This is a genomic window from Sphingomonas sp. ID1715 (assembly GCF_013044515.1).
Lineage (GTDB): Bacteria > Pseudomonadota > Alphaproteobacteria > Sphingomonadales > Sphingomonadaceae > Sphingomonas_B.
In genome coordinates this window covers 1-54,967 of sequence record NZ_JABEPR010000007.1, presented here as the reverse complement: position 1 = coordinate 54,967, position 54,967 = coordinate 1, and the positions used below count along the sequence as shown (strand labels likewise).

At 67.1% G+C, this 54,967-nt stretch carries 55 protein-coding genes, 2 tRNA genes, 1 rRNA gene and 1 pseudogene (1 of these 59 cut by a window edge); 23 read left to right on the top strand and 36 right to left on the bottom strand.

Features of this window, described 5'->3' with window-relative positions; genetic code table 11:
- The 3 genes from HJG53_RS15090 to HJG53_RS15080 form a co-directional block, all read right to left on the bottom strand.
- On the bottom strand, nt 1-273 hold the 5' portion of the coding sequence (locus HJG53_RS15090; RefSeq protein ID WP_171132022.1) for a hypothetical protein. The gene continues 1,200 nt to the left of window position 1, outside the view; the window shows 273 of its 1,473 coding nt (coding positions 1-273); it begins with the start codon at nt 271-273; its stop codon lies off the left edge, out of view.
- Between the two features lie 8 nt (nt 274-281).
- On the bottom strand, nt 282-1,967 hold the full coding sequence (locus tag HJG53_RS15085; protein ID WP_171132020.1) for a hypothetical protein: 1,686 nt from the start codon (nt 1,965-1,967) through the stop codon (nt 282-284).
- A gap of 122 nt (nt 1,968-2,089) precedes the next feature.
- Nucleotides 2,090-3,313 carry an argininosuccinate synthase gene (locus HJG53_RS15080; protein ID WP_171132018.1) on the bottom strand — a complete coding sequence of 408 codons (1,224 nt, stop codon included), beginning with the start codon at nt 3,311-3,313 and terminating at the stop codon, nt 2,090-2,092.
- Nucleotides 3,314-3,366: 53 nt separating this feature from the next.
- On the opposite strand from HJG53_RS15080, the gene HJG53_RS15075 reads away from it, so the two are divergent.
- Entirely contained in the window at nt 3,367-3,786 is a 420-nt protein-coding gene (locus tag HJG53_RS15075; RefSeq protein ID WP_171132016.1) for a DUF1801 domain-containing protein, read from the top strand.
- On the opposite strand, the gene HJG53_RS15070 is transcribed toward HJG53_RS15075, so the two are convergent.
- The 12 genes and pseudogenes from HJG53_RS15070 to HJG53_RS19200 form a co-directional block, all read right to left on the bottom strand.
- Nucleotides 3,774-5,000, bottom strand: a complete 1,227-nt coding sequence (locus tag HJG53_RS15070; protein WP_171132014.1) for a cyclopropane-fatty-acyl-phospholipid synthase family protein — start codon at nt 4,998-5,000, stop codon at nt 3,774-3,776. The genes HJG53_RS15075 and HJG53_RS15070 overlap by 13 nt on opposite strands.
- Before the next feature lie 44 nt (nt 5,001-5,044).
- The gene (locus tag HJG53_RS15065; protein WP_171132012.1) at nt 5,045-5,794 is read right to left on the bottom strand and encodes a molybdopterin-dependent oxidoreductase; all 750 of its coding nucleotides are present in this window, start codon (nt 5,792-5,794) and stop codon (nt 5,045-5,047) included.
- A gap of 140 nt (nt 5,795-5,934) precedes the next feature.
- Nucleotides 5,935-6,756, bottom strand: coding sequence for a cytochrome b/b6 domain-containing protein (locus HJG53_RS15060; RefSeq protein WP_171132010.1), 822 nt, complete (start codon nt 6,754-6,756; stop codon nt 5,935-5,937).
- Between the two features lie 58 nt (nt 6,757-6,814).
- A complete protein-coding gene (locus HJG53_RS15055) occupies nt 6,815-8,848 on the bottom strand; it encodes a 3-hydroxyacyl-CoA dehydrogenase NAD-binding domain-containing protein (protein ID WP_171132008.1) in 2,034 nt (677 codons plus the stop codon).
- Between the two features lie 9 nt (nt 8,849-8,857).
- The gene (locus HJG53_RS15050; protein ID WP_171132006.1) at nt 8,858-9,649 is read right to left on the bottom strand and encodes an SDR family NAD(P)-dependent oxidoreductase; all 792 of its coding nucleotides are present in this window, start codon (nt 9,647-9,649) and stop codon (nt 8,858-8,860) included.
- 142 nt (nt 9,650-9,791) lie between these two features.
- A complete protein-coding gene (locus tag HJG53_RS15045; protein WP_171132004.1) occupies nt 9,792-10,553 on the bottom strand; it encodes an SDR family oxidoreductase in 762 nt (253 codons plus the stop codon).
- Nucleotides 10,550-11,617 (bottom strand): phosphotransferase family protein, encoded by a 1,068-nt coding sequence (locus HJG53_RS15040; RefSeq protein WP_171132002.1) that lies wholly within the window; start codon nt 11,615-11,617, stop codon nt 10,550-10,552. The genes HJG53_RS15045 and HJG53_RS15040 overlap by 4 nt, the downstream gene beginning before the upstream one ends.
- Nucleotides 11,618-11,702: 85 nt before the next feature.
- Nucleotides 11,703-12,791, bottom strand: a complete 1,089-nt coding sequence (locus HJG53_RS15035; RefSeq protein WP_171132000.1) for a Zn-dependent alcohol dehydrogenase — start codon at nt 12,789-12,791, stop codon at nt 11,703-11,705.
- A gap of 100 nt (nt 12,792-12,891) precedes the next feature.
- Entirely contained in the window at nt 12,892-14,190 is a 1,299-nt protein-coding gene (locus tag HJG53_RS15030; protein WP_171131998.1) for an acyl-CoA dehydrogenase family protein, read from the bottom strand.
- 68 nt (nt 14,191-14,258) lie between these two features.
- Complete coding sequence (locus HJG53_RS15025) at nt 14,259-15,692, bottom strand: MFS transporter (protein ID WP_171131996.1); 1,434 nt, start codon at nt 15,690-15,692, stop codon at nt 14,259-14,261.
- A 100-nt stretch (nt 15,693-15,792) separates the two neighbouring features.
- Nucleotides 15,793-16,629 carry an SDR family NAD(P)-dependent oxidoreductase gene (locus HJG53_RS15020; RefSeq protein WP_171131994.1) on the bottom strand — a complete coding sequence of 279 codons (837 nt, stop codon included), beginning with the start codon at nt 16,627-16,629 and terminating at the stop codon, nt 15,793-15,795.
- An 11-nt stretch (nt 16,630-16,640) separates the two neighbouring features.
- A pseudogene (locus HJG53_RS19200) lies at nt 16,641-17,872 on the bottom strand (spinster family MFS transporter).
- A gap of 176 nt (nt 17,873-18,048) precedes the next feature.
- Here HJG53_RS19200 and HJG53_RS15010 point away from each other — a divergent pair.
- The gene (locus tag HJG53_RS15010) at nt 18,049-18,837 is read left to right on the top strand and encodes an SDR family oxidoreductase (protein ID WP_171131992.1); all 789 of its coding nucleotides are present in this window, start codon (nt 18,049-18,051) and stop codon (nt 18,835-18,837) included.
- A 66-nt stretch (nt 18,838-18,903) separates the two neighbouring features.
- Here the strand turns inward: HJG53_RS15010 and HJG53_RS15005 are convergent, their stop codons facing one another.
- Together HJG53_RS15005 and HJG53_RS15000 are read right to left on the bottom strand one after the other, a co-directional pair.
- Nucleotides 18,904-19,287, bottom strand: coding sequence for a PaaI family thioesterase (locus HJG53_RS15005; protein WP_171131990.1), 384 nt, complete (start codon nt 19,285-19,287; stop codon nt 18,904-18,906).
- Nucleotides 19,284-19,715, bottom strand: a complete 432-nt coding sequence (locus tag HJG53_RS15000; protein WP_171131988.1) for a PaaI family thioesterase — start codon at nt 19,713-19,715, stop codon at nt 19,284-19,286. Before HJG53_RS15000 ends, HJG53_RS15005 begins: the two co-directional genes overlap by 4 nt.
- A gap of 51 nt (nt 19,716-19,766) precedes the next feature.
- Between HJG53_RS15000 and HJG53_RS14995 the strand changes: the two genes are divergently transcribed.
- The 3 genes from HJG53_RS14995 (at nt 19,767) to HJG53_RS18405 (ending at nt 22,898) form a co-directional block, all read left to right on the top strand.
- Complete coding sequence (locus HJG53_RS14995; RefSeq protein ID WP_171131986.1) at nt 19,767-21,296, top strand: acyl-CoA synthetase; 1,530 nt, start codon at nt 19,767-19,769, stop codon at nt 21,294-21,296.
- 104 nt (nt 21,297-21,400) lie between these two features.
- Entirely contained in the window at nt 21,401-22,186 is a 786-nt protein-coding gene (locus HJG53_RS14990) for a crotonase/enoyl-CoA hydratase family protein (RefSeq protein WP_171131984.1), read from the top strand.
- Between the two features lie 505 nt (nt 22,187-22,691).
- Entirely contained in the window at nt 22,692-22,898 is a 207-nt protein-coding gene (locus HJG53_RS18405; protein ID WP_217352880.1) for a hypothetical protein, read from the top strand.
- A gap of 29 nt (nt 22,899-22,927) precedes the next feature.
- On the opposite strand, the gene HJG53_RS14985 is transcribed toward HJG53_RS18405, so the two are convergent.
- From HJG53_RS14985 to hemC, 5 genes are all read right to left on the bottom strand, one after another.
- A complete protein-coding gene (locus tag HJG53_RS14985; protein ID WP_217352879.1) occupies nt 22,928-23,212 on the bottom strand; it encodes a hypothetical protein in 285 nt (94 codons plus the stop codon).
- Nucleotides 23,213-23,485: 273 nt separating this feature from the next.
- Nucleotides 23,486-24,118, bottom strand: coding sequence for a 7-carboxy-7-deazaguanine synthase (gene queE, locus HJG53_RS14980; protein ID WP_171131980.1), 633 nt, complete (start codon nt 24,116-24,118; stop codon nt 23,486-23,488).
- A 9-nt stretch (nt 24,119-24,127) separates the two neighbouring features.
- Nucleotides 24,128-25,006, bottom strand: coding sequence for a hypothetical protein (locus tag HJG53_RS14975; RefSeq protein WP_171131978.1), 879 nt, complete (start codon nt 25,004-25,006; stop codon nt 24,128-24,130).
- Between the two features lie 10 nt (nt 25,007-25,016).
- On the bottom strand, nt 25,017-25,670 hold the full coding sequence (locus HJG53_RS14970; protein ID WP_171131976.1) for a uroporphyrinogen-III synthase: 654 nt from the start codon (nt 25,668-25,670) through the stop codon (nt 25,017-25,019).
- A complete protein-coding gene (hemC, locus tag HJG53_RS14965) occupies nt 25,667-26,575 on the bottom strand; it encodes a hydroxymethylbilane synthase (RefSeq protein ID WP_171131974.1) in 909 nt (302 codons plus the stop codon). Before hemC ends, HJG53_RS14970 begins: the two co-directional genes overlap by 4 nt.
- Nucleotides 26,576-26,620: 45 nt before the next feature.
- Between hemC and tsaD the strand changes: the two genes are divergently transcribed.
- From tsaD to HJG53_RS14945, 4 genes are read left to right on the top strand one after another with little or no spacing between them, the layout of a single operon-like run.
- Nucleotides 26,621-27,655 (top strand): tRNA (adenosine(37)-N6)-threonylcarbamoyltransferase complex transferase subunit TsaD, encoded by a 1,035-nt coding sequence (gene tsaD, locus HJG53_RS14960; protein WP_171131972.1) that lies wholly within the window; start codon nt 26,621-26,623, stop codon nt 27,653-27,655.
- The gene (locus tag HJG53_RS14955) at nt 27,652-28,626 is read left to right on the top strand and encodes an NAD(P)H-dependent glycerol-3-phosphate dehydrogenase (RefSeq protein ID WP_171131970.1); all 975 of its coding nucleotides are present in this window, start codon (nt 27,652-27,654) and stop codon (nt 28,624-28,626) included. Before tsaD ends, HJG53_RS14955 begins: the two co-directional genes overlap by 4 nt.
- 54 nt (nt 28,627-28,680) lie before the next feature.
- A complete protein-coding gene (locus HJG53_RS14950) occupies nt 28,681-29,160 on the top strand; it encodes a glycine zipper 2TM domain-containing protein (RefSeq protein ID WP_254447818.1) in 480 nt (159 codons plus the stop codon).
- A 48-nt stretch (nt 29,161-29,208) separates the two neighbouring features.
- Complete coding sequence (locus HJG53_RS14945) at nt 29,209-29,676, top strand: TIGR02281 family clan AA aspartic protease (protein WP_171131968.1); 468 nt, start codon at nt 29,209-29,211, stop codon at nt 29,674-29,676.
- On the opposite strand, the gene HJG53_RS14940 is transcribed toward HJG53_RS14945, so the two are convergent.
- Nucleotides 29,673-29,831, bottom strand: coding sequence for a DUF1674 domain-containing protein (locus HJG53_RS14940; protein WP_171131966.1), 159 nt, complete (start codon nt 29,829-29,831; stop codon nt 29,673-29,675). The two genes, HJG53_RS14945 and HJG53_RS14940, sit on opposite strands and share 4 nt — an antisense overlap.
- A 56-nt stretch (nt 29,832-29,887) precedes the next feature.
- On the opposite strand from HJG53_RS14940, the gene HJG53_RS14935 reads away from it, so the two are divergent.
- The 3 genes from HJG53_RS14935 to HJG53_RS14925 all read left to right on the top strand — a co-directional run bounded on the left by HJG53_RS14935 (nt 29,888) and on the right by HJG53_RS14925 (nt 33,592).
- Complete coding sequence (locus HJG53_RS14935) at nt 29,888-31,141, top strand: RsmB/NOP family class I SAM-dependent RNA methyltransferase (protein WP_171131964.1); 1,254 nt, start codon at nt 29,888-29,890, stop codon at nt 31,139-31,141.
- A gap of 64 nt (nt 31,142-31,205) precedes the next feature.
- The gene (gene rpe, locus HJG53_RS14930; RefSeq protein ID WP_171131962.1) at nt 31,206-31,865 is read left to right on the top strand and encodes a ribulose-phosphate 3-epimerase; all 660 of its coding nucleotides are present in this window, start codon (nt 31,206-31,208) and stop codon (nt 31,863-31,865) included.
- Nucleotides 31,865-33,592, top strand: a complete 1,728-nt coding sequence (locus tag HJG53_RS14925) for a heparinase II/III family protein (RefSeq protein WP_171131960.1) — start codon at nt 31,865-31,867, stop codon at nt 33,590-33,592. Before rpe ends, HJG53_RS14925 begins: the two co-directional genes overlap by 1 nt.
- Here the strand turns inward: HJG53_RS14925 and HJG53_RS14920 are convergent.
- Entirely contained in the window at nt 33,589-34,140 is a 552-nt protein-coding gene (locus HJG53_RS14920) for a manganese efflux pump MntP family protein (RefSeq protein WP_171131958.1), read from the bottom strand. The two genes, HJG53_RS14925 and HJG53_RS14920, sit on opposite strands and share 4 nt — an antisense overlap.
- A 96-nt stretch (nt 34,141-34,236) precedes the next feature.
- On the opposite strand from HJG53_RS14920, the gene purH reads away from it, so the two are divergent.
- Nucleotides 34,237-35,808: a bifunctional phosphoribosylaminoimidazolecarboxamide formyltransferase/IMP cyclohydrolase gene (gene purH, locus HJG53_RS14915; protein WP_171131956.1), complete on the top strand. Its 1,572-nt coding sequence runs from the start codon at nt 34,237-34,239 to the stop codon at nt 35,806-35,808.
- A 75-nt stretch (nt 35,809-35,883) separates the two neighbouring features.
- Here the strand turns inward: purH and HJG53_RS14910 are convergent, their stop codons facing one another.
- From HJG53_RS14910 to polA, 3 genes are all read right to left on the bottom strand, one after another.
- Nucleotides 35,884-37,410, bottom strand: coding sequence for a lipopolysaccharide biosynthesis protein (locus HJG53_RS14910; RefSeq protein WP_171131954.1), 1,527 nt, complete (start codon nt 37,408-37,410; stop codon nt 35,884-35,886).
- Between the two features lie 9 nt (nt 37,411-37,419).
- Nucleotides 37,420-38,703, bottom strand: a complete 1,284-nt coding sequence (locus tag HJG53_RS14905; protein WP_171131952.1) for a sodium:proton antiporter — start codon at nt 38,701-38,703, stop codon at nt 37,420-37,422.
- A gap of 159 nt (nt 38,704-38,862) precedes the next feature.
- Nucleotides 38,863-41,607, bottom strand: coding sequence for a DNA polymerase I (gene polA / locus HJG53_RS14900; protein ID WP_171132283.1), 2,745 nt, complete (start codon nt 41,605-41,607; stop codon nt 38,863-38,865).
- A 77-nt stretch (nt 41,608-41,684) separates the two neighbouring features.
- Between polA and HJG53_RS14895 the strand changes: the two genes are divergently transcribed.
- The 3 genes from HJG53_RS14895 to HJG53_RS14885 all read left to right on the top strand — a co-directional run bounded on the left by HJG53_RS14895 (nt 41,685) and on the right by HJG53_RS14885 (nt 46,677).
- On the top strand, nt 41,685-44,669 hold the full coding sequence (locus HJG53_RS14895; RefSeq protein WP_171131950.1) for a PAS domain-containing protein: 2,985 nt from the start codon (nt 41,685-41,687) through the stop codon (nt 44,667-44,669).
- Nucleotides 44,670-44,737: 68 nt separating this feature from the next.
- The gene (locus tag HJG53_RS14890) at nt 44,738-45,706 is read left to right on the top strand and encodes a zinc-binding dehydrogenase (protein ID WP_254447817.1); all 969 of its coding nucleotides are present in this window, start codon (nt 44,738-44,740) and stop codon (nt 45,704-45,706) included.
- Nucleotides 45,706-46,677, top strand: a complete 972-nt coding sequence (locus HJG53_RS14885) for a Gfo/Idh/MocA family protein (RefSeq protein WP_171131948.1) — start codon at nt 45,706-45,708, stop codon at nt 46,675-46,677. Before HJG53_RS14890 ends, HJG53_RS14885 begins: the two co-directional genes overlap by 1 nt.
- Here HJG53_RS14885 and HJG53_RS14880 read toward each other — a convergent pair.
- The gene (locus HJG53_RS14880; RefSeq protein ID WP_171131946.1) at nt 46,674-47,462 is read right to left on the bottom strand and encodes an agmatinase family protein; all 789 of its coding nucleotides are present in this window, start codon (nt 47,460-47,462) and stop codon (nt 46,674-46,676) included. The two genes, HJG53_RS14885 and HJG53_RS14880, sit on opposite strands and share 4 nt — an antisense overlap.
- A gap of 9 nt (nt 47,463-47,471) precedes the next feature.
- Nucleotides 47,472-48,332 (bottom strand): EamA family transporter, encoded by an 861-nt coding sequence (locus tag HJG53_RS14875; protein ID WP_171131944.1) that lies wholly within the window; start codon nt 48,330-48,332, stop codon nt 47,472-47,474.
- 189 nt (nt 48,333-48,521) lie between these two features.
- On the opposite strand from HJG53_RS14875, the gene HJG53_RS14870 reads away from it, so the two are divergent.
- Nucleotides 48,522-48,725 carry a hypothetical protein gene (locus HJG53_RS14870; protein ID WP_171131942.1) on the top strand — a complete coding sequence of 68 codons (204 nt, stop codon included), beginning with the start codon at nt 48,522-48,524 and terminating at the stop codon, nt 48,723-48,725.
- Between the two features lie 34 nt (nt 48,726-48,759).
- Nucleotides 48,760-49,113: a hypothetical protein gene (locus HJG53_RS14865; protein WP_171131940.1), complete on the top strand. Its 354-nt coding sequence runs from the start codon at nt 48,760-48,762 to the stop codon at nt 49,111-49,113.
- Between the two features lie 3 nt (nt 49,114-49,116).
- Here the strand turns inward: HJG53_RS14865 and HJG53_RS14860 are convergent, their stop codons facing one another.
- Nucleotides 49,117-49,674 (bottom strand): D-Ala-D-Ala carboxypeptidase family metallohydrolase, encoded by a 558-nt coding sequence (locus HJG53_RS14860; RefSeq protein WP_171131938.1) that lies wholly within the window; start codon nt 49,672-49,674, stop codon nt 49,117-49,119.
- Between the two features lie 171 nt (nt 49,675-49,845).
- Between HJG53_RS14860 and HJG53_RS14855 the strand changes: the two genes are divergently transcribed.
- Nucleotides 49,846-51,039, top strand: coding sequence for a toxic anion resistance protein (locus HJG53_RS14855; RefSeq protein WP_171131936.1), 1,194 nt, complete (start codon nt 49,846-49,848; stop codon nt 51,037-51,039).
- A gap of 9 nt (nt 51,040-51,048) precedes the next feature.
- Nucleotides 51,049-51,738, top strand: coding sequence for a hypothetical protein (locus tag HJG53_RS14850; RefSeq protein WP_171131933.1), 690 nt, complete (start codon nt 51,049-51,051; stop codon nt 51,736-51,738).
- Nucleotides 51,739-51,751: 13 nt separating this feature from the next.
- Here the strand turns inward: HJG53_RS14850 and HJG53_RS14845 are convergent, their stop codons facing one another.
- The 3 genes from HJG53_RS14845 to HJG53_RS14835 all read right to left on the bottom strand — a co-directional run bounded on the left by HJG53_RS14845 (nt 51,752) and on the right by HJG53_RS14835 (nt 53,277).
- The gene (locus tag HJG53_RS14845; RefSeq protein WP_171131931.1) at nt 51,752-52,120 is read right to left on the bottom strand and encodes a hypothetical protein; all 369 of its coding nucleotides are present in this window, start codon (nt 52,118-52,120) and stop codon (nt 51,752-51,754) included.
- Between the two features lie 70 nt (nt 52,121-52,190).
- Nucleotides 52,191-52,264, bottom strand: a tRNA-Gln gene (locus HJG53_RS14840).
- A gap of 44 nt (nt 52,265-52,308) precedes the next feature.
- On the bottom strand, nt 52,309-53,277 hold the full coding sequence (locus HJG53_RS14835; protein WP_171131929.1) for an isopenicillin N synthase family oxygenase: 969 nt from the start codon (nt 53,275-53,277) through the stop codon (nt 52,309-52,311).
- A 204-nt stretch (nt 53,278-53,481) separates the two neighbouring features.
- Between HJG53_RS14835 and HJG53_RS14830 the strand changes: the two genes are divergently transcribed.
- Both HJG53_RS14830 and HJG53_RS14825 read left to right on the top strand, forming a co-directional pair.
- Complete coding sequence (locus HJG53_RS14830; RefSeq protein WP_171131927.1) at nt 53,482-53,778, top strand: DNA primase; 297 nt, start codon at nt 53,482-53,484, stop codon at nt 53,776-53,778.
- Complete coding sequence (locus HJG53_RS14825; RefSeq protein ID WP_171131925.1) at nt 53,756-53,899, top strand: hypothetical protein; 144 nt, start codon at nt 53,756-53,758, stop codon at nt 53,897-53,899. Before HJG53_RS14830 ends, HJG53_RS14825 begins: the two co-directional genes overlap by 23 nt.
- A gap of 1 nt (nt 53,900) precedes the next feature.
- Here the strand turns inward: HJG53_RS14825 and HJG53_RS14820 are convergent, their stop codons facing one another.
- On the bottom strand, nt 53,901-54,203 hold the full coding sequence (locus HJG53_RS14820; RefSeq protein WP_171131923.1) for a glycine zipper 2TM domain-containing protein: 303 nt from the start codon (nt 54,201-54,203) through the stop codon (nt 53,901-53,903).
- A gap of 148 nt (nt 54,204-54,351) precedes the next feature.
- Between HJG53_RS14820 and HJG53_RS14815 the strand changes: the two genes are divergently transcribed.
- Nucleotides 54,352-54,513, top strand: coding sequence for a hypothetical protein (locus tag HJG53_RS14815; RefSeq protein ID WP_171131921.1), 162 nt, complete (start codon nt 54,352-54,354; stop codon nt 54,511-54,513).
- Between the two features lie 39 nt (nt 54,514-54,552).
- On the opposite strand, the gene HJG53_RS14810 is transcribed toward HJG53_RS14815, so the two are convergent.
- A tRNA-Met gene (locus HJG53_RS14810) sits at nt 54,553-54,629 on the bottom strand.
- Nucleotides 54,630-54,703: 74 nt separating this feature from the next.
- Nucleotides 54,704-54,818: ribosomal RNA gene (gene rrf / locus HJG53_RS14805) — 5S ribosomal RNA — on the bottom strand.
- Nucleotides 54,819-54,967: the final 149 nt, after the last annotated feature.

Here is a 54,967-nt window from a genome sequence, read left to right as displayed (position 1 = left end):
GAGCGCGATCAGCTTGGCGCCGAGTTCGACGCCGAACAGCTTCGACAGCGGCACGATCAGCAGGTCGACGCCGAGATTGCCGAGCAGCTTCCACTGGAAACTGAACGCCTGCGACAGCGACGCCACTTGGCTGATATGCGTCTGGATCTGATATCGGCCCATATGACCGATCAGGTCGACCAGCGGCGGCACCTGCGGCCACAGCAGCGGCACCGCCATGGCAAACGCCAGCAGCAGCCAGACCCACCGCTTGTCGAGCAAATCCCCCGCCATGCGACTTCCTACGGGCGCAGTCCGGGGCCGGCAATGGCCCGCACGCGCCAGACGAGCAGGTTGCTGCCGACCAGAGGCACCGGATCGAGCCAGTCGGGGGCGGCCCCGCTCAGCAGATGCGCGGCGAGGCCGCTCGGACGCAGCAGCGGCGGCGGCAGGCCACCCGTCGCGCTCGGGCAAAGCGCCACATAGTCGACGGTCCAGAGATTGGCGACGTAGCGCGCCTCTTCCGGGCTCGACAGGAAGAGCTCGGCGAGCGCCCGATTGCCGGCGCGGTCGCGGTGGAAGGGGCCGCCCAGGCTGCGGTGTTGGGTCGCGCCGATCAGATAGCCGGACAGGCTCATCGGCGCTGCGAACGTGCCCGTGTCGAGCCGGTCCAGCGCCAGCAGCGTGTGGCGGTCGGTGCAGGTCTCGGCAGCCACAGCCCGAGGCGGCGCCAGCAGCCCGAGCCCCTGCCAGACCAACCCGACCGAGGCAATCGCGGCCAGCACCTGCAACGCGCGGATGCGGATCGCGATGATCGCCTGCGCCAGCAGCGGCGCGGCCAGCGCCGCCGCGAACCACAAGGTGCGCAGCTGCAGGAAGCTGGCGAGGATGCTGACGATCAGAACGCCAGTCAGCAGCAGCATGGCTGCGCTTGTGCGACGCCAGCTCAGCCACAGCCCGGCGCCCAGGCCGATCAGGGGCAGTCCCAGCCATGCGATCAGCATCGCCGGCGACTGGCGGAGCAGCCCGCCATATTCGCCCACTTGCTCCGGCCACACCCGCTGCAGCAGCGGATCGGCGGCACCATAGGGGCTACCGAAACAGGCTGGTGCGGCGAGCCAGCCCGCCGCGAGCACCAGTGCCCCGAGCAACAGGGCGACGCCGGCACGCCAGCGCACATCCGGCAAGCGCGGCGCTAGGCCTCCGAGCACCAGCCAATAGCCGGACGCCATCAGCATCAGCGTGAACGCGGGCGGCGTGAAGCTGTCGCAGAACTCGCCGGGCCAGATTTGCGGCCGGAGCAGCGCCAAGGCGCTAAGGCTCGCGATCAGCAGTCCGAAGCCGAAGCCGGCCACCGCCCGCCGGTCGCTGACCCAGCCGAGCGCCAGCCACAGCATGGCGGTCGCGATCACCGGCGTCGCCTCGGCGCCGACGGCCAGGCTGACGCCCGCCACCGCTCCCGCCAGCAGCAGCCGCGAGGAGAGCAGCGCGAGCAGCATCGCCTCGCTCAGCACCAGCTGCAGGCCGTGATGGTCGATCCGACCCGGCGCGAACAGCGCGATGGCCGGAAAGGCGAAGGCGCCGATCGCCAGTGCGAGGGCGGCGCTGCGCCCCTCGCCCAGCCGCCGCGCCAGCCCGCCGATGAGCAGCAGATGCAGAAAGAACAGCAGCTCCGGCCAGAAGATCACCGCCGCGATCTCGGTGCGCGCCACGCCCATCAGCGGCGACAGCAGCCAGATGATGAGCGCCGGCACCAGGTCCGGCAGCCGCGACCAGTGTAGCGGCGTCCCGCCCGGCGGACCCAGCCGCGCCTGCACCAGATCGGAGAAGCTCTGGCCGTCGAGCCAGTCCCTGATCTGCGCCAGCCGCACCATGTCGTCCGGCTCGGGCAAGCGCAAGGCGGCGAGGTCGGTCCAGGCAAGCGCCGTCCACAGCGCCGTCAGCGCGACGGCGAGGAGCAGCGCGAGGGTGTTAGCTCCTCCCCGCAACGGGGAGGGTGGAGGGGCCGCAGCGAAGCGAGGATGGCTCCGACCGTCGGCTCCGCCGCCGGCCCCTCCACCAAGCCGCTCCGCGTCTTGGTCCCCCTCCCCGTTCCGGGGAGGAGCCTGGGTCACCGATCCCGCCGGCCGAGCAGACGCAACCGCAGCGCGTTCAGCTTGATGAAGCCTTCCGCGTCCCGCTGGTCATAGGCGCCGAGATCATCCTCGAACGTTACGATGTCGGCGGAATAGAGATTATACTTCACGTCCGCCTTGCGTCCGACGACATGCGCGGCGCCCTTGTACAGCTTCAGCCGTACGGTGCCGGTCACGGACTTTTGTGAAGCGTCCACCGCGGCCTGCAGCATCTCGCGCTCGGGCGAGAACCAGAAGCCGTTGTAGATGAGCTCCGCGTAGCGCGGCATCAGTGCATCCTTCATATGCGCTGCGCCCCGGTCGAGCGTCAGCTGCTCGATGCCGCGATGCGCCAGATGGAGGATCGTGCCGCCCGGCGTCTCGTACATGCCGCGCGACTTCATGCCGACGAAGCGGTTCTCGACGAGATCAAGCCGTCCGATGCCGTGAATGCGGCCATAATCGTTGAGCTTCTCGAGCAGCGCCGCCGGTCCCAGGCCCTCGCCATTCACCGCGACCGGATCGCCGCGCTCGAAGTCGATGGTGATGTATTCGGGCGTGTCCGGCGCATCCTCGGGATTGTTGGTGCGCGAATAGACATAGTCCGGCACCTCTTCCCACGGGTCCTCCAGCACCTTCCCCTCGGACGAAGTGTGCAGCAGGTTCGCGTCGGTCGAGAAGGGGGCCTCGCCGCGCTTGTCGCGGGGGATCGGGATCTGATGCGCTTCGGCGAACTCGATCAGCCGGGTGCGGCTGGTCAGGTCCCATTCCCGCCACGGCGCGATCACCTTGATGTCCGGGTTGAGCGCGTAATAGCCGAGTTCGAACCGCACCTGGTCGTTGCCCTTGCCGGTCGCGCCGTGGGAGACGGTGTCGGCCCCGACCTGCTTGGCGATCTCGATCTGGCGCTTGGCGATCAGCGGCCGCGCGATCGAGGTGCCGAGCAGATACTGGCCCTCATACACCGCATTGGCGCGCATCATCGGGAAGACATAGTCGCGGACGAATTCGTCGCGCAGATCCTCGATGAAGATGTGCTCGGGCTTGACTCCCATCAGCTCGGCCTTGCGCCGCGCCGGCTCCAGCTCCTCGCCTTGGCCCAGATCGGCGGTGAAGGTCACCACCTCGCAGTCATAGGTCTGCTGCAGCCACTTCAGAATCACGCTCGTGTCGAGCCCGCCGGAAAAGGCGAGAACGACCCGGTTGACCTTGCTTGCCATCGAATAGAACCTCCGTGTGGCGCGCGCCCTATGCGCAACAAGGGAGGGGTGCAATGGCCGAGAACAAGACGAAACCGACGAGCGTCAGCGTGGCCGACTTCGTCAACGGCGCCGAGCCCCCGCAGCGCCGCGCGGAAGCGCAACAGCTGATCGAGATGATGGAGCGCATCTCCGGTGAACCCGCGACCATGTGGGGGCCAAGCATCATCGGCTTCGGCCGCTATGCCTATACCTATGAGAGTGGCCATTCGGGCGAAGCGCCACGCATCGCCTTCAGCCCGCGGAAATCGGCGCTGACTCTCTATCTCGGCAGCGAATATCCGGCCCGCGACGAATTGCTGGCGAAGCTTGGCAAGCACAAGAAGGGCAAGGGCTGCCTGTACATCACCAAGCTCGCCGATGTGGACGCAGCCGTGCTCGAAGAGATGATCGCTGCGTCTTGGCGCGAGCGGCTGGAGCGCTACCCGCTATAGCTCCGCTCGGCATCCGCCATGTAGTCCCGGGTGATCGGCACCGCGTGGCGACTGCGGACATATTGCACCTGATAGTTGCACATGCCGCCATGCTCGAACGAGACAAGCGCTCCGGCCAGATAGAATTGCCACATGCGGAAGAAGCGCTCGTCATAGAGCGCCTCGATCTCCGCCCGCTTGGCGACCGTGCGGTCATACCAGTGCTTGAGCGTATAGGCGTAATGCAGCCGCAGCGTCTCGACGTCCGACGCGATCAGTCGCGCGGATTCGCTCGCCCGGACGATCTCGCTCAGCGCCGGGATATAGCCGCCGGGAAAGATATATTTGGAGGTGAAGGCGTCGGTCGTGCCCGGGCCGCCCATGCGGCCGATCGTATGCAGCAGCATCACGCCGTCTTCGGCGAGCAGGTTGCGGCACTTGCGAAAGAAGGTGCGGTAATGCGGCGGTCCGACATGTTCGAACATGCCGACCGACACGATCCGGTCGAACCGCCCGGTCACGTCGCGATAGTCGATCAGCTCGAAGCGGACCCGGTCGGCGACCCCCGCTTCCTCGGCACGCCGCCGTGCGACCTTCAGCTGCTCCTCGCTCAAGGTGATGCCGAGCACGTCCACATCGGCGACCCGGTTCAGGTAGAGCGCCATGCCGCCCCAGCCGCAGCCGATGTCGAGCACGGTCTGGCCTGATCGCAGCGCCAGCTTGGCGGCGATATGCGCCTTCTTGTCCGCCTGCGCCTGCTCCAGGCTGTTCGCCGGGTCGGTGAAATAGGCGCAGCTATATTGCCGGTCGGCATCGAGGAAGAGGTCGTAGAGCCGGTCGGAAAGGTCGTAATGATGCGCGACATTGCGCTTTGATCGGCGCGTCCAGTTCAGCCGGTCGAACCGCCCGCGCACGTCCTGCACGGAGCGACGAAGCGGGTTGGGCGGCCTGAGCTCGCCCCCGCGCTCGAACGGCTGCCCGGCCCGGATCAGCCGGATCAGGTCGAGGATGTCGCCCTGCTCGACGATCAGCTTGCCGTCCATATAGGCCTCGCCGGCGCCGATCCGCGGCAGCCGGGCGATGTTGAGCGGCGTCGCGCGGTCGGCGAAGCGGACGGTCACCGACCGGATTTCGGGATCGGGGGCACCGAATGTTCGCTGCGTCCCGTCGGCGAAGATCACGGTGAGTTCGCCGCGCCTCACCACCCGGCGCATCAGCGTGTCGAACAGGGCCATGCGTGCGGAACGCCTACGTAACGGTCTGGTGCCGAAGGGCGGGGCTAAATGCCGGCATACCATTCATAGCCGGCAATATCCTCCCACAGCCCACCCTTGCCGCCATGGATGCCGGCAAAGCTGTCTACCGCTTCGACCCGCATCACATATTTCGCCTGCTTGTAGCCCAGGTGCCGCTCCGCCCGCAGCCGGATCGGGGCGCCGTGGCCGATATCGAGCAGATGGCCGTTCATGCCCCAGGCGAGGATCGTCTGCGGGTGAAAAGCGTCGATCAGGTCGACCGACTCATAATAGGGCCGCTCGCCATAACGGTCGGCGCAGTGGAACACGACGTAGCGTGCCGAAGAGCGCATCCCGGCCTGGTCGAGCAGCAGCTTCAGCGGCACGCCATGCCATTGGCCGATCGCGCTCCAGCCCTCGACGCAGTCGTGGCGCGTAATCTGGGTCCGCGTCGGCATGGATCGAAGCTGGGCGAGGCTCAGCGACAATGGCCGTGCGACCTGCCCGTCCACGACCAGCCGCCAGTCGGCGAAGCGGTTGGCAGCAAGCGCCTGATAATCGGGCGTATTCGGATTGTTGGTGCCGTTGGTGCGGAACACCGGGCTCATCTGCTCCGGCGCGAACTCGCGGGCCAGGGCGCCCCGATCGGTCAGCGACCGCTGCAGATAGCGGTGCGCATCCTCCGCCTTGAACAGGATGGAGCGGAACGTCTCGTTCTCGCCGAGCTTGTCGCAGCCCGACAGCAGCCCGGCCGCACCTAGCGACCCGATCAGGCGTCGGCGGGACAGAAGCAAATCCTCCCCGGAACGGGGAGGGGGACCATGCGCAGCATGGTGGAGGGGGCCCTCCGCCCGCACCAAACCCGGGGCCCCCTCCACCACGTGCTGACGCCCGCGGTCCCCCTCCCCGTTCCGGGGAGGATTGAAGAGGCGCCTCACTGACTCTCCTCCGCCGTCGCCGGTACGCGCAGCCACCCGGTCACCATGCCGCGCACGCCGTTCAGCGGTCCCGACAGCAGCACCAGCACCAGGTGCACGACGATGAACAGCAGCAGCAGGGCGGCGGCGATGAAGTGGAGCGATCGCGCCGAGGGGCGGCCGCCGAACAGATCGACCAGCCAAGGCCAGGCCGCGTTCATGCCCGGCGACATGGTCAGGCCGGTCATGATCACGAGCGGGATGAGGATGAAGATCACGCCGATATAGCTGAGCTTCTGCAGGATATTGAACGCGCCGGGGTCTTCCGCATTGTGGAAGCGGAGCTTCAGATGCTCGACGACATCGTGCCAGAGATGGCGCGGCGTCAGCTCGCGCCGGTGCAGCACCAGGTCCTTCTTGAAATGGCGATTGATCAGGCTGGCGACCATGAAGGCGAGCAGGCCGAAACCGAGCAGCAGCGCGAATGCCAGATGCCAGCGGCGGGCAAGCGCCAGATCATAGTTCGACGGGATGGTAGCCCAGCCGGGAAAGGCGTTCGTCCGCACCGATCCGTCCGCAGCGGTCCAGCGGCCGAGCACGCCGTCCGTCTCCCAGCGGCGATCGCCAATCTTCAGATAGCCGCCTTGGCTGTCGGACGCGATCAGCAGCCATGGACGATCCTGATTGGCGCCATATTGACCCCAATAAAGCCGCGGATGCGCGTTGAAGATCATCGCCCCGCTCATCAGCAGCACGATGATCGTCACCGCATTCACCCAGTGCCACAGCCGGGTGGCCAGCTTGTGGCGATAGATCAGGCGCGTGCGGCCAGGCTCCATTCCGCCATAGTCGCACAGATCGTCACCCTGTCAAATGCATGGAAACCATGCAGGACGGTTATACCGGCCGGTTGAAGCGCCCCTTCGTCTCCGCCTTTTCCTTCAGCAGCTTGGCGACCTTGAAGCCGTGCTTTTCGAGGCCGGTCACGATCTTGTCGGCGCCTTCATGGTCCGCCCACAGCATCGGGCCGCCGCGATAGACGGGCCAGCCATAGCCGTAGATCCACACCACATCGATGTCGGAGGCGCGCTGGGCGATGCCTTCCTCCAGGATCAGCGCGCCTTCATTGACCATGGTGTAGAGCGTGCGCTCGACGATCTCCTGGTCGCTGATCTCGCGCTTCTTGGTGCCTTCCTTGGCGGCGAACTCGTCGATGATCGCCTGCACTTCGGGCGACGGCGTCGGGCGCCGCTTCTCGTCATAATCGTAGAAGCCCTTGCCGGTCTTCTGGCCCCAGCGCCCCTTGGCGCAGAGCGCGTCGCGGACGTTCTCGATCCTGTTCGGGTCGCGATGCCAGCCGATATCGACGCCGGCCAGGTCGGACATCTGGAACGGACCCATCGGCATGCCGAACTCGACATGCACGCGGTCGATCTGTTCGGGCGTCGCGCCTTCCATCAGCAGCTTGTTGGCCTCGACCTGACGCGGCATCAGCATGCGATTGCCGATAAAGCCGTAGCAAACGCCGGCGACCACCGCGACCTTGCCGATCTTTTTGCCGATCGCCATCGCGGTGGCGAGCACGTCGGGCGCGGTCTTGGCGCCGCGCACCACCTCCAGCAGCTTCATGACGTTGGCCGGCGAGAAGAAGTGCATGCCAAGCACGTCCTGCGGACGGCTCGTCGACGCGGCGATCTCGTCGATGTTCAGATAGGACGTGTTGGACGCGAGGATCGCACCTGGCTTGGCGATCTTGTCGAGCTTGGCGAACGTCTCCTTCTTGACGTCCATATTCTCGTAGATCGCTTCGATGATCAGGTCGCAATCGGCCAGATCCTCGAGCTTCAGCGTGGGCGTCAGCGCGCCCATATACTGGTCCACCTGTTCGGACTTGAAGCGGCCCTTGGCGGCCGACGCATCGTAATTCTTGCGGATGACGCCCACGCCGCGATCGAGATTCTCCTGCGCGGCCTCGACGATCGTCACGGGGATGCCGGCCTGAAGGAAGTTCATCGAGATGCCGCCGCCCATCGTGCCGGCGCCGATCACGCCGACGCGCTTGATGTCGCGCAGCTTGATGTCCTCGGGAATGCCGTCGATCTTCGCTGCCTGGCGCTCGGCGAAGAAGATGTGGCGCTGGGCCGCGGACTGCGTGCCCATCATCAGCTTCATGAACTCCTGCCGCTCGAACGCAATGCCCTGATCGAAGGGCAATTCGACTGCCGCCTGCACGCAGCGGAGGTTGGCGGCGGGCGCATCGAAGCCGCGGAACTTCTTGGCGTTCTCGGTCGCGAACTTCTGGATGAAGGCCGGGTCGCCATGGACCGGCACCTCCCGGCTGCGCCGCGGCTCGACGCCGATCACGCCTTTCGCAAACTCCAGCGCGTCTTCGAGCAGACGGCCTTCTTCGGCGATCTTGTCGACCAGCCCGACCTGCTGTGCCTTGGCGGCGCTGATCGGATTACCCGTTGCGCACATCTCGGCAGCGGCTTCGATGCCGGCGATGCGGGGCAGGCGCTGGGTGCCGCCAGCACCGGGCAGCAGGCCGAGCTTCACTTCCGGCACGCCGAGCTTCGCGGACGGCACCGCGACACGGTAATGGCAGCCGAGCGTAACTTCGAGGCCGCCGCCGAGGGCGGTGCCGTGGATCGCGGCGACCACCGGCTTGCTCGACGCCTCGATGCGGTCGATGACCTGCGGCAGCATCGGCTCGACCGGCGGCTTGCCGAACTCGGTGATGTCGGCGCCGGCGAAGAAGGTGCGGCCCTCGCAGCGGATCACCGCCGCCTTGATCTCGTCATCGCGCTCCAGCTGGTCGATGGCGGCGGCGAGGCCCTGCCGCACGGCCGCGCCAAGCGCGTTCACCGGCGGGTTGTTGGACGTGACGATCAGGATGCCGTCGCGGACTTCGGTGGTGATGGGGCCGGACATGGTTCTTCCTTATGCTGCAGTCTTGCCCGTCTCCTGACGGGTCACGGGATGGGATGAGGAGAGGCCGCCATCGACGGCGATGGCCTGGCCGTTGACATAGGATGCTTCGTCGGAGGCGAGGAACAGCGCCATATTGGCGATCTCGTCCGGCTGGCCGGCGCGGCGGAGTGGATTGAGACGGCCGATCTTGTCGGTGACGCCCTTTTGCTCCGCATAGTCGAACGCGCGCTGGGTCATGCCGGTCTGGATCAGCCCCGGGCAAATGGCGTTGACGCGCACGCCCGTCGCCGAGAGCTGTTGCGCCGCGGTCATGACCAGGTTGATCACGCCCGCCTTCGATGCCGAGTAATGCGCCCCGCCCGCACCCGAACGGATGCCGGCGACCGAGGCGGTGCAGATGATCGAGCCGCCCCGCCCCTGCTCCATCATGTGCCGCCCGGAATGCTTGATCATCAGCCAGGGGCCGATCAGATTGACCTGGAGCAGCTGCTGCCATTCCTCGACGGTCAGGTCGAAGATGCCGGGGAGCCCGCCGGACACGCCGGCATTGGCATAGGCCACGTCGAGGCCGCCGAAGCGGCTCACCGCCTCCGCCACCATCGCTTGCACATCGGCCTCGGAGCCTGCATCCATCTGCACGGCATGGACGTCGCCGCCGATCATCGACGAAGTCTCGTGCACCGCCTCCGACTTGTCGCCGATGACGAGCTTCGCGCCCTCGGCGGCGAAGCGGCGCGCCGTCGCGCGGCCGATGCCCGAACCGGCGCCGGTGATCACCGCGACCTTGCCTGACAATCTCATGACCTGGCCTCCCGCTTGGCGGAGACTGTCCTTCGAGACGGGCCTTCGCCTGCGCTCAGTTCCTCCTCAGGATGAGCGTGACAAAATGTGATCCGCTCATCCTGAGGAGCCGTTGAGCTTGCCGAAACGGCGTCTCGAAGGATCATATCGTCTGCCCTCCGTCGATCACGATGGTCTGACCGGTCGTGAAGGAGCCGGCAGGCGCCGCCAGGAACACGGCAGCGCCGGCGATCTCGTCCGGTTCGCCGATCCGCCGCAGCGGCGCGCCCTGCGTGGAGCGCTTCAGCGTTTCGGGATTCTCCCACAAGGCGCGCGCAAAGTCGGTCTTGATCAGGCCCGGCGCGATGCAGTTGACCCGCACATTGTCCGGCCCGAACTCGTGCGCCAGGTTGCGGGCGAGCGCCATATCGGCGGCCTTGGAGATGCCGTAGGCGCCGAGCACCGCCGTCCCGCGCAGCCCACCGATCGACGAGATGATGACGATCGCCCCGTCCTTGCGCCCCCGCATCTCCGGCGCGACCATGCCGATCAGCCAGTGGTTCGAGACGATATTGTTGTCGAGGATCTTGCGGAATTGTTCGTCGGCAATGCCGTCCATCGGGCCATAATAGGGGTTGGATGCCGCGTTGCAGACGAGGATGTCGACCTGCCCGAAGGCCCGCCGCGTCTCGTCGACCAAATGCTGCAGCCCGGCCTTGTCGGAGATATTGGCGGCAACCGCGATCGCTCTACCCGGGTAGCGGCCGTTGATGTCCGCCGCGACCTCGTCGCACGCCTCCTGCTTGCGGCTGGAGACGACGACGTTCGCCCCATGCTCCGCCATCCGCTCGGCAATCGCCTTGCCGATGCCGCGCGACGAGCCGGTGATGATGGCGGTTTTGCCGGAGAGATCGAACAGGTTCATTTTGCCCCCGCGAGTTGCGCGAAATGCCAGGACGCCGCGGCCAGTCCGGGCACCCGCGCGGCGGTCGCTTCGGCCTGCGGCGACGAGGCAGTGCCGTCGACGATCCGCTTCTTGATGCCCTGCACGATGCCGGTCAGCCGGAAGAGATTGTAGCTGAAATACCAGTTCAGGTCCGGCACGCCGGCGCGGCCCGTGCGGGCGCAATAGCGTTCGACCGCTTCCTCCAGCGTCGGAATGCCGAGCGCCCCGTGATCGAGACCCTTGATACCGGAGCGTCCCTCCGGCTCCGTCACCCAGTTCATCAGCAAGTAGGAGAAATCGGCGAGCGGATCGCCGAGCGTAGACAATTCCCAATCGAGCACGGCGATCACTCGATCTTCCAAAGCGTGGAAGATCATGTTGTCGATGCGATAGTCGCCGTGAACGATGGACACGCGGTCCTGTTGCGGCACAGTGGACGGCAGCCACTCGATCAGCCGGTCCACTTCTGCGATCGTTTCCGTCTCGCTCGCCCGATATTGCTTGGTCCAGCGACCGACCTGGCGCTCGAAATAATTGCCGGGCTTGCCATAGTCGGCCAGCCCCACCGCCTCATGATCGGTGTTGTGCAGGTCGGCGAGCGTGTCGATCATCGCATGATAGACGCCGCGCCTTTGCTCGGGCGTGTAGCCGGGCAGCGACCCGTCCCACAGGTTCCGCCCGTCGGCCAGTCCCATGATGTAGAACATCGAGCCGATCATGTCGCGGTCCGTGCACAGGCCGTAGGGCCGCGCCACCGGAAAGCCGGTCGGAAACAGCGCCGCCTGGACCCGATATTCGCGATCGACCGCATGGGCGGACGGAAGCAGGTTCCCGAACGGCTGCCGACGCAGCACATAGCTCTGCGCCGGCGTGTCGATCCGGTAGGTTGGATTGGACTGGCCGCCCTTGAAGCGCGAAAGCGTGATCGGCCCGGCGAAGCTCTCGACGTTCGCACCCATCCACTCGGCCAGCCGCGCTTCGTCCAGGCGATCCTTGTCCGGCACCGGCATGGTGCCGACCATCGAGGTGGCTGCGTCAGTCATGCCGCACCTGCGCTCCGGCGAAGGTCGGAGCCTTGCTCGATCAGAGCTCCGGCCTTCGCCGGAGCGCAAGGAGGGGCGGACCTCATCATGCGTCGAACACCACCACGGAGCGCGTCGTGTCGCCTTTGCGCAGCTGATCGAAGGCGTGATTGATCTCGGTCAGCGGCACGCGTTCGGCGATGATGGTGTCCAGGTCGAGCAGCCCGCGCATGTAGAAGTCGACCAGGCGCGGGATCTCGACCGGGAAGCGATTGGCGCCCATCAGCGCGCCCTGCAGCTTCTTGCCCGACAGCAGGTCCATCGCGCTGAGCCCGGTCTGGTGGCTGAGCGGCATCATGCCCAGGATCGTGGCGGTGCCCCCGCGCTTCAGCACCTTGACCGCGAGCTCGCCCGATTGCGGCCTGCCCACCGCCTCGATGGCGTGATCGACGCCGCCCCTGGTCAGCTCGACGATCTCGGCGACCGCGGTTTCGGACGCAGCGTCCACCACATCGGTGGCGCCGAGCTTCTGCGCGATCTCGCGCTTTTCGGGCACGGGATCGACCGCAATGATGCGGCCGGCGCCGGCGATCTTCGCGGCGTTCACGACCGCCAGTCCGACGCCACCGCAGCCGACCACGGCCACCGTTTCGCCGGGCGTGACATTGGCCGCGTTCCACACCGCGCCGGCACCAGTCGTCACCGCGCAGCCGATCACGCAGGCGCGGTCGAGCGGCATCTCCGGATCGATGCGGACACAGGCATGCTCGTGGATCAGCATCTGTTCGGCATAGGCCGACAGGTTCAGCATCTGGCTGACTTCGCGGCCATCCGGGAAGGTGAGGCGCGGCGCCTCGCCCTTCTTCCGCCGCGTATCGCCGCCCAGGCACAGCGACATGCGCCCGGTGACGCAAAACTCGCAATGCCCGCAAAAGGCGGAGAGGCAGGTCACGACCGCATCGCCGACCTTGACCGTGGTCACCTCGGAGCCGACCTGCTCGACGATGCCGGCCGCCTCATGGCCGGGGATTGCCGGCAATGCATGCGGATAGGCGCCGTCGACGAAATGCAGGTCCGACCGGCACACGCCGCACGCCGCCGTGCGGATCAGCACCTCGCGCGGGCCGGGCTTGGACACCTGCACGTCTTCGACGCTGAGCGGCTCCTTGGGCTGGAAAAGAACGGCGGCTTTCATTCTTCTTCTTTCGTCATCCCCGCGGAAGCGGGGACCCAGGAGTGGCAGGGAAGAAAGGCCGGGTTCCCGCTTTCGCGGGAATGACGAGGTTCCGTGCGAATCACCGTGCCACGCCCATGTCGCCCGAGCTGAACTGGGCCTTGGCGGCAGCGATCGCTTCCTTGCCGCCGTATTTGCCGAACTCGAGCCGCGCGATGGAGCGGTTGTGCACTTCGTCCGGGCCGTCGGCGAGGCGCAGCGTGCGCTGGTGCGCATAGGCCTTGGCGAGGCCCGCATCCTCCGACACGCCGGCGCCGCCAAAGGCCTGGATGGCATCGTCGATGATCTGGAGCGCCATGCGGGGGGCGGCAACCTTGATCATGGCGATTTCGGCCTGTGCCGCCTTGTTACCGGCCTTGTCCATCATGTCCGCCGCCTTGAGGCAGAGCAGCCGGCTCATCTCGATGTTGATGCGCGCCTCGGCCACGCGCTGTTCCCACACGCTATGCTCGGCGATGACCTTGCCGAAGGCGACGCGCGACAGCAGCCGCTCGCACATCTTCCTGAGCGCTTCCTCCGCCACGCCGATGGTGCGCATGCAATGGTGGATGCGGCCCGGTCCGAGCCGGCCCTGCGCGATTTCGAAGCCGCGGCCCTCGCCCAGCAGCATGTTGGACGCGGGCACGCGCACATCCTTCAGCTCGATTTCCATATGGCCGTGCGGCGCGTCGTTATAGCCGAACACCGGCAGGTGGCGCAGGATGGTGACGCCCGGCGCATCGAGCGGCATCAGGATCATCGACTGCTGCGCGTGACGCGCGGCGCTGAAGTCGCTCTTGCCCATCACGATCGCGATCTTGCAGCGCGGATCGCCGGCACCGGACGACCACCATTTGCGGCCGTTCAGCACATAATCGTCGCCGTCCCGCTCGATCCGCGTCTCGATGTTGGTCGCGTCCGACGAGGCGACCTGCGGCTCCGTCATCAGAAAGGCTGAGCGGATCTCGCCGTTCATCAGCGGCTTGAGCCACTGCTCCTTCTGCTCGCGCGTGCCGTAGCGGTGGAACACTTCCATGTTGCCGGTATCGGGCGCGGAGCAGTTGAACACCTCCGACGCCCAGCCGACCCGCCCCATTTCCTCGGCGCACAGCGCATATTCGAGGTTGGTGAGGCCGGGACCCTCGAACTCGAAACTGTCGTCCACCGGCACGCGACCCGAGGAGGGAGGCATGAACAGGTTCCAGATGCCCGCCGCCTTGGCGCGCGCCTTTTCCTCTTCGATGACGGGAATCACCTTCCACGGATCGCCCGTGACGTGCTGCTCGTGGCATTCGTCGACGCGGGGGCGGACGAAGCGCTCGATATGGTCGCGGACGCGGTCGCGCCAATAGGTCTGGCGTTCAGTGAGGTCGAAATCCATGGCTCTCTCCCGGTCGCGATTTGGCGCCTTCTAGGCAGCTAACGAAGGGGCTTTCCAGCCCCAAAAAGTCACGAAACGGCTCCGCTCTCGTCTGCCGCTACGGCAAGCTTGGCAAGGCGCGCATCATGTTCCGCCTTGCCGAACGGAAAGCGAAGAAAGGTGAGGGCGGCGGCCGTCGCCAGCGTCATCGTCACCGCGATAAAATAGCTGGTATAGTGATCGATCACGGGCTCGGGCACGGCGCCCGGCCGTGCTTTCGCTGGAAACTGCGCTGCCGACAGGATCAGGCCGGTCACGAAGATGCCGACCCCGCCCGAGCATTTCTGCATGAACAGGGCGCCCGCGAAGAACAGCCCCTCCTCGCGCCGTCCGGTCCGCTCCTCCGACGCCTCGACCACGTCGGACATCATCGACGCGCCGAGGATCATCGCCCCTACCCCCATCGCCGTGCCGATCGCGACAAAGGCGAGGAAAACAGGCAGCAGGTTGGGCGATCCCGGCTCCGGGAAGCGGCCGGCCAGCCGGAGTGCGTAGGGCGCCATGTTGACGGTCGCGCCCAGGACGGTGAGCATCGCCGCCGCGCGCTTCTTCCCCATGGCATGGGCGAGCGGCCCGACCAGCAGGAAGGTCAGCACCACGCCCGCGAACAGCGCAACCGAATAGATCAGGAACTGCACCGGCGCGAACTGCCAGACGAAGCTGAGATTATAATTGGAGATCGCAAAGCCGATGCCCTGATTGGTATAGCCGAACAGGCCGGCCAGCATCAGGAGCAGGAAGGCGCGGTTGGACAGCGTGTCCCTGATGTCGCCCAGCGTTGCCGACAGCTGCTTGCTTTCGATCCGGCGCGCGGGCGGGTGCGCGAGCAGGCGGTGCGTGCCGATCGCGGAGATCAGCACCGCCACCGCCATCACCGTCGCCCCGGCAACGCCGAACCAGCCATAGCCGTTGCGCGCCAGCGGACCCGACAGGCTCCCGATCGGCGGCGCCAGGAAATAGCCATAGGCGGCCATCAGCATCCCCAGCCCGCCGGCCCAGCCGAACAGGAAACGGTAACGCAGCACCAGTGTGCGCTCGTGATAGTCGCGGGTCAGTTCCGGCGCCATGGCGAGACTCGGCACTTCGTTGGTGGCGATGGCGGCCCGGGTGAGGATCGCGACAATCAGCAGATAGCCGAGAATGGTCTGTCCCGTGCCTTCCGGCGGATGCCAGAGCATCGCCCAGGTCAGCGCGATCGGCAGCGCGGACGCATAGAGCCAGGGATGCCGCCTGCCCCAACGCGTGTGCGTGCGATCCGACAAATGGCCGATGATCGGATCGACGAACGCGTCGAACACGAGGGCGAGCCCGATGACGAACCCGACCGAACTCGCCGGCAGCCCGACCGCCTGATTGTAGAAGAGCAGCAGGAAGACCGAATAGCCATTGTCCTTGATGCCATAGGCAATCGCGCCAAGGCCGTAGGCCAGCTTGGTGCGCAGCGGCACGCGGGCGCCGGTCATCGTGTTCTATCCTCGCTCGTCCCGAGCGAAGTCGAGGGGCGTGTCTGGGAGCCTGCACGAGCGCCCCTCGACTGCGCTCGGGACGAGCGGAGAATCCAGATCATGCCGCCGGCGCCAGGCTTGCAAGCGCTTCGAACAGGCCGGGCGTGTCGGGATCCCAACTGTGGCGGGGGCCCACGGACATACCGCCATCGACCAGGATGTGCGTGCCGGTGATGAAGCTCGCATCGTTGCTGGCGAGGAAGGCGACCGCGGCGGCAATGTCCTCCGGGCGGCCCGAGCGCCGGATCGGCTGCACCTGCTGGCTGACATGGCCGATCATCGCATTCGCCTGTTCCCGCGCCGCGCCTTCGAGGCCGACCGCGGACGCGAAGATGTTGGTCATGATGAAGCCCGGCAGCACGGCGTTCACGCGGATGTTGTCCTTGGCCAAGTCGGCGGCGGCGAGCTTGGTCAGGTGCAGCACGCCGGCCTTGGCCACCGAATAGGCGGTGGGCGCGGCACCCGCGGCGAGCGCCGCCACGGACGCGGTGTTGACGATCGCGCCCCCGCCCTTCTTCGCCATCAGCGGCGCGGCGTGGCGAATGCCGAGGGCGACCGACTTCAGCAGCAGGTCCATCGTCCGGTCCCAGCCATCGCCGTCGATCTCGTCGATCTTGGCGCGCAGCCCGCCAGCCCCTGCGTTGTTGAACAGGATGTCGGGGCCGCCCGCCGCTTCCGCTGCGGCGAGCAGCGCGACGATGTCCTCCTCACGGGTCACATCGGTGCGCCGGAAGCGAATTCGGCCGTTGGACGTGTCCGCCAGTTCCTGCCCGCCCACCGCGTCGACATCGCCGGCGATAACGGTCGCGCCTTCTTCGGCGAAGCGCAAAGCCGACGCCCGCCCGATCCCCGACGCAGCCCCGGTGACCACGGCGATCTTGCCGCTGAAGCGCATCCATCTCTCTCCTAATTTTTCGCGAGCATAGGTCCGCCGGCCGCGTCATCAAAGGACGCTACGGCACGCCGCTTGAGCAGCACACCGGCGCGCCAATAATGCCAGATCGCCCAGGGCGTCAGCCCGGCCGTGGTAAGCGAAGCATAACGCAGCGACTCCTCGCCCACGAACGGCCGGAACGCATCGCTGATCGCCCCGATCGCCGTCGGTCCGAGGCCGAGCCCGATCAGGTTGATGACGAGCAGCGTGATCGCCGCCCACATTGCCCGCAGCCGCATCGGCGCCAGCCCCTGCAGCAGCGCGAAGGTCGGGCCGAGATAGCTCGACTGGAACAGCACGGCGATCGCGTAGACCGGAATGGCGATGCGCACGTCCGGCGCCAGATACATCGCGATCAGGAACGGCAGTGCGATCGTCTTGAGGATCGCGACCAGCCAGGATTGGACGTGCAGTCCGCGCTTACGTGCCCAGCGATCGGCGAGGATGCCGCCGCCCACGCCCGAGATCGTGCCGACGATCGCGACCAGCGGCCCCAGGATCAGCCCGACCGTGCGCACGTCGAGGCCGAAACTGCGGACGTAAAAGGAGGGACCGAATGCCGCCAGCGCATAGCCGATCAGCGAAGTGAGCGTGACCGCCGCGACGAGGTGGCGGGCGGCAGGCTCGGCCCAGATCGAGCGGAAGCCTTCGGCCAACGGCGGCTGTGCGGCCGATGCGTCCGTGCCGGATCGGACATGCCGCGCGGCGGCTCGACGACGAACAGGCGGACGATGATTGCGAGCGCCAGCCCCGGCAGGCCCACCGCCATGATCGCGAGGCGCCAACCATATTCGTGCGCCAGATAGCCGCCGATCATCGTGCCGAACCCGCCGCCCAGCACCACGCCGGAGGTGTAAACCGCCATCGCCCCCGCGCGCCGGTCGGGCGGGTAAAGATCGGCGATCATCGAGTGGCTGGGCGGGCTCGACCCGGCTTCACCGACGCCGACGCCGATCCGCGCCAGCAGCAGCTGGACATAATTCTGGGCCAGCCCGCACAGAGCGGTGAACAGGCTCCAGACCGCGAGCGAGATGGCGACGATGTTGCGCCGGTTGCCGCGATCGGCGAGCCGCGCGACCGGAATGCCGAGCGTCGCGTAGAAGACGGCGAAGGCGAGCCCGGTCAGCAGCCCCAGCTGCGTGTCGCTGAGCTTCAGATCGGCCCGGATCGGCTCCAGCAGGATCGAAAGGATCTGCCGGTCCATGTAGCTGAAGAAATAGGTCAGGGTCAGCAGGAACAGCGTGAGCGTGCGGCGCGACAGCGCCTGCTCTGCGGTTGCGGTCGCGCCCAAGGCGCCTCTCCTTCTTGTCGTTTTCGCCACGCTGGACTTGACGGGCACGTAAGGTCAACCCGAAGAGCGACGAACAACGGGAGAGAGCCATGAACATCGAACAGCTGTTTCGTCTGGACGGTCGCGTCGCGCTGGTGACCGGCGGGTCGCGCTTCATCGGTCGCTGGATTTCCGAGGCGTTCATCGCCCAGGGCGCCAAGGTCTATATCTGCGCCCGCACAGTCGAAGACTGCATGCAGACGGCAGAGGAGCTCGGGCCGAACTGCATTGCCCTGCCGCAGGACCTCTCGACCGTCGCCGGCTGCAAGGCGCTCGCCGCCCAGCTCGCCGAACACGAACAGAAGCTCGACATTCTCGTCAACAATGCCGGCGTCGCCTGGGGCGAGCCATTCGAGCAGTTCCCCGAAAAGGGCTGGGACAAGGTGATGGACCTGAACCTGAAATCGCCCTTCTTCCTGACGCAGGCGCTTTATCCGATGCTGAAGGCGGCGGCCTCTGCCGATCGGCCGGCCAAGGTCATCAACATCACCTCGATCGACGGCCAGCGGCTGAACCCCTGGGAGACGTACAGCTATCACGCGTCCAAATCGGGCCTCATCTACCTGACCAAGCGGATGGCGGCGCGGCTGATCGAGGATCACATCAACGTCACCTCGATCGCGCCCGGCGCCTATCCCTCGAAGATGAACCGCGCCGCGCGGGACCATGGCGAGGAAGTCGCGCGCTCCATCCCGGCCAAGCGCATCGGCCGCCCCGAGGACCTCGCCGCCGCCGCCGTCTACCTGGCGAGCCAGGCGGGCGACTATGTGGTCGGCGAGACGCTGACGGTGGATGGAGGCCTGGTCAGCGCCAAGGTGGGCGTGTCGATCGACGCCTGACCTCCTTCACCGTTCGTATCGAGCGAAGTCGAGATACGCTTCTCGACCTCGCTCGAAGCGAGCGGCTTAGGAGCGGCTCAACAACACGTTCATCCGCGCGAGTGCGATCGGCCTGTCCCGATCCTCCTGCCAGGCGCTCGCCTCGAGATTGGCGACCCGCGTCCCCAGCCGGGTGATGCGGCCGAGCGCGAAGGTTTCCGCCTCCCGGCCCCCGCGCATATAGTCGACCGTCACGGTGATTGGCTTGATCCGCGGCCGCTCATCATCCGCGAAGCGGGCGTGCAGGGCGGCGATCGCCGCCATCTCCAGCAGCCCGCCGATCGCCCCGCCGTGGAGGAAGCCGGGACGGCCCATCACCCCTGTGCGCCAGGGCATGGTGAGGATCGGGGCGCCGGCCTCTTCTCCAGTGATGGTCAGGCCGAGCAGGCCGGCATAGGGCGGCAGCTTCATAGATCGGTGAACATATAGGTGCCGGCGACATGCGCGACCGGATCGTCGGGATCGCCGTCATGCGCCTGGCCGCGGATGAAGGCGACGCTGCGGGTGATGCGATAGCATTCGCCGCGCCCGATCACCGCCTTGCCGGGCGTCGCCGGCCGAAGATAATCGACCCGCAGATCGAGCGTCGCCTGCGCGCGAAACCTTTGCTGCTTGATCCAGATCGACATGCTGGTCGCCATGTCCATCAGCGCGAGGATCGGCCCCGAAGCGAGCACGCCGCTCGCCTCGTCGCCGATCAGCCTTTCGTCATAATCGATCGCGAGTTCCGCCCAGTCCTCGCCATGTCCGACATAGCGCAGCCCGATCAGCCCGCCATGGGCGCGGGACGCGAGGGTCGACACGAAGCGTTCGGGATCGAAAGCGGAATTCACGGGCATTGCAGGCGGCTTAGAGTCGCGTATTCCTTTCCGCAAACAAAAGGAGAGAGGATGCATCCCGCGCGTCACGGGGCTGCCCAGCCCGACAAGCCGGCGATCATCATCGCCGAAACCGGCGAAACGATCAGCTATCGCGAGCTCGACGCGCGCTCCAACCGCGTCGCCCAACTGTTCCGCGCCCGCGGGCTGCAGCGTGGCGACGTCATCGCGCTCTTCCTGGAAAACCACAGCCGCTATCTCGAATTCGCCTGGGGCGCGCAACGCTCGGGCCTCTTCTTCGTCTGCATTTCCTGCAAGCTGACCGCGCCCGAAGTGGACTATATTCTGGCCGACAGCGGCGCGCGCCTGCTCGTCACCCAAGCTTCGCTCGCCAAGATAGCGACCGCGCTGAACGCCGACGTGCACCGGCTGATGCTCGACGGAACGGCCGAAGGCTTCGAGGAGGTCGAGCCCCTGCTCGCCGCGATGCCGGACACGCCGATTTCCGACGAAAGCGCGGGCGTGGACATGCTCTATTCGTCCGGCACGACCGGCCGGCCCAAGGGCGTGCGGGTGGCGCTGCCCGACCCTTCCGACATCGACGCGCCCAACGCGCTGATGATGCTGGCCCAAGGCCTGTACCTGGTCGGGCCCGACAGCGTGTATTTGAGCCCCGCGCCGCTCTACCACGCCGCTCCGCTGCGCTGGACGATGACGGTGCAGCGCTTTGGCGGCACCGCCATCGTCATGCAGCATTTCGACCCCGAAGCGGCGCTTGCGGCGATCGAGCGCTACCGGGTGACCCACGCCCAATTCGTGCCCACCCATTTCGTCCGCATGCTGAAGCTGCCTGACGCGGTGCGCAGCCGCTACGACATCTCGTCGCTGAAGGTCGCCTTCCACGCGGCCGCGCCCTGCCCCGTGCCGGTCAAGCAGGCGATGATGGATTGGTGGGGGCCGATCATCCACGAATATTATGCCGGCTCCGAAGGCAATGGCATGACCGCGATCGGCCCGCAGGACTGGCTGTCGCACCCGGGCTCGGTCGGCCGTGCGGTGCACGGCATCGTCCATATCTGCGATGAGGACGGCAATGACCTGCCGCCGCGCGAAACCGGCCTCGTCTATTTCGAAGGCCAGACCAACTTCGAATATCACAACGATCCGGAAAAGACGGCGGAGACGCGCAACCGCCATGGCTGGTCGACGCTCGGCGATGTCGGCTGGCTGGACGAGGAGGGCTATCTCTACCTGACCGACCGCAAGAGCTTCATGATCATCTCGGGCGGCGTGAACATCTACCCGCAGGAAATCGAGAATCATCTCGTCACCCATCCGGCCGTCGCCGATGTCGCGGTGGTCGGCGCGCCGCATGACGAAATGGGCGAGCAGGTGGTGGCGGTGATCCAGCCGATGGCCGGCACCGAAGCGAGCGCCGCGCTCGCCGACGAACTCACCGCCTATTGCCGCCAGAGCCTGTCCGGCGTGAAGACGCCGCGCCGCATCGACTTCGTCGATGAACTGCCGCGCCACCCGACCGGCAAGCTCTACAAGCGCCTGATCCGCGACCGATACTGGGGCAAGGAAAGCACGATCGTTTGACCCCTTGGCACGGTTCGGCCTGAGCTTGTCGAAGGCCTTCCTTGCTGTACACCAAAGCGGGAAGGGAGGGCTTCGACAGGCTCAGCCCAAACCGGAGTGGGTGGATGGAAGAACGCGTTACGATCCAGTTCAATGACGGCGTCGCCGACGTCCGCCTGAACCGCGCCGACAAACTGAACGCCCTCGACCCGGCGATGTTCGAAGGCATCGAAGCCGCGCTTGCCGAACTGCGCGCGATGAAGGGCCTCCGCGCGGTCGTGCTGTCGGGCGAAGGCCGCGCCTTTTCCGCCGGACTCGACATGGCCAGCATGGCCTCGGGCGGGGCGAGCGCCGGCAAGACGCTGACCGACCGCACCCACGGCATCGCCAACATCTTCCAGCACGTCGCCTGGGGCTGGCGCGAACTGCCCGTGCCGGTGATCGCCGCGGTGCACGGCATCGCCTTCGGCGGCGGCTTCCAGATCATGTCCGGCGCCGACATGCGCATCATGCACCCGGCCGCGCGCCTTTCCATCATGGAAATGAAATGGGGCCTGGTGCCCGACATGGGTGGCGTGGCCCTGTGGCGGACCCTTGTCCGCGACGATGTCCTGCGCGAACTCACCTACACCAACCGCGAATTCTCGGGCGAAGAAGCCCTCCGCCTCGGCTTCGCCACCCGCCTCGCCGAAGACCCGCGCGCCGAAGCCCTCACTCTGGCCCGCGAGATCGCGTCCAAGAACCCGCAAGCGATCCGCGGCGCCAAACGCCTCTACAACGCCTACGCCCCCGACGCCGAAGCCCTGCTGATGGCCGAAAGCGTCGAACAAGCCGCCGTCATCCGCACGCCCAACCAGGTCGAGGCGGTGCGAGCGAACATTGAGAAGCGGGCGGCGAAGTTCGGGGATTAAATGTCCGGTTCCGACCCTTTGCGGACGTTCGTCTTTCGTGCCAGTTTGCAGCGCCGTTCTACTTGAGAGGGCTCGACTCTGTGAGATGGCTGCTGATCGGGCTAGTGGTTCTGTGCGGTGCCCCTGCTCACGGCCAAAGCCTTGACCTGTCTCCCGCTCAAGTAGCTGCCTGTAAGGTTAGGGGCGGGAGCATCCAGCCAGCTCGCGGGCTACCCGTGAAGCGCATATGCGTCTTTCGCTTCAAAGATGCCGGCAAGCCCTGCTCCGGAAAGCGGGATTGCCAAGGTGCCTGTGTCGCAGACCATATCCTAAATAAGATACCCCCGATCAAAGGCGGACTTCGAGCAACCGGTAGATGTCAGCGAGAGACAAGCCGGGGTATGGAGTGCCCTGTCTTTGTTGAGGGCAATCGGACCGTGATGGGGGCCTGTTCCTAAATCGAAAGACTTGGAACGTCCGCAATCCACCCATTGCAGACATGCCGACATGCTGATCTAAGTGCCGTATGGAGTTTGCTTTAGGCGCGGCGATCATCGTCTTGATCTTCTTTGCGGCGACCCTCCGCTGGTGGTTCGGTCAGGCGCAAGCAAGAGAAGCTGAAGTGCCGGAACAAGCGCGTCGGGTGACGGCGAGGAACGTTCGGTTCTTGGACCTGTTTGGCTTAGCTCTCTTGGCCATTGGCTTGCTTGCCTATGCAGCGCAACGAGCCTGATCGAACGGCCGGAAGCCACTTCTGAAAGCTTAGCGGGTGACGACAGTCAGAATGGCGGGTGCAACTAGGACTGCTCCAAGCAGCCAATGCCACGGCTTAGGCGCGGTTAATCGAGGAACCGACAACGCGAACGCCGCCGCCAATCCAGCAAAGCAAAGCAGCGCAGCTCCGATCAAATGGGCATCTTCACCTGTCGTGAGCAGACCCAAGACCAGGGCATCCGCCATGCTGAGAGCCACGCTTAGCCAGAGATACACCTGCAGCACGAAACGCCACATCCGCGATGCTTGGGGAGGGTTGCTGCCTGCGTGCATGGCATCAAGCTAGCTCCTTGAAGGTCCGCATACCACCCGTCACGGACGTTTGCTGATTTTGTGACGCGCCTTCCGAAAATCCTGTCCTATTCGGTACCCCACTTGATAGCGTGGGCGCGAGCCACGGTATGTGGCAGCTCTTTGAACCGTTGAGATCGACAGAAAATGTACATGTTGCACGTGCAATATGTGCGGAACGTGCGGAATGTGCGGAAAGAATCCGCCAGCCTTCATGACCTTAGCCCGGGGTTTCTGGCGCACCCCAAGCTAAGCTCAGCGGATGCCGACCACCTTGTGAGTCTGCACCGACAGCCGCCATTTCGGGTGCGCCATGCAATAGGCGATGGCGGCTTCGGTATTCTCCGCCAGGGCAGGGCCGTCCATCGGCTGGAGCAGGAAGTGATCGAAGGCGAGCGCCTCGAACCGTTCCGGCGTCGCCGCGGGCTGGGGATAGACCAATTTCAGTTCGTCGCCCGAGGTGACGGCGAGCGGCGCGTCCGCCTTCGGGCTGACGCAGAGCCAGTCGAGGCCCGGCGGCGGCGCGATCGTGCCGTTGGTCTCGACCGCGATCTCGAAGCCGCGGGCGTGCAGCGCATCGATCAGCGCAGTGTCGACCTGCAGCAGCGGCTCGCCACCGGTCAGCACGACCAGCCTGCGGCCCTCCCCGCCACTCCATGTCGCCGCCACCGCACTCGCAAGCGCCTCGGCATCGGCGAACTTGCCGCCGCCGGTGCCGCCAATGCCGACGAAATCGGTATCGCAAAAGGTGCAGACGGCCTCCGCCCGGTCCTGCTCGCGGCCCGACCAGAGATTACAGCCGGCAAAGCGGCAGAAGACGGCGGCGCGCCCGGCCTGCCGCCCCTCGCCCTGCAGCGTGTAGAAGATTTCTTTGACGGAATAGGCCATCGGCCCGGCTCACATGGCGGGCGGCGGGTCCGGCAGCAAGGGCGTCGGCGCGACCGGCGCCTTGGGGGTCAGGATCGCCGCGGTTTCGATCACGTCGAGCGCGCGGCGGGTGACGATGTAGCGCCGCGCCGCCGCCATCCAGTTCTGCGCCTTGGACCGGCCGGGCAAGCGCGCGACCTCGACCAGCGCCTTTTCGACCTGACCACCGGCGAGCAGGCGGCGGGCGTGGCGCAGGCGTTCGGTCGGGACCGGCGAGGGCTGGCCGACCTTGCGCACCACCACCAGGCTGCCGAGCTCGCTGCGCAGCGACGGCCACCAGCCCTCGTCCGCGGTGCCGCTGGCGAGACCGGGCGCGAGATCGTCGAGGCCGAGTTGAAGCTCGTCGAGCGTGATCGGCTCGCGCGAGGCGGCGATGATCGTCGCCACCGCCTGCGGCTGGGTGGCACCGAAGCGCTCGCGCAACTGCCCCTCGATATAGCCGAGCCCCAGCCCGCGATCGATGGCGCGGCGGGCGGCGAAGGCGATCAGCAGGCCTTCGGCGCGGGCGGCATTGTCGCCGGCGGCATTGGCGCGCTCGGCGACCCGGTCGATCCGGGCCTCGATCTCGCCGACCCTTTGGCCGAGCGCCGCGGCGGTGCTCGGGTCGACCGCGACCATCGATTCGTTGGGCACGATCGGCTCCGGCTGGGCGACCGGCAGTTGCGGCTGCGGCGCGGCCGAGACCGCCTGCTGCGACGGCGCGCCGAACAGCCAGTTGCGCGCGGTGTCCCAGCGCGACAGCACCCAGCCGGCGAGCAGCAGCCCGGCGATGAAGGCGATCGCGCCGATCACCAGCGGAGCGCGGCTGCGCGCCGATCTCGGCTGGAGCGTGTCGTAGCTGGTGCTCATCTTCCCTGCTTCATTGGCACAGCCGCGCCGCCACCGCCAGCAGCGCGTCATCGGTCGGCCGCTCCGCTGCGACCGCGTGCGCCCAGCCGGTGCCCGCCGCAGCGCGCACGGCAGGGCTGATCGCGGCGATCGCACCCTGTGGACCGGCCAACTCGCGAAACCGCCGCGCGGCGCGGGCGGAGTGGAGCAGCGCCACTGCATCCCGCTCCAGCGCTTCGCGAAACGCCGGTCCGGGCGCCACCGGTTCGGCGGCATAGACGGCGCGTACCTCGACCTTCAGCCCCTGCGGATCGAAGCCGGTGCGGTCGGCCCCCGCCAGGTGGAGCAGCGCGCGCACCCCGTCGCCCGCGGCGCGGTCGACCAGCTGCGCGACGTCGCCGCGGCCGACGATCACATTGCGGAATCCCGCCTGCTCCGCCGCAGCCGCGGTCGTTGCGCCGACCGCATAGACCGGCACGGCACGGTCGATCCGCTCGTCGATCATGCGGGCCGCGTTCGCGCTGGTGATCAGCAGCGCCTCCCATGGCCGATCAGGGGCTTCCCAATGGAGCGGCACGATGCGGAACAGCGGGGAGACGATGGCCTCGAGGCCGAGCACCTCGATCCGTGCGGCGGTGGCGCTCGCTCCGGGCTCGGGCCGCAGGACGAGCAGCGGCCGGGTCATCCCTGAAAATGGGCGCGCAGCTGGTCCGAGGCACGGGCGAGCAGTTCCGCCGCCAGATCGCTTGCTTCGGACGGGTCGCCGATCGTCAACGCGCCCTGCTCGGCCTCGCTGCCGTCCGGAAGGAGGATCTGGGCGCGCAGCACCATGCCTCCGTCGCTTTGTTGCGCCAAGGCGGCGACCGGCGACCGGCAGTCCGCGCCGAGGCGCGCGAGCAACGCGCGCTCCGCCCGCACGCAGCGGCTGGTCGCGAGATCGTCGATCGCCGCCAGCCAGTCGCGCGTCTCGGCATCGTCACGCCGCGCCTCGATGCCCACGGCCCCTTGCGCCGGCGCCGGGAGCATCTCGTCGACGGGCACCGGCGCGCCGACCGCCTTGCCCAATCGCTCCAGACCCGCCGCCGCCAGCAAGGTCGCGTCCGCCTCCCCCGCGGCCAGCTTGGCCAAGCGGGTGTCGACATTGCCGCGGAACAGCACAACCTCACAATCCGGGCGCAGCCGCAGGATCTGCGCGCTCCTGCGCGGGGAACTCGTGCCCACCCGTCCGCCCTGACGGATCGCCGCGATCGACTCCGCCCCGATCAACCGGTCACGCACATCCGCGCGGGGCAGCATCGCCGCAATGACGATCTCGTCGGGGCGGATCGTCTCGACGTCCTTCATCGAATGGACGGCGAAGTCGATCCGGCGTTCATCAAGGGCGAGGTCCAGCTCCTTGGTCCAGAGCGCCTTGCCGCCGACGTCGGCGAGCGGACGATCCTGAATGCGGTCACCGCTGGTCTTCACGGTGACGATCTCGATCGTCTCGTCGCCCCAGCCATGCGCGGTCAGCAGCGCCTGCTTCACCAAGTTCGCCTGGGTAAGCGCAAGCGGCGAGCCACGGGTGCCGAGGCGAAGTCTTCTCTCCATCGGCCTCCTTTAGACAGGCGCCGCGCGAGATTGTAGGGGGCGGCCATGGCGCTGATCCTCGGTATCGAATCCAGTTGCGACGAAACGGCGGCGGCGCTGGTGACGACCGGGCGCGAGATCGTCGCCCACCGGCTGGCTGGCCAGGAGGCCGAGCATACGCCCTATGGCGGTGTCGTCCCGGAAATCGCCGCCCGCGCCCATGTCGAGGCAGTGACCCCGCTGGTCGAGGCGGCGCTTGCCGATGCAGGCATTGGCCTCGATCAGGTCGACGCGATCGCTGCCACCGCCGGGCCCGGTTTGATCGGCGGCGTCATGGTCGGACTGGTCACCGCCAAGGCGCTGGCGCTCGCGGCGGACAAGCCGCTGATCGCGGTCAATCACCTCGAGGGGCATGCGCTTAGCCCACGCCTCGCAACGCCGGACCTCGACTTCCCCTATCTGCTGCTGCTCGTCTCAGGCGGCCATTGCCAGCTGCTGCTTGTCGAGGGTGTCGGCCGCTACCGCCGGCTCGCGACCACCATCGACGACGCGGCCGGTGAAGCATTCGACAAGACGGCGAAGCTGCTTGGCCTCGGCTTTCCGGGTGGTCCCGCAGTCGAGCGCACGGCGCGCGATGGCGATCCGAGGGCCGTGCCGCTGCCGCGTCCGCTGGTCGGCACGCCCGATCCGCATTTCTCCTTCGCAGGGCTGAAAAGCGCGGTTGCCCGTGCTCGCGATGCCGGACGCTGGTCGGCCGCCGATATCTCCGCCTCGTTTCAGCAGGCGGTGGTCGACTGCCTGGTTGACCGCACGCGGCGCGCCATGCGGAAAGCTCACGGGGCAACGGCATTGGTGGTGGCGGGCGGAGTCGCGGCCAATGGCGCGATCCGCACCGCGCTGCAGGCGCTGGCGGCGGAGCATGGACTGCCCTTCGTCGCCCCGCCGCTGTGGCTGTGCACCGACAATGCGGCGATGATCGCCTGGGCGGGCGCCGAGCGCTTCGCCTTAGGCCTGGTCGATCCTCTCGACACGCCGGCGCGCGCGCGCTGGCCATTGGACCCCGACGCTGCTCCGGCGCGCGGCGCGGGAGTGAAAGCGTGACGATCGGCGTGGTCGGCGGCGGCGCCTGGGGCACGGCGCTCGCGCAGGTCGTGGCGGCGGGCGGCGAAGACGTCCTGCTCTGGGCGCGCGAGCCTGAAGTCGTCGAGGCGATCAACCGGAGCCACGAAAACAGCCTGTTCCTGCCCGGCACAAAGTTGTCGCCGGCGATCAGGGCGAGTGGCGCACTGAAGGAACTGGGCAGCTGCACGATGCTGCTCCTGGTCACACCCGCCCAGCATCTCCGCGCGGTTCTGAAACAGATGGCCGCCAGCGACGCGCCGCTTATCCTCTGCGCGAAGGGCATCGAGGCTGGCACGCGCCTGCTGATGTCCGAAGTCGCCGCGCAGGTGCAGCCGCGTGCACCGATCGCGGTGCTGTCGGGGCCGACCTTCGCCCATGAAGTGGCGGCCGGCCTGCCGACTGCCGTCACCCTCGCCTGCCCCGACGACACGCTCGCCAGGTCGTTGGCAGCACAGCTCGCCCGGCCCTTTTTCCGGCCCTATGTCTCGCGCGATGTGATCGGCGCCGAGATTGGCGGTGCAGTGAAGAACGTCCTCGCCATCGCCTGCGGCGTGGTCGAAGGGCGCGGCCTGGGCCAGAATGCGCGCGCGGCGCTGATCAGCCGCGGCTTTGCCGAAATGACCCGATTCGGCATGGCGCGCGGCGCACGGCCGGAGACGCTGGCGGGCCTGTCGGGTCTGGGGGACCTGGTGCTCACCTGCTCCTCCACCAGCTCACGCAACTTCTCGCTCGGCAAGGGCCTGGGCGAAGGGCGAGCCGCGGCGGAGTTGCTCGCCGATCGGCGCACGGTCGCGGAAGGAGCATTCACGGCGCCGGTGCTGCAGCAGGCGGCGCGCGATGCGGGGGTCGACATGCCGGTCGTCGACGCGGTCTGCGCGCTGCTTGAAGGCAGGATCGAGGTCGATGTCGTTATAGACACGCTGCTCGCGCGCCCCCTGCGCACCGAATAGGCAACCGGAGCCGCCTCGACCCGTTTAGCCCCCGCACCGAACGGAGGCAGAGTGATGAAGAGGTTCCTGATCGGCCTGATGATGGCGGCGACCGCGGCTCCGACGCTGGTGTCGGCTCCGGCCGAGGCGCAGAATCGGCGCCAGATCGAACGCGAATACCGGCAGGACATGCGTCAGGCGCAGCGCGAACGGCGCCAGGCGCTGCGCGACTGGCGGCAGGCGCGCCGCTATGACTGGAACCGGCTCGAACCCGGTCAACGCGTCTATTACGCCGACCGCTATTACCGCGACGGCCGCTACTATCGCGAGCGCGCGCTAACCCGGAACGACCGCATCTATCGCGGCAATGACGGGCGCTATTATTGCCGTCGCTCGGATGGCACCACCGGCCTGATCATCGGCGGCGCGGTCGGCGCATTGCTTGGCAACGCGATCGATGGCGGCCGCTCGAGCATTCTTGGTACGCTGATCGGCGGTGCCGCGGGCGCCGCGCTGGGCCGCGAAGTCCAACGTGGGCAGGTGCGCTGCCGCTGATCGGCAAGCGTTAGGCATTGTGCAAGGCCATTCGGCTAAACCGGTGGCATGCGCCTGCCTTTGCTTACCGCGATCCTTTGCGGCGTCTTCCTGGGTTTGATCTGGCCGTCGGCCGAGCCTGGCGGGTCGGCGGCCGCTGTTCGGTCCGACAAGCCGCACAAGACCGTGCTTGAACGGAGCAGCAGCGGCAGCTTCTTCGTCACCGCGCAGGTCAATGGTCAGCCGGTCCAGTTCGTCGTGGACACCGGCGCCGAAACCGTTGCGCTGACCAAGGAAGATGCGACGCGCGCGGGGGTGCCCTTCGACCCGGCCGAGTTCACCAAGGTGGGTCGATCCGCCTCAGGCGATGCGATCGGCCAGGAGGTCCATATCAAGTCGATCGACGTGGACGGGAAGAAGCGCGACGATGTGGGTGGCGTCGTGCTCGAGGGGCTGGATGTCTCGCTGCTCGGCCAGAATTACCTTCGCCGCCTCGACGCGGTCCAGATCAGCGGCGACAAGATGATCCTGCACTAGAAATCGACGGCGATTCCTTTCAGCTCCCAATCCCCATAGCGGGTAGGGTCGATGCCGAGCGGATCGCTCGAGTCCTTCGCCTGCTCGGGCCTGGGCACGGGCGGGTTCTTGCTGAGATAGGCGGGCGGCTTCACATGCGCGGGGCGCTGGCCCATGGACATGGCTCCTTGTGCTGCAGCCCAGATGGGCGCAGAGCGCCGCCCGCACAAGCATGAAGCCGCCCCGTCCTCAATCCGAAGTCGGCGTGAACGCGCGCCGCGCCGCGCTCCGCCTGCTCGACGGCGTGCTCCGCCGCGGACTGCCGCTGGAGGCAGCGCTGGAGAGTGCCGGGCGCGATCTTGCCCCGGCCGATCGCGGCCTTGCCCACGCCATCGCCGCCGAGACCTTGCGCCGGCTGGCGGATCTCGACGCGTTGATCGACTCGGCGACCCAGCAGCGACTCCCCGCCGACGCCAAGGCGCGGTTCGCGCTCCGCATTGCGCTCGTCCAGGCGCTGGCGCTCGGCACGCCGGGGCATGCCGCGATCAGCACCGTATTGCCGCTGGTCGATGGCGGCCCGCGCCGGCTGGTGCATGGCGTTTTCGGCGCGCTGATGCGCCGCAAGGTTGCGCTGCCGTCGCCGCCGACCCTGCCGCGTTCCGTCGAAGAGCGTTGGCTGGCGAATTGGGGCCGGGACGTGGTCGATGCGGCCCGTTCCGCCATGGCCGCGCCGCCCCCGCTCGACCTGAGCTTTGCCGACGACGAACAGGCACGCCGCTCTGAGGGGCGGCACCTCGCGCCCAAGCACGCGCGCATCGAAGCGCAGAGCCGCATCACCGACCTGCCCGGCTTTACCGAAGGCCATTGGTGGGTGCAGGACCTCGCCGCATCGATCCCCGCGCGCCTGCTCGGAACGGGCGATGGGCGCCAGGTCCTCGACCTCTGCGCTGCGCCGGGCGGCAAGACGCTGCAGCTCGCGGCCGCCGGCTGGCAAGTGACCGCCGTCGACAGTTCTTCTCCGCGTCTCGAGCGGCTGCGCGAGAATCTCGGGCGCACCAAGCTCACGGCAGATGTCGTGGAAGCGGACGTGATGGCCTGGACGCCCGAACAACCGGCCGATGCGATCCTGCTCGACGCGCCCTGCAGCGCGACCGGCATCTTCCGTCGCCACCCGGATGTGCTGCACCGGGTGAAGGCACGGCAGATCGCCGAAATGGCGGAGCTGCAAAGGGCGATGCTGGAGCGTGCCGCCACATGGCTGAAGCCGGGCGGGACGCTCGTCTACGCGACCTGCTCGCTTGAGCCGGAGGAAGGGGAGGCGCACCTGCCGCACATCCAGGGCCTAACCCTGAACCCTGTGGCCGCCGACGAGCTGCCGAACGGCATCGTGCCCCACCCACAAGGCTATGTCCGCACCCTGCCTTCGACGCTCCAGGACAAGGGCGCGACCGACGGTTTTTTCATCGCGCGGTTCAAACGGGCTTAGCCGTTGTGGATAAGCGGGCGCGTGCGCTTCACGGGCGCGCGGCGACCCACTAGGTCTTGTGTCAATGCAGAATTCGGTCCGCATTGCGCCCTCGATCCTCTCCGCCGATTTCGCGCGGCTGGGCGAGGAAGTGCGCGCGATCGACGCGGCGGGCGCCGACTGGATCCACGTCGATGTGATGGACGGGCACTTCGTGCCGAACATCACGATCGGCCCGATGGTCGTGAAGGCACTGCGTCCGCACACGACCAAGCCTTTCGACGTGCATTTGATGATCTCGCCGATCGACGCCTATCTAGACGCCTTTGCCGAAGCCGGCGCCGACACGATCACCGTGCACCCGGAGGCGGGACCGCATCTCCATCGCACCATTCAGCGCATCAAGGCGCTCGGCAAACGCGCCGGCGTGTCGCTCAACCCGGCGACGCCGGCCAAGATGCTCGACTATGTGCTGGAGGACATCGACCTCGTACTGGTGATGAGCGTAAACCCCGGCTTTGGCGGGCAGAGCTTCATCGACAGCCAGCTCCGCAAGATCGAGGCCATCCGCAAGCAGATTGACAAATCGGGCAAGCCGATCGACCTCGAAGTCGATGGCGGCATCGACCGCGTCACGGCTCCCCGGGCGATCGCTGCCGGTGCCGACGCACTGGTCGCCGGCACCGCCACCTTCAAGGGCGGCCCGGCCGCCTATGCCGACAACATCCGCGCATTGAGAGGCTGATGACCAAGCACGAGCCGATCGACCCGACCGATGGCATCGAACAGGGCAAGAGGCTCATCCGCGTCGACACCGACCGCGGCATATCGCTGTCGCAGCGGCTGGCGGAGAGCCTGCAGCGGCTGACCTGGCGCACGCCGCTGCACAAATTGCGGCTGCGGGGGCGCTTCCCGCTAAAGCTGCTCGCCGCGCCGGACGATCCGGTCATTGGCGACCCAAAGACCGGCGAATTGCTGCTGCGCGGCGTGATCTCCTTTCGCGGCGAGAAGATCGCGATCCGGGAGCTCGATTTCCGCACGCTGCAGGGCTCGCCGGGGCTGATCGAGTATCTGCACAGCTTTGCCTGGCTGCGCGACCTGTCCACCGCCGCGACCCGCCAGCAGGCGGCGCCGGTGGCCGAAGCGATCATGAGCCGCTGGCTCTCGGCGCATGCCGAGAAAGTCGAGGGTCTGGCGTGGCGCGCCGATCTGTGGGGGAAGCGCATCCTCTACTGGACCGCGCATGCGCCGTTGATCCTGTCGAGCCGCGATCTGGTCTATCGCTCGGCCGTCCTGAACACGCTCGCACGCGGTGCGCGGCATCTGGATCGCGCCGCCGACAAGGCGCCGGATGGGATCGGCAAGGTCGCGGCCTGGTCGGGGCTGATCGCCGCGGGCCTGCTCATTCCCGGCGGCGAACCGCGCCGCGCCTATGCCGAGGCCGGCCTGACGCGCGCGCTCAATACCGTCTTTACCGAAGACGGCGGCATCGCCTGCCGCTCGCCATCGACGCTGGTGGAGGCGATCGCGCTGCTGAGCCTGTTGCGTGCCGCCTATGAAGCGCGCCGCGAAGAGCCGCTGCCCGCCATCGAGCCGGTGCTCGCCCGCGCGATACCCGCCCTGCTGGGCGTCACCCATGGCGATGGCGGGCTCGCCAGCTGGCAGGGCGGGCTGCCGCTGGACCAGCTGCGGATCGCGGCCGTCGTCGAAGCATCGCAGGTGCGCGCCCGGCCGCTGCGCCAGGCACGCGACTGGGGTTATCAGCGGCTCGCCGGCGGCGGCACGGTGGTGACGGTCGACGCCGCCCCGCCCCCCGCCTCGCGCCTGGCGAAGGGCGGCTGCGCATCGACCCTGGCCTTCGAAATGTCCGATGGACCGCACCGGCTGATCGTCAGCTGCGGCGGGGCGCGGCATGAAGGCGCGTACCTGCCGTCCGCGCTCGCCCAGGCACTGCGCGCAACGGCGGCCCATTCGACCCTGATCGTCAACGACGCCAACTCGACCGCCATTCTGGCCGACGGCAGCCTCGGCCGCGGCGTGGCGGAAGTCGCGATCGACCGTCAGGAACTGGAAGGCGGCAGCCGGATCGAGGCGAGCCATGACGGCTATGTCCGCCGCTTCGGCCTGCTCCATCGCCGCCAGCTGGCGCTGAGCGTCGACGGTCGGCAGCTGACCGGCGAGGACATGCTGCTCCCATCCGGGCGGCGGAAGGCAACGCCGGGATTCGCGATCCGCTTCCACCTCGCCCCCGAAGTCGAGGTCACGCTGACCGCCGACAATCTGGGCGCGTTGCTGCGCGTCGATGGCGGCCCGCTCTGGCAGTTCCGCTGCAAGGGCGCCGCGCTGACCGTCGAGGAAAGCCTGTGGGTCGATGCGAGCGGCCGTCCGCGGGAGACTCAGCAGCTGGTCGTATCCGGCGAGTCGCCCGCAGGGGGCGCTAGCGTCGCCTGGCTGCTCAAGCGCGCCGGCTAGGCCATCAGGTGCTGGGTTAGGATCTTGATCCCCAGCACGATCAGGACGATGCCGCCGAATAGCTCCGCGGCGCGGCCCAGCTTGGCGGATGCGCGCGAACCGACCAGGTAACCGGCGGTGCACAACAGGCCGGTCGTGACGCCGATGGTCAGGCACGCGACCGGAATACCCGAGCCCAGCAACGGCAGGGTCAGCCCCGCCGCCGCGGCATCGACGCTCGTTGCGAACGCGGAGACCATCAGGCCCAGCAGGCGGCCATGGCTGCCGACCGGATGGGCTTGGTCGTCGCCGCCCGCCTCTAGCAGCATGCGCGCGCCGAGTACGGACAGCAGCACAAAAGCGATCCAGTGATCATAGCGCTCGAACGTGTCGCTGAACACGAGGCCCAGGCCCCAGCCGAGCAGCGGCATCAGGCCTTGAGCTAGCCCGAAGGCCAGCCCAAGCTCGATCGCATGCGCGGTCCGCTTCTGCCCGACGGCGCCCCGCACCAGCGACACCGCGAAGGCGTCCATGGCGAGCGCGAGAGACAGGACAAGCAAAGCGAACATGCCGCCCGCCTAGCGCGCCGCTCGCCCACCGCAAGAGCGGGCTTCGACAAGCCCGTCCGAACCGCTAAGGGAGCGCACGCCATTCCAGGAAGAGCCATGACCGACATCGCCATTCGCCGCGCGCTGCTTTCCGTTTCCGACAAGACCGGCCTGGTTGAACTTGGCCGGGCGCTGGCCGACAAGAGCGTGGAGCTGGTGTCGACCGGCGGCACCGCCAAGGCACTGCGGGACGCCGGGCTCAGCGTGCGCGACATTTCCGACCTGACCGGCTTTCCGGAGATGATGGACGGGCGGGTGAAGACGCTGCATCCCAAGGTCCATGGCGGCCTGCTCGCCGTGCGCGACGATGCGGAACATGTCGCAGCCATGGAGGCGCACGACATCGGCGCCATCGACCTGGTCGTCGTCAATCTCTACCCGTTCGCCCAGACGGTCACCCGCGGCGCCGAGCGCGCGGAGGTGATCGAGAATATCGACATTGGCGGCCCTTCGATGGTGCGCTCGGCAGCGAAGAACCACGCCTTCGTCGCCATCGTCACCGATCCGGCCGATTATGCGCTGGTGGCGAAGGGTTCCACGACCGTGGAAGAGCGCAAGCGGCTCGCCGCCAAGGCGTTCGCGCTGACCGCGCAATATGACGCGACGATCGCCTCCTGGTTCGCCTTTGCCGACCAGCAGCAGCTTTTCCCCGAGACGGTCGCCATTCCGGTGCGGCTGGCGCAGGAGTTGCGCTACGGCGAGAACCCGCACCAGAAGGCGGCGCTCTACGTGCCTGCGGGTCCGGCGACGCGCGGCATTGCGCAGGCCGAGCAGGTGCAGGGCAAGGAGCTCAGCTACAACAACTATAACGACGCCGATGCGGCCCTGGAGCTGGTCGCCGAATTCAAGGACGCGGGCCCAAGCGTCGTCATCGTCAAGCACGCCAATCCGTGTGGTGTGGCCAGCGCAGGCACCTTGCTCGACGCCTACAAGGCGGCGTTCGCGTGCGATACCGTGTCGGCGTTCGGCGGAATCATCGCCTGCAACCGGCCGCTCGACGGCGCCACGGCGGAAGCCATTGCGGAGATCTTCACTGAAGTCGTGGTCGCGCCGGATGCGGACGAGGCCGCACGCGCCGTGTTCGCGCGCAAGAAGAATCTGCGGCTGCTCCTGTGCGGGGAGTTCGCCGACCCGCGGCGGCCCGGTTTGCTGATGAAGTCGATCGCCGGCGGCATGCTGCTCCAGTCGCGCGACAATGGCTCCGTCGCCCCCGACGAGCTGAAGGTCGTCACCAGGCGCCAGCCGACCGAACAGGAGCTCGCCGACTGCCTGTTCGCCTGGACCGTCGCCAAGCACGTCAAGTCGAACGCGATCGTCTATGCCAAGGACGGTGCCACGGCAGGCATCGGCGCGGGGCAGATGAACCGCCTGGAATCCGCGCGCATCGCCGCGTGGAAGGCGAAGGACGCGGCGGAGAAGGCGGGCTGGGCTCAGCCGCGCACGATCGGCTCTGCCGTGGCGTCGGACGCCTTCTTCCCCTTTGCCGACGGTTTGCTCGCCGCAGTGGAGGCAGGCGCGACGGCCGTGATCCAGCCGGGCGGCTCCATCCGCGACGAAGAGGTGATCGCCGCCGCCGATGAGGCCGGGCTGGCGATGGTCTTCACGGGCATGCGCCACTTCCGGCACTAGTCATTCCCGTTCGTATCGAGCGAAGTCGAGATACGCTTCTCGACTTCGCTCGAAGCAAACGGAACGAGTAGTGTTCTACCGATCCTGCCGTGTCTCTCCCGGTGCCGGGATGCTGGGCTCCTCCCCGCGACTGCGCCTGAACAGCACCCGGTCTTCAGCGGTGAAGCCGCGTCTCCAGATCACCCAGCCATAGCTGACCAGGATTGCGGGCATGCCAATCAGCAGCTCGCTCCATTCCGGAATGCTGGTCGCGACGAACCCAACCAGCGTGGCGACGGCCGCTGCCCAGACGAGCGCCCACCGCCAGGGCGACACCGGCGCGCCGAGCAGGCCGGACAGCAGCCGTGCTTTGGTGACCGCCGCAAAGCCGAGCGCGATCGGCAACGCCATGGCCGGGCCGACCGCCTGAACATTCTGCGGCAGGCCGGCGCGGCGCAGGGCGACGATCAGCACGAAGCTCAGCATGACCTGCAACAGGATCGTGGCGAGCGAGATCATCATGTTGCGGTGGCGAGCGACATAAACCAGCGCCGACTCGGACACGACCGCGGTCGCCGCGACCACTTCGGCGATCATCAGAAAGGCGAGCGCGCCGGTGCCGGCGACGAATTGCGGCCCGGCGAGGCCCATCACCGCTTCGCCCGGGATGGTCAGCGCGAGGGCAATGCCGGCCTGAGCGGCGATGATCCAGAAGCCGACCTGCCGCACCTGCGCCGCCACTGCGGCCTTGTCGCCATCGGCAAGGCTCTGCGTCAGCACCGGGCCGAGGATCGGATCGAAGCTGGTCTTGAGCTTTTGCGGCAGGGTGACGATCTGCTGCGCGACCCAATAAATGCCGACCACCGAGGGCGGGAAGAACAGGCCCAGAATGGCGCGGTCGACATTGCGGGTGCCCCATTCGATCGCGTCGGCGGCGGCGAGCGGCGCATTGCGCTGGGCGATGCGGAACAGCGCGACAGGCTGGGGTGACCAGCCGCGCGGCCAGCCATAGCTGCGGATCAGCGGCCAGACCGATGCGATCAGCGCGGCGATCAGCGACAGCACATAGGCGAGGATCAGGCCGTCTCGCGCCGAATAGAAATAGAGCAGGCCGGCGGCGATGCTGATCGTCCAGGGTTCGACCACGGCGCGGGCGCGCACGGTCGCGGCGACGTCACGGCGATAGGCGAGCGCGGCGAGCGACACATCCGACCAGGCGAGCGCGAAGATCGTCAGCGGTAGCAGCCGGTCGAGCCCGTTCAGTTGGCTGTTCGGGAACATGATCTGCGGCACCGCAATCAGGAACGCGGCGGCGATGGCGGAAGCGACGCCGGCGACGAGCAGCCCGTCCCAGACCACGCAGACATGCGGCCGCTTTTCGGCCGAGGCGAGCTGCTGGGCAAGGCCGCGCTTCAATCCCAGTGTCGCCAATTGCGCGGCGAACTCGATGATCAGGATCGCATAGGCGAAGCGGCCGAGCGCCTCCGGACCGTAAAGCCGGCCAGCGATGAACAGGAAGGGCAGCCGCGCGAGCAGCCGGAGCAGGAAGCCGAAAAAGTTGGTGCGCCCGCCCTTCGCAAGGCTCGCTATGTCGCTGTCGCGGGCGGCGGATGGCTCCCCCATCGGCACCTCTTAGGCGGGTGCATCCCTCTTTTCCACCGTCTCGGAGGCTCGGTCGAGCCGGCGCATGAAGGGCGTGACGGTGACGCCGTGCAGGAGAATCGACGCAAGAATGACCAGACCGAGCGCGCTCCACAGCGACGCTTCATGCTCGAAACGGCCATGATTCACCCCATAAGCAAGGTAATAGACCGAGCCGAGCCCGCGGATTCCGAAGAAGGAAATGACAAAGCGTTCCAGCGGCGGACAACTCGTGCCCCACAGGCTCACCCAGGCGGCGAGCGGACGGACGACAAAGATCGCCAACGCGGCAAAGGCCGCTTCGCGCCAGCCGACATTCGCGATCAGCCCGCCCGCGACCAGCATGCCCCCGAAGAAGACGAGCAGGATCATCATCAGCAGCCGCTCCACCTCGTCGGCAAAGTCGTGCATGCGATCATTATAGTCGTGCCCGCGTGCCGAACGCCGCAGCATCAGCCCGGCGACGAACACCGCCAGAAAGCCATAGCCATGCAGCAGTTCGGCCAGCGCATAGACGCTGAGCGTGGCACCGAGGGCGACGAAGCCATCGCCGGTCCGCGACAGCCGGGTGCCGCGCGGAAAATGGTAGATGATACGGCCGAACAGCCATCCCAGCAGGATGCCGGCGACAAAGCCGACCGCCACCTTCAGCAACAGGGCGTCGAGCGCCCATTCGGCGAAGGTCGCCGGCACCCCCGCCGCCAGGCTGAGCGCGATCGCCAGATGCACGAATGGAAAGGCGGCGGCGTCGTTCATCCCCGCTTCGGTGGTGAGCGTGAAGCGCGTCTCGTCGTCCTGGTCGCTCTTCGGGCTTTCGAGCTGGATGTCGGAGGCGAGCACCGGGTCGGTCGGTGCCAGCGCCGCGCCGAGCAGCAGCGCGGTGGCGAGGCCCAGCCCGAAGATCGTCTGGCCGGCGAAGGTCAGCGCCACGATCGTCAGCGGCATGGCGACGAGCAGCAGCCGCCAGGTCAGGTTCCACCTCTTCCAGCCGATCGGCCGATCGATCTTCAGCCCCGCTCCCATCAGGGAGACGATCACGATCAGTTCGGACGCCTTTTCGACCAGCACGGGCGTCTTGGCCGGGTGCGGCGCGTAGCCGGCGAAGACCGTCCAGCTGAACACCGCCATGCCGATGCCGACGCACAGGATCGGCAGCGACAAGGGCAGCTTGCGCAGCACCAGCGGCAGCCAGGCGACCAGCAGGATGAGGCCGCCCAGCCCCAGCAGGATGGGGATGTAGAAGCGGACGATGTCGAAAGCGGCGGCCGGGGGCATCTGAGGTTAACGCGCGAAATGAAAATCCTCCCCGGGACGGGGAGGGGGACCATGCGCAGCATGGTGGAGGGGGCCCTCGGTTAGATGGAGAAGTCAGGGGCCCCCTCCACCACGCCGCTGCGCGTCGCGGTCCCCCTCCCCGTTCCGGGGAGGATCGACTTAATGCGCTGCGCCCCAGCTGGCGCCGTGGCCGATCTCGACGCCCAGGGGCACGCTGAGCCTGACCGCCGGCTCGGCGGCTGCCGCCATGACGTCGCGAATGACTGCCCCCGCTGAGTCCACGTCGCGCTCGGGCAGTTCGAAGACGAGTTCGTCATGCACCTGCAGCAGCATGCGGACATTGGGCAGGCCGGCCTGCTCCAGCGCCGGCACCATCTTCACCATCGCACGTTTGATGATGTCGGCGCTGGTGCCCTGGATCGGCGCGTTGATCGCGGCGCGTTCGGCGCCCTGCCGCTCGTGCATGACCTTGGACTTGATGCGCGGAAAATGAGTCTTCCGGCCGAACAGGGTCGTGGTGAAGCCCTTCTCCCGCACGCTTTCGAGCGTTTCGGCGATGTAGCGGTTGATGCCCGGGAAGCGCTCGAAATAGCGGTCGATCATCGCCTGGGCCTCGTCGGCCGTGGTGCCAAGCCGGCCCGCCAGGCCCCAACGCGAAATGCCGTAGAGGATCGCGAAGTTGATCGTCTTGGCGCGGCCGCGCGTGTCGCGATTGACTTCGCCGAACAGTTCGGTCGCCGTCATCGCGTGGATGTCCTCGCCCGCCGCGAAGGCTTCGCGCAGCTGCGGCACGTCCGCCATGTGCGCCGCAATGCGCAGCTCGATCTGGCTATAGTCGGCCGAGAGGATGACGTTGCCCGGCTCCGCAACGAAGGCATCGCGGATCTGGCGTCCGGTTTCGGTGCGGATCGGGATGTTCTGCAGATTGGGCTCGGTTGACGACAGCCGCCCGGTTTGCGCGCCGGTGAGCGAATAGCAGGTGTGGACGCGGCCGGTGTCCGGGCTGATCTCCTGCTGCAGCGCGTCGGTGTAGGTGGATTTGAGCTTGGTTAGCTGGCGCCAGTCGAGCACGCGCTGCGCCACCGGCACACCGTCGGCGGCGAGCCGCTCCAGCTCGTTCACGTCGGTCGAATAGACGCCCGACTTGCCTTTGCGCCCGCCCTTCAGTCCCATCTGCTCGAAGAGGATGTCGCCGAGCTGCTTGGGACTGCCGATGGTGAAGCGCTGCCCGACCATCTCGAAGATCTCGGCCTCGATACCCGCAATCTGCTGGGCGAAGTCGCCGGACAGCCGGGACAGTTTCTCGCGGTCGACCTTGATACCGGCGCGCTCCATCGCCGTGATTACCGGGACCAGCGGCCGATCGACCATCTCGTAGACGCCGGTCGCCTGCTCGGCCGAGAGCCGCGGCTTCAGCCGCCGCCACAGCCGCAGCGTCACGTCCGCATCCTCCGCGGCGTAGCGGGTGGCGTCGTTCAGCGGGACCTGGTTGAACTTCAGCTGCGCCTTGCCGCTGCCGACCACGTCCTTGAAGGCGATGCAGCTGTGGTTGAGGTGCGTGGCGGCGAGTTCGTCCATGCCATGGCCGTGCAGCCCGGCATCCAGGTCGAAGCTGATGACGATCGTGTCGTCGAACGGCGCGATGTGGATGCCGTGCCGGGCGAGCACGCACAGGTCGAACTTGATATTGTGCCCGATCTTCAGGACCGACGGGTCTTCGAGCAGCGGCTTCAGCCGCGCGATCGCGGCGTCGAACGGGATCTGCTGCGGGAAGTCGCCGCCGAGCAGGTCGCCGCCACCATGGCCGAGCGGGATGTAGCAGGCCTTGTTGGGCTCGAGCGCGAGGCTGACGCCGACCAGACCGGCATGGACCTGGTCCTTGCTGTCCGTTTCGGTGTCGACGGCGATGAAGCCCTGCGCGCGCGCCGCCTCCACCCAGCGGTCGAGATCCTCCAGCGACAGGATCGTCTCATAGCCGTCGTGATTACAGGGCGGGTCGGGCGGCAGCTCGACCGAGGTGGGCGCCTCCGCAGGCGCATCGCTGACGCTTGCCAGCCGGTTGAGCAGGGTGCGAAAGCCGTGATGCTCCAGGAACGCGCGGAGCGGCGCTTCCGGGATGCCCTGCAACTCCATCTCTTCGAGCGGGTGCACCAAAGGCACGTCGCACTTCAGCTTCACCAGCTCGCGGGACAGTCGCGCCGCCTCGGCATGCTCGATCAGATTGTCGCGCAACTTGCCCGGCTTCATCGACGGCGCGGCCGCCAGCACGCCTTCCAAATCGCCATGTTCCACGATCAGCTTCGACGCGGTCTTGGGGCCGACGCCGGGCACGCCAGGCACATTGTCGACGCTGTCGCCCATCAGCGCGAGCACTTCGCCGAGCTTATTGGGCGGCACGCCAAATTTCTCGACGACATGCTCGGCGCCCAGCCGGCGGTTGTTCATCGTGTCATAGAGATCGAGCCCGGGCTCGATCAGCTGCATCAAATCCTTGTCGGAGCTGACGATCGTCACCGACCAGCCCTGCGCCAGCGCCGCTTTGGTATAGGACGCGATCAGGTCGTCCGCCTCCACTCCTTCCTCTTCGAGGCACGGCATCGAAAAGGCGCGGGTCGCATCCCGGATCATCGGGAATTGCGGCTTCAGGTCCTCGGGCGGCGGCGGTCGGTGCGCTTTATAGTCGCTGTACATGTCGTTGCGGAACGACTTGGCCGAGGCGTCGAAGATCACCGCCATGTGGGTCGGCCCCTCGGCCTTGTGCAGCTCGTCGGCGAGCTTCCAGAGCATCGTCGTATAGCCATAGACGGCGCCCACCGGCTCGCCGTGCCGGTTGGTCAGCGGCGGCAGCCGGTGATAGGCGCGGAAGATATAGCCGGAGCCGTCGACCAGATAGAGATGAGGCATGGCGTCCGAATAGCGGCGCGCCATGCGACGCGCCAGCCGCCTTCCCCCCAAGGCCCGCGCGCTTTAGCTTCAGCCATGTGAGAGAGGCAGAACAGGGATTCGCGCCGGACGATCTGCTGGCGGCGCTCCGCCAAAGCGAAGAGCGGCTGCGGCTGATCCAGGCCGCCGCCCGCATCGGCAGCTTCGACTGGGACATGACGAGCGGCCGCATCCACCGGTCGCCCGAATATCTCGAGATCCAAGGCTTGCCCGCGGACGCGCCGCTGACCGGCGTCTATGCCGATACCTGGCTCGAACGCGTGCATCCGGACGACCGAGCGCAGGTCCTTGCCTGGTCCAGCGAAGATTTTGCCGCGCCATGCGACTTTGCGCGCGAGTATCGCATCGTACGGCCCGATACCGGCGAAACGCGCTGGATCAACAGCCGCGGCCGAGTGGAAGGCGACACCAAGGGCCAGCCGACCCGCATGGTCTGTGCCCAGACCGACATCACCGATCGCAAGCTGGGCGAGCTGCGCAGCCGCTACATGGCCGAGCTTGCGGAGCTGCTCCGCCAGTCACAATCGCCGCGCGCGGCGATGCATTCCGCCTGCGCCCATCTCGGCGGCTATCTGGGGGCAACCTTCGTCGGCTTCGGTGAGATCGCCGAAGGTATGACGCATGTCGAGGTCGTCACCGACTGGGCGAGCGGGGGTAAGCCAAGCCGGGCTGGCCGCTATCCGCTCGACTTGTTCGGTGAGGAGGTGCTCGGCAGGCTCAAGTGCGGCGAGCCGTTCGCGCTGGACGATCTGGTGCCTTGGGTCGGTCCGCAGCCCTATGGCACCCGCGCCGTTCTCGAAATCCCGGTGCTTCGCGCCGGCGATCTGATTGCAGTGTTGGCGATCTTCCAGGACGAGCCGCGCCATTGGACGGATCACGAGATCGGTATCGCTAGGCTCACCGCCGAGCGGATCGACGAAGCCGTCCGACGCGCCCGCGCGGAGGAGGCGCTTCGCCAGAGCGAAGAGCGCATGCGGCTGGCGATCGCCGGCACCGGGCTCGGCTATTACGATCTCGACCTTCAGACGGGCGAGGGCATCTGGTCCGACACCGCCTTCAACATGCTGGGACTGCCGGCAGGCTCCGACCAGCGGGCGAGCGTGGCCATGTGGGTCTCCACGCTGCACCCAGATGATCGGGAGGCGGTGGCGGCTGCCCATGCCAAGGCGGCCGAACGCGGCGGGCCATGGGAGCTGGAGCATCGCGTCGTTCAACGGTCCACCGGCGCGACGCGTTGGCTGCACACTTTCGGGCAGTTCATCGGCGCGCCAGGTAGCCGACGCTCGGTCGGTGTTGTCGTCGATGTCACCGACCGCAAAGAAGCGGAACTGCGCCGCGCCATCCTGCTGCGCGTGTCGGATCGACTGCGCGGCGCCACCGACGTGCAGGCAGCAACCAACGATATCGCCGAGATGCTCGCCCGCGAACTGGCCGTGGACACCGTAGGGTTCGTCCAGATCGATCCGCAGCGAATGCAGGCCACTATCTTGTCAGGTTTCACGACCCGCGAGCGGCCAGACTCGTTGAGCGTTGAGATCGGGCCGGAGCGGGGACCTTTGCGGGGCGCGTCCGTGCTGGATCTTGCGCATGGTCGGACGTTTCGGCTCGCCGACGCGGCAACAGATCCGCGCACACGCGACAAAGCCAGCGAGATCGAGGCGGCGAGCGGCGCCATGGCCGCGATTCATGTGCCGATGATGCGCGAAGGCGGCATCGGCGCGGTCCTGTTTCTACACTCGGCCGAACCGCGCGACTGGACCGATGCCGAAGTACGCCTCGTCGAGGAAGTGGCGGCGCGCACTTGGGAGGCGGTCGAGCGCATCCGCGCCGAGATTGCCGTCCGCGAGACCAACCGGAATCTTGCGGAGCAAGTCGCGGTGGCGGTGGCCGAGCGGGAGTCCGCGCTGGCGCAGCTCCACCAGGCACAGAAGCTGGAGACCATCGGCCAGCTGACCGGCGGCATTGCGCACGACTTCAACAATCTGTTGACGCCCATCACTGGCGCACTCGACCTGATCCGGCATCGCGTGGCCGATCAGGACGCTCGCCTAGCGAAGCTGGTCGACGGAGCCTTGCAGTCTGCCGACCGCGCGCGCGTGCTGGTGCAGCGGCTATTGAGCTTCGCCCGCCGCCAGCCCCTCCAGCCGGTCGCGATCAACCTTGCCGAATTGCTCGACGGCATGCGCGACCTGATCGCGAGCTCGGCGGGACGCGGGATCGAGTTGTGCATCGATGCGCCATCTGCACTGCCGCCCGCGATTGCCGACCCCAACCAGCTCGAACTTGCCATCTTGAACCTGTGCGTGAACGCGCGCGATGCGATGCCGCAGGGCGGGCAGCTTGCCATCCGCGTCGTCGGCGAGACCGATCCCGAGCGGGCCGATCTCGCGCCCGGCGACTATCTGCGCATTTCGGTTCAGGACAGCGGCATCGGCATGGACGAGGAAACGCTGCGTTTGGCGGTCGAGCCGTTTTTCTCGACCAAGCCGAAGGAGCGTGGCACCGGGCTCGGCCTGTCGATGGTCCATGGCCTCGCGGGACAGCTGGGCGGTGCCCTGGCGATCGACAGTGCGCCCGGCAAAGGCACATGCGTCGACCTGTGGCTGCCCGCCGCGGCGGCGCCCGCCATCGCCAAAGCGCCATCGCCGGTCGAAGCCGTGGACGCGCTGCCGTCGCTGAAGGTTCTGCTCGTCGACGATGAGGAGCTGGTGCGGTCGGGAACGGCGGAGATGCTGCGCGATCTCGGCCACGAAGTGGACGAGGCGGCGAGCGGCCGCGAAGCGCTGGCACGCCTGGACGGCACCCGTTACGACGCTTTGGTCACCGACTATATGATGCCCGGCATGGATGGCGGCCAGCTCGCCGCCCGCGCGCGGGAGATCGCGCCGGAGATGGCGGTGTTGCTGATCACCGGCTTCATCGGATCGGCCGAGCATGCCGAGCATCTGCCGCGTCTGGCCAAGCCGTTCGCGCGCGGGGAGCTGAGCAACGCACTCGCGAAGGTCATGGCGATGGCCGGCTGACCATATCGCGCGCGGAACGTATTGCCGCTTCGCACGCTTCTGCTTCGAAGAAGAAGCGGGAGTTGTTCTTGGCACCCAACAGCATGCGCGCCGCGGTCGTGACCGGACCGGGACGGATCGAAGTCGAACATGTGCCGATGCCGGTGCCGGACCCCGGCCAGGTGCGGGTCAGGATCGAAGGGTGCGGCGTCTGTGCGTCCAACCTGACGCCCTGGTCCGGCCCTGAATGGATGGAGTTTCCGACCAAGCCAGGCGATCTCGGCCATGAAGGCTGGGGCTTTATCGACGCGGTTGGCGACGGCGTGTCCAGCGTCGATGTCGGCGATCGTGTGGCCGCCCTCTCCTACAAATCCTACGCGGAATATGACATCGCCGACGCCGATGCGGTCGTGAAGTTGCCGGCGGAGCTGGCCGATGCGCCCTTTCCCGGCGAGCCGCTCGGCTGCGCGTTCAACATCTTCCGCCGATCGGACATTCAGGCGGGCCAGACGGTCGCGATCGTCGGCATCGGCTTTCTCGGCGCCCTGCTCACGCGGCTCATTACCGATGCCGGCGCGCGGGTCATCGCGATCTCGCGCCGCGACGAGTCGCTGCAGGTGGCGCGCGACATGGGCGCGGCCGAGACCGTGCCGATGGACGATCACCAGCGCATCATCGAACGCGTGAAGGACCTGACCGATGGCCGCTTTTGCGAGCGCGTGATCGAAGCCGTCGGCAAGCAATGGCCGCTCGACCTGGCCACCGAGCTGACCGGCGAACGCGGCAAGCTGATCGTCGCCGGCTATCATCAGGACGGGCCGCGTCAGGTGAATATGTGGCTGTGGAACTGGCGCGGCATCGACGTGATCAATGCCCATGAACGCGATCCCAAGGCCTATATCGCCGGGATCAGAGAGGCAGTGGACGCGATCGCTTCCGGCCGGCTCGACCCGTCGAAACTCTATACGCACCGCTATCCGCTCGACCGGCTGGGCGAGGCGCTGGACGCGACGCGCGACCGACCCGACAACTTCATCAAGGCGCTGGTGACCTTCTGATGCGACTGGGTTTCCTGGGGACCGGCTGGATCGGCCGGCACCGCATGCAGGCAATGATCAAAACCGGCACGATCGAAGCGGTCGCCTTTGCCGATCCTTCGGACGAGATGGCGGCGGAAGCGGCCCAGCTCGCGCCAAAAGCCGAACGGGTCGAGGGCCTGGACACGTTGCTGGCCCGCAATCTCGACGGCATCGTCATCGCCACGCCAAGCGCCCTTCATGCCGAACAGTCGATCCAGGCACTGGAGGCGGGCATCGCCGTCTTCTGCCAGAAGCCGTTGGGCCGGAGCGCCGCCGAGGTGCAGGCGGTGGTGGACGCCGCGAAGAAGGCGGACCGGCTGCTCGGCCTCGACCTGTCCTATCGCCACACGGAAGGCATGCGGCGCATCCGGGAGCTGCTACAGGCCGGTGAGCTCGGGCGGGTGAGCGCCGTCGATCTGATGTTTCACAACGCCTATGGGCCGGGGAAGAGCTGGTTCTTCGACCCCGCCCAGTCGGGCGGCGGCTGCGTAATCGATCTAGGCGTGCACCTGGTCGACCTGTCGCTCTGGGCGCTCGACTTTCCGGAGGTGGCCGATGTGCAGGCGCGACTGCTCGCGAAAGGTCAACCGCTCGGACCGGGCCAGTGCGAGGATTATGCCGTTGCCACGATCACCCTGGCGGATGGCCGGGTGATCAGCCTCGCCTGTTCGTGGAACCTGCCGGCCGGACGCGATGCGATCATCGGTGCCAGCTTCTATGGCGAAGGCCAGGGTGCCGCGCTGCGCAACGTGAATGGCTCCTTCTTCGATTTCGTCGCCGAACGCTATCGCGGCACCGCCGCCGAAACGCTGGCGAGCCCGCCCGACGATTGGGGCGGACGCGCCGCCGCCGACTGGGCGCGACGCCTCGCCGCGGGTGAACGCTTCTCGGGCGAGGCGGAGCGCTTCGTCGATGTCGCTCATGTGCTGGACCGCATCTACGGTCTTTAAGCGAGAGCGCAGAGTTCCTTGACCAGCTTGGCCGCGACCGCCGCCGTCATGCCGTTCAGGTCGCGATCGGGGTTGAGCTCGACCACGTCACCGCCGACGATCGGCCCGTTCACGCGTGCCAGGACGTCGAGCAACTGGCGCACGCTCAGCCCGCCCGGCTCATGGTGGGAGACGCCGGGTGCACAGGCCGGGTCGAGCCCGTCCAGGTCGATCGAGATGTAGAGCGGGGCAGCCGGAGTCGGCACCGCAGCGGCGGCGAAGTCGCGCATCGGCACGATCTCCACCCCGAAGCGCGCCGCCTGCTCGCGCTGGTGTGCGTTCAGCGTGCGGATGCCGACCTGTACCAAGCGGGTGGCGAGACCTTCCTCCATGACCCGCGCGAAAGGCGAAGCGTGCGAGCGCCGGTTGCCGCCGAGCTCGTCATAAAGATCGGGGTGGGCGTCGAAATGGAGGATGTTGACCGGCCCGTGCACCGCCGCGATCCCGCGTAGGACCGGATAGGTGACGGCGTGGTCGCCACCCAGCAGGATCGGCGTCGCCCCGTCGCGGCATGCCTGAGCCACCGCCGCTTCGATCCGGGGATCGTCCGCAGAACTTTCGTCGAGCGGCAGGTCGCCCGCGTCCTCGACGGCGATGTCCTGGACCAGCTCGCGACCGGATTCCGTCGCGAGATTGCCCATGTCGGAGAACAGCGCGGCGCGGATATGGCCCGGTGCCTTCGCCGGGCCGCGCAGGAAGCTGGAGTTCACATCGGTGGGTAGGCCGATCAGGCGCACAATGGACATGGCGCCCCCCTACCCCGCGAATTGCAGCGCGACGAGAGCCGTCGCCAGCGCCCCGGCGGCGGCCATGCGGCGGGCACCGAACCCTTCCTTCAGCAGCAGCGCGCCCATGGCCGCCGCGAACACGACCGACGTTTCCCGAAGAGCGGACACCTTCGCCGCGTCGATCAGCGACATCGCGTAGAGCGAACTGCCGAAAGAGAAGATCGACAGGGCTCCGGCCGTCACGGCGGAGCGCCATTGCGGACGAATCGCCGCCAGCAACTGCCCCCGGCGCAGCAGCAGCGCCGCAGAGGTCACGCATATCCAGTCCACCAGGAACAGCCAGACGATGAAGGTAAGCGGATCGGCCGCCAGCCGGACGCCGCGCGCATCGGTGGCGTTGTAGAGCGACACGCCCACTGCCGTGAGGCCGGCCCAGATGAGCGCGGCACCGTCAGGATGGTCGCGGAGGCGAGATCCACGCGGCGGCAGGGCAAAGGCGATGATTGCGGCCGTCGCGCCGCCCAGCGCCAGCCACTCGATCACATTCAGCCGCTGGCCCAGGAAGGCCCAGGCCGTGGCCGCCGTCAGCAGCGGCGCCAGGCCGCGCATCACCGGGAAGACCAGCGACAATGCGCCGCGGCTCATCGCCTGCACCAGGCACATCTGGTAGAAGAAGTGCGCCGGCATCGCGAGCGCGAGTGCGCCGATCACCTTACCGTCGGGCAGCGGCACGAACAATGCGGCGGGCGCGATCAGCAGGGCTGCCGAGCAGGACAGGATCGCCCGGCCAACAAGAATGTCCGCCCCGATCTTCACTGCGAGATTGGCCGACGCCAGGGTCACGGCCGAGAACAGGCCGAGCAGCACCGCCAGCAACTCTGCGCTCATCGGCTGGTCACCATCCGCGACCCGTAGGATGCCACAGTTGATTACGCCAGCGTAACTGTCTGCAACGCAACATTTACTTTAGTTCCCTAGATTGCCTCAACTCGTCGCATTTGCCGGCGGGCGGCGCTTGCCGGGACTGGTGTGCTTCGGCAAGGCGTCAGGAAATCAGTCCGGGGGGACGGATCGGGCATGTTCGAGTTCGCAGCGTTCACTTATGGCGTCCTGGCCAGCTTCGTGCTCGCCAGTATCAGCAACAACAAGCGGGCGGAGCGCTCCAATCCGCGCATCCTCACCCTGTTCGGCTGGGGGCTGATGGCCTTTTCGATGACTCTGTCGGTGCTGCTCACCGGCTTCATCGCCTATCGCACAATCGGCGGCGAGACGCTGCTCTGAGGCAACCCACCACGCAGAGCGGCGTTCAGGGGGGATGAAACACGCCCTCATTCTCGCCGCCCTGGTTTCGCTCGCCGCCTGCGCGGGCCGCGCGTCCGATCAGGCCGAAGCGCAGGCCGACAAGCTCGACAATGCCGCCGAACAGAGCACGCCGGAGGCCGCCGAAGTGCTAGAGCAGCAGGCAGATGCCATTCGCGACAATGGTGCTGCGGGCGCCCCCGGCCAGCCCGGATCGTCGGTCCAGCAGGCAATGGACAAGGCCGGCGAAGCGCAGGCCACCAATGCCGCGGGCGCAGCCCCCATGCCCGCCGCCACGCCGCCTTCGAAGCAGGCGGTGCCACACGGGGCCGAGAAGGGAACTCCGCCGCCTAAGACGGAGGCGCACTGAGCCTCAGCGGCAGGGCGAGGTTCCGCTCCGGTTATTGCTGCCCCACAGCCGCCAGGATTTGGTGTCCACGTGAAAACGCGTGCCGGTATAGAAGCCGAGCCCGAAGCCGGCCGACCGTCCGGTCGCGCTCGCATGTAGCGCGCACAGCCGTGAGAAGAGCTGCCGGCGGGTGATGCGGGTCGTCGGAACCAGGTCCACACCCCAGAAGCCGAGATGCGCGCTCTGCGGCGCACCGGCCGCGCAATGGTTCAGACGCGGGTTGCGATAACCCGAGACAGCCTCGACTGGTCCCACGCGCGGACGGACCTGGTCGCGAATGAAGCGCAGGCTGGGCACGATCCGGCCCCAGGTGCCGGGGGGCGGCACTTCGAACGGGGTACCGCAAGTTCGCCACGCGCTTGCGGTGCGCAGGATCTGCTGGGTCGGCAGCACCCCCGCAACCCCGAAGCGGCGGAGAAAGGCTTCGAAGGCTCGCACACGCACCCGGTTCGGGCCCTTGCCCATCCAGGCGCGATACTCGGCCGCGCCAGGCGCCGATTGGGCCAAGGCAGGCGTGGCCACCAGGGCCGCTAGAAGCAGGAGGAGCCTCCGGAGCATCGCTTCCGATAAATCGGAACGCGCCATTCCGATCCCTTTGTCGCCGACCAACGCCCATCCGCCTTCGCCGAATGCGGCTTGAATGGCGGCCCCACGCCTCTAATCTCAGCATCGCAAGGGGCAGGAGTAAGAAGCATGGCAACTACCGCCACGGTCGAAGAGAGCGGCCTCGTCCTCACGCCGCCCGATCCCGTTCCCGTCGTCGCCCCGGAAAAGGCGGCGGGCCTGGTTCCGCTGGAAGAGAAACAAAAGACCGAACTCGAAAAGCGCGTCGACAGCTTCGTCGACGAGCTCATCGCGCAGGACGTCAACAGCCCCGAGTTCGGCAAGCGCGTCGATTCGATCACCGCGCTCGGCCAGCGCGAGATCAAGGCGGCGGCCGGCGAGAGCAACCGCTTCCTCGACCGACCGGTCCGCGCGATGGACCAGGAGTCGGGCGTCGGCACCGATCTTGCGGAACTGCGGCGGACGATCGAGGACCTGGACCCCTCATCGCGCGGCGACCTCTTCACCAAGAAGAAGCTGTTCGGCATCATCCCGTTCGGCAACAAGCTGCGCAACTATTTCGACAGCTATAGCTCGGCCCAAGGCCATATCGCCGCGATCCTCAGCCGCCTCGCCAAGGGCAAGGACGAGCTGCTGATGGACAATGCCGCGATCACGGTCGAACGGCAGAAGCTCTGGGCCGCGATGGGCCGGCTCGAACAGATGATCCACATGTCGAAGACGCTGGATCAGAAGCTGGAGGACAAGGCGAACGAGCTGGACGCGACCGACCCCGCCAAGGCCAAGGCGATCCGCGAATCCGCGCTCTTCTATGTCCGCCAGCGCACCCAGGATCTGCTGACCCAGATGGCGGTGACGGTGCAGGGCTATCTCGCCCTCGATCTCGTCAAGAAGAATAATGTCGAGCTGATCAAGGGTGTCGATCGGGCCTCGACCACGACGGTCTCGGCGCTGCGCACGGCGGTCACGGTGGCGCAGGCGCTGACCAACCAGCGGCTGGTGCTGGAGCAGATCACCGCGCTCAACACGACCACCGCCAACATCATCGATTCGACCGGCAAGCTGCTGAAGACGCAGACCGCGCAGATCCACGAGCAAGCAGCGTCCTCGACCATTCCCCTGGAGGTGCTCAGCCGCGCGTTCCAGAATGTCTATGACACGATGGATTCGATCGACACTTTCAAGGTGAAGGCGCTGGAATCGATGAAGACGACGGTCAATGCGCTGTCGAACGAGGTCGAGAAATCGCGAGGCTATATCGCCCGGGCAGAAGGTGCCGAGCAGGGGCAAGCCTCCCCGCTCCAGCCTTTGGACGTGGGTTAAGACCGGCACATGAACTCGGACCTGATCATTTCCAAGGCCGAAGAGCTGATCCGCCGGGCTTCGCCGGAAGGGCGTGCGGCCGCCCGCCGCCGGCACGAGCGGCGGAAGGCGCGCGCCGCACGGATGATGCGGCGCATGTTCTTCGTGACGCTCGCCATCCTGGTTGGTGCGGTGGTCTGGGGCATGATCAGCCCGATCGGCGGCGTCGGCGTGATGGCGGTGGCGCTCGCCACAGTGCTCGCCTGGGTCGGCGTGATCCTGTTCACCGCCGAGCCGGTCGCCAAGGCAGAGGAACTGCCGCAGGTGCCATTGAAGGCGCTCCCGGCGCGCACCGAGCAATGGCTGGAAAGTCAGCGACTCGCCTTGCCGGCCCCGGCCAATCGCCTGATCGACCAGATCGGCGTACGCCTGGAGGGACTCGCTCCGTGCGTGCAGATGCTCGACGAACGCGAGCCCGCCGCCGCCGAAGTCCGCCGCCTGATCGGCGAGGAGCTGCCGGAACTGGTGCGCGGCTATCAGCGGGTGCCGCAGCCGCTGCGCCGCCAAGGCCCGGATACGCAACTGGTCGAGGGCTTGCGCGTCGTCGAAAGCGAACTCGGCCGGATGACCGAGCAGCTGGCCAGCGGGCAGCTCGACAAGCTCGCTACCCAAGGCAAGTATCTCGAGCTGAAATATCGGGGTGAGGCGGGGGACGCCTAGCGCTTCCGCGCGGCTAGAAAGACCGGGCGAGCGCCGCGATGGCAATCAGCAATGCGAGACCGGCACCGCCAGCCACAAACCAGAACAGCCGCTGCCAATAGGTCAGCTTCGCCACCAGCAACTGGTTGGTCCGCGCCAGCTCGGTCAGCAACTCGCTCGCCTGCCCCAGGTCGCGCCGCAGATCGGCATTGTCCTCGATCAGCCGTGTCACTTCCGACTTGAGGCCGGCGAGCGGGTCGGGCTGCGCCGGTATCAGCAACGTGGTGCTGCCGCCGCGCACATCGCGCGCCAGCTGCTGCGCCTTGTCGACCAGCCCCGGCGCCAGGTCGATCACCTGCGCCCACGGCACCTTCGCCAAAGCCGAGAAAAACGCCGTCGCCAAAAGTCTCCCTCACCGGTGGGACAAACCATAGCCGGGCGACAGGGTCAGGAAAGCGGATTTTCGGAAACACTGGATGCCCCGCGAGGATTCGAACCTCGATTGACGGAGTCAGAGTCCGTAGTCTTACCTTTAGACGACGGGGCACCGAGAGGCGGGCGATCTAGGTTTTCGGGCGCCCGCTGTCAACGTCAGCCGGCGGTGCCGCCGTCCTTGAGCAGGCCGAGCGTGCGCAGCCGGCGATTCAGGTATTCCTGGCTGCTCAGCGGCTCGGGATAGCGGTTGGGATTGTCCGCAGTGATGCAGCCGGGCAGCGTCTCGATGACGAAATCGGGCGCGGGATGGAGGAAGAAGGGCATCGAATAACGCGAATGCCCGCGACGCTCCGGCGCCGGATTGACGACGCGGTGGGTCGTCGAGGGCAGCACATGGTTGGTCAGCCGCTGCAGCATGTCGCCCACGTTCACGACCATCGCGCCTTCCGGCGGCGAGACGGACAGCCAGCGCCCGTCGCGATCGAGCAGCTGCAGCCCGGCTTCCTCCGCGCCGAGCAGCAGCGTGATGAGATTGATATCCTCATGCGCCCCGGCGCGCACGCCCGGCGCCTCGGGCGACACCGGCGGATAATGGAGTAGCCGCATCACGCTGTTCCCGTCCCGGACAGGCGTCACGAACCAGTCCGCGTCGAGGCCGAGATAGCGGGCGATTGCCGACAGCAGCTTGGCGCCGGCGCGGTCGAACTCCGCATAGAGTGCAAGGAAGGTCTCGCGAAAGCCGGGCACTTCTTCGGGCCAGACATTGGGCGGCATGACGTCGCCATAGCGGTGGCCCGCCGGCAGCTCCCGCCCGACATGCCAGAACTCCTTGAGGTCGTTCTCGGTGGCGCCTTTGGCGGTCTCGATCCCGAACGGCGTATAGCCCCGCGCGCCTGCCTTGCCGGGGATGTGGTATTTGGCCTTCACTTCGGTCGGCAGGTCGAAGAACGCCTTGGTAAGCGCCCAGGCGCGGTCGATCAGGCCGGCATCGATGCCATGATCCTGGATCACGCCAAAGCCGAAGCGCTGGAATGAGGCACCGAACGCCTGGGCGAAACCGTCGGGATCGGCCGATTGAGTCGCAAGCGACAGCGCGTCGAGCGTGGGAGTCGGAGTGTCGAGCATGGCTCCACTCTAGATCACTGGCGCGACCGGCCCAAGCCCGTGTTTTTCCGGACGGCGAACAAAATGCGGGGATGATCCTTGCTTCGACCTCGTGCTTCAACAGCGTCGGTCCCTTGGCGAAGCGAGGTCAGAGGGGCTGGCGACGTCGACAGGAACCGAGCGTCACGCGAGGCCGTTTCAGTCGCAGCTTCAAAGGAGAATGCGATGGACGGGCGGGTTCAACCGAAAGCGACCGATGGCGATCTGGAAGGTCTCGACGAGTCGCAGCGTGCCGAACTGCACGAATATGAAGGCGGCGGTCCGAGCGACGGCCTGGTGCTGACCGATATGGCGCGCGATCGCGGCGAGGATTTCGTCGAAGACGATCGGACCAGCGAGATCATGCCGGAAGAGGTGGACGCGCTCGGCATGTCCATTTTGTCTCCGGAAGATCTCGGCAACGAGGTTCTCGACGGCGATGTCGATGCGGAGCTGAACGATGACCTCGACGACGAAATCTGACGAGGAAAGCCCGGCGTCGACGGCGCCGGGCTATGGCGACCAAGGGCCCGCCGGGGCTGGTCGCACTCAGAAACAGGAAGACGCCGCCGAGACCGAAGACGGCCCCGGCGGCGACGAGTGAATTAGCGCGCGACGCAACGCTGACGCGCACTGCTCCTCTGCACCTCGCGGCCAAGCAGCGCGCCAGCGGCGGCGCCGGCCACCGTGCCGAGCGTGCGATTGCGGCCGCCGTCGATCGCGCGGCCAGCCAGCGCACCCACCGCACCGCCGACGATCAATCCGGTCGTGCCGTTCGGACGGCGGCAATAGATGCGGCCGTCCTTGCCGCGCCACGTGCGATATGCAGCCTCGACACTATCGGTCGGAATGGTGGTGGCGGGAACGGCCAGTGCCGCAGCGCTCAGCGCGATCATCATCTTGCGCATGGGAAATCCTTTCAGTCGTTGCGATCCCGCACTGAAACGCGGCCCCTCGGGCCCGGTTTCATGAACAGAAAACAACGAGCATTAACCAGCGGCGATAAGGGCCGCTTTACCGTGTCGTGCGAGGAACGGCCGCAAAGGAGCGCTTTGCATGACCACTCTTCCGCTGCCCGACGCAATGAGCCTGCTGCAGGCGGCCGGCGCGCTCTGCCTGATCGCGCTGATCGCCCGCCGTCGCGCCGTCCGCCGGGGCGACTGGGAAGGCGCCGCCGCCAAGCTGAGCGGACGCGTGCGCGAGGACGAACTCGCCTAAATCTCTGCTGGGGATTACGCGGCGATCAAGCCGGCGCGTTGGTTGCGGGGGCAGGATTTGAACCTGCGACCTTCAGGTTATGAGCCTGACGAGCTACCGGGCTGCTCCACCCCGCGCCAACTGTGGCGAACGGCCGAAGCGGTTCGCGGGAACATGTGAATGGGTTTGTTGATATTGCGGCGGCTTTAAAGCCTGGCGACGCCCTACTCTTCCATCGCTTGAGCGATAGTACCATTGGCGCAGTCTGGTTTCACGTCCGAGTTCGGGATGGGATCGGGTGGGTCACAGACGCTATGGCCACCAAGCTATAGAGCCGCCGCAAAAGGATTTCGGCCAAAGGCTCTCCCGAGCATGTCGAGGGATGGTGCTTTGGCCGAGGATTGGCTTCGCCAAAAGTGGAGGCGAAGTCATTGATCGATGCCCGTGCATACAGGTGCTGAGGTCATATCCACTT

Bases quoted from the DNA above. Each gene is read 5' to 3' on its own strand.
- HJG53_RS14970 (WP_171131976.1), bottom strand. From the start codon at position 25,670: ATGACCCGGCCGCTGCTCGTCCTGCGGCCCGAGCCCGGAGCGAGCGCC.
- HJG53_RS14855 (WP_171131936.1), top strand. From the start codon at position 49,846: ATGGCAACTACCGCCACGGTCGAAGAGAGCGGCCTCGTCCTCACGCCG.
- HJG53_RS14920 (WP_171131958.1), bottom strand. From the start codon at position 34,140: ATGTTCGCTTTGCTTGTCCTGTCTCTCGCGCTCGCCATGGACGCCTTC.
- HJG53_RS14950 (WP_254447818.1), top strand. From the start codon at position 28,681: ATGAAGAGGTTCCTGATCGGCCTGATGATGGCGGCGACCGCGGCTCCG.
- hemC (WP_171131974.1), bottom strand. From the start codon at position 26,575: ATGGAGAGAAGACTTCGCCTCGGCACCCGTGGCTCGCCGCTTGCGCTT.
- HJG53_RS14940 (WP_171131966.1), bottom strand. From the start codon at position 29,831: ATGGGCCAGCGCCCCGCGCATGTGAAGCCGCCCGCCTATCTCAGCAAG.
- HJG53_RS14910 (WP_171131954.1), bottom strand. From the start codon at position 37,410: ATGGGGGAGCCATCCGCCGCCCGCGACAGCGACATAGCGAGCCTTGCG.
- HJG53_RS15035 (WP_171132000.1), bottom strand. From the start codon at position 12,791: ATGAAAGCCGCCGTTCTTTTCCAGCCCAAGGAGCCGCTCAGCGTCGAA.
- HJG53_RS14830 (WP_171131927.1), top strand. From the start codon at position 53,482: ATGGACGGGCGGGTTCAACCGAAAGCGACCGATGGCGATCTGGAAGGT.
- HJG53_RS14975 (WP_171131978.1), bottom strand. From the start codon at position 25,006: ATGAGCACCAGCTACGACACGCTCCAGCCGAGATCGGCGCGCAGCCGC.
- HJG53_RS18405 (WP_217352880.1), top strand. From the start codon at position 22,692: ATGGAGTTTGCTTTAGGCGCGGCGATCATCGTCTTGATCTTCTTTGCG.
- HJG53_RS14985 (WP_217352879.1), bottom strand. From the start codon at position 23,212: ATGCACGCAGGCAGCAACCCTCCCCAAGCATCGCGGATGTGGCGTTTC.
- HJG53_RS15050 (WP_171132006.1), bottom strand. From the start codon at position 9,649: ATGAGATTGTCAGGCAAGGTCGCGGTGATCACCGGCGCCGGTTCGGGC.
- HJG53_RS14870 (WP_171131942.1), top strand. From the start codon at position 48,522: ATGTTCGAGTTCGCAGCGTTCACTTATGGCGTCCTGGCCAGCTTCGTG.
- HJG53_RS14865 (WP_171131940.1), top strand. From the start codon at position 48,760: ATGAAACACGCCCTCATTCTCGCCGCCCTGGTTTCGCTCGCCGCCTGC.
- HJG53_RS15010 (WP_171131992.1), top strand. From the start codon at position 18,049: ATGAACATCGAACAGCTGTTTCGTCTGGACGGTCGCGTCGCGCTGGTG.
- HJG53_RS14815 (WP_171131921.1), top strand. From the start codon at position 54,352: ATGACCACTCTTCCGCTGCCCGACGCAATGAGCCTGCTGCAGGCGGCC.
- HJG53_RS14820 (WP_171131923.1), bottom strand. From the start codon at position 54,203: ATGCGCAAGATGATGATCGCGCTGAGCGCTGCGGCACTGGCCGTTCCC.
- HJG53_RS14850 (WP_171131933.1), top strand. From the start codon at position 51,049: ATGAACTCGGACCTGATCATTTCCAAGGCCGAAGAGCTGATCCGCCGG.
- purH (WP_171131956.1), top strand. From the start codon at position 34,237: ATGACCGACATCGCCATTCGCCGCGCGCTGCTTTCCGTTTCCGACAAG.
- HJG53_RS14990 (WP_171131984.1), top strand. From the start codon at position 21,401: ATGGAAGAACGCGTTACGATCCAGTTCAATGACGGCGTCGCCGACGTC.
- HJG53_RS14835 (WP_171131929.1), bottom strand. From the start codon at position 53,277: ATGCTCGACACTCCGACTCCCACGCTCGACGCGCTGTCGCTTGCGACT.
- tsaD (WP_171131972.1), top strand. From the start codon at position 26,621: ATGGCGCTGATCCTCGGTATCGAATCCAGTTGCGACGAAACGGCGGCG.
- HJG53_RS15025 (WP_171131996.1), bottom strand. From the start codon at position 15,692: ATGACCGGCGCCCGCGTGCCGCTGCGCACCAAGCTGGCCTACGGCCTT.
- HJG53_RS15040 (WP_171132002.1), bottom strand. From the start codon at position 11,617: ATGACTGACGCAGCCACCTCGATGGTCGGCACCATGCCGGTGCCGGAC.
- polA (WP_171132283.1), bottom strand. From the start codon at position 41,607: ATGCCTCATCTCTATCTGGTCGACGGCTCCGGCTATATCTTCCGCGCC.
- HJG53_RS14945 (WP_171131968.1), top strand. From the start codon at position 29,209: ATGCGCCTGCCTTTGCTTACCGCGATCCTTTGCGGCGTCTTCCTGGGT.
- HJG53_RS14995 (WP_171131986.1), top strand. From the start codon at position 19,767: ATGCATCCCGCGCGTCACGGGGCTGCCCAGCCCGACAAGCCGGCGATC.
- HJG53_RS14935 (WP_171131964.1), top strand. From the start codon at position 29,888: ATGAAGCCGCCCCGTCCTCAATCCGAAGTCGGCGTGAACGCGCGCCGC.
- HJG53_RS15030 (WP_171131998.1), bottom strand. From the start codon at position 14,190: ATGGATTTCGACCTCACTGAACGCCAGACCTATTGGCGCGACCGCGTC.
- HJG53_RS15020 (WP_171131994.1), bottom strand. From the start codon at position 16,629: ATGCGCTTCAGCGGCAAGATCGCCGTGGTCACCGGGGCTGCGTCGGGG.
- HJG53_RS15060 (WP_171132010.1), bottom strand. From the start codon at position 6,756: ATGGAGCCTGGCCGCACGCGCCTGATCTATCGCCACAAGCTGGCCACC.
- HJG53_RS15005 (WP_171131990.1), bottom strand. From the start codon at position 19,287: ATGAAGCTGCCGCCCTATGCCGGCCTGCTCGGCCTGACCATCACTGGA.
- HJG53_RS14875 (WP_171131944.1), bottom strand. From the start codon at position 48,332: ATGAGCGCAGAGTTGCTGGCGGTGCTGCTCGGCCTGTTCTCGGCCGTG.
- HJG53_RS15080 (WP_171132018.1), bottom strand. From the start codon at position 3,313: ATGGCAAGCAAGGTCAACCGGGTCGTTCTCGCCTTTTCCGGCGGGCTC.
- HJG53_RS14905 (WP_171131952.1), bottom strand. From the start codon at position 38,703: ATGCCCCCGGCCGCCGCTTTCGACATCGTCCGCTTCTACATCCCCATC.
- HJG53_RS14825 (WP_171131925.1), top strand. From the start codon at position 53,756: ATGACCTCGACGACGAAATCTGACGAGGAAAGCCCGGCGTCGACGGCG.
- queE (WP_171131980.1), bottom strand. From the start codon at position 24,118: ATGGCCTATTCCGTCAAAGAAATCTTCTACACGCTGCAGGGCGAGGGG.
- HJG53_RS15000 (WP_171131988.1), bottom strand. From the start codon at position 19,715: ATGCCCGTGAATTCCGCTTTCGATCCCGAACGCTTCGTGTCGACCCTC.
- HJG53_RS14880 (WP_171131946.1), bottom strand. From the start codon at position 47,462: ATGTCCATTGTGCGCCTGATCGGCCTACCCACCGATGTGAACTCCAGC.
- HJG53_RS15070 (WP_171132014.1), bottom strand. From the start codon at position 5,000: ATGGCCCTGTTCGACACGCTGATGCGCCGGGTGGTGAGGCGCGGCGAA.
- HJG53_RS15045 (WP_171132004.1), bottom strand. From the start codon at position 10,553: ATGAACCTGTTCGATCTCTCCGGCAAAACCGCCATCATCACCGGCTCG.
- HJG53_RS14885 (WP_171131948.1), top strand. From the start codon at position 45,706: ATGCGACTGGGTTTCCTGGGGACCGGCTGGATCGGCCGGCACCGCATG.
- HJG53_RS14925 (WP_171131960.1), top strand. From the start codon at position 31,865: ATGACCAAGCACGAGCCGATCGACCCGACCGATGGCATCGAACAGGGC.
- HJG53_RS15075 (WP_171132016.1), top strand. From the start codon at position 3,367: ATGGCCGAGAACAAGACGAAACCGACGAGCGTCAGCGTGGCCGACTTC.
- rpe (WP_171131962.1), top strand. From the start codon at position 31,206: ATGCAGAATTCGGTCCGCATTGCGCCCTCGATCCTCTCCGCCGATTTC.
- HJG53_RS15055 (WP_171132008.1), bottom strand. From the start codon at position 8,848: ATGTCCGGCCCCATCACCACCGAAGTCCGCGACGGCATCCTGATCGTC.